The 57671-nt window shown below is 58.6% G+C and carries 52 protein-coding genes and 1 other RNA gene (2 of these 53 cut by a window edge); 12 read left to right on the forward strand and 41 right to left on the reverse strand.

Annotated elements, in window-relative coordinates:
• The 3 genes from ACFQZG_RS22430 to ACFQZG_RS22440 form a co-directional block, all read right to left on the reverse strand.
• On the reverse strand, positions 1-1324 hold the 5' portion of the coding sequence (locus tag ACFQZG_RS22430) for a CHASE2 domain-containing protein (protein WP_378156617.1). 503 nt of this gene lie to the left of the window's left edge; only the first 1324 of its 1827 coding nucleotides appear in the window; its start codon is at positions 1322-1324; its stop codon lies beyond the left edge, outside the window.
• 195 nt (positions 1325-1519) lie between these two features.
• Positions 1520-1756, reverse strand: coding sequence for a ferredoxin (locus ACFQZG_RS22435; protein ID WP_378156619.1), 237 nt, complete (start codon positions 1754-1756; stop codon positions 1520-1522).
• 123 nt (positions 1757-1879) lie between these two features.
• Positions 1880-3163, reverse strand: a complete 1284-nt coding sequence (locus tag ACFQZG_RS22440; protein WP_378156620.1) for a DNA polymerase IV — start codon at positions 3161-3163, stop codon at positions 1880-1882.
• Positions 3164-3320: 157 nt separating this feature from the next.
• Between ACFQZG_RS22440 and cimA the strand changes: the two genes are divergently transcribed.
• Entirely contained in the window at positions 3321-4934 is a 1614-nt protein-coding gene (gene cimA, locus ACFQZG_RS22445; protein ID WP_378156622.1) for a citramalate synthase, read from the forward strand.
• A gap of 95 nt (positions 4935-5029) precedes the next feature.
• On the opposite strand, the gene ACFQZG_RS22450 is transcribed toward cimA, so the two are convergent.
• Positions 5030-5587: a TlpA family protein disulfide reductase gene (locus ACFQZG_RS22450; RefSeq protein ID WP_378156624.1), complete on the reverse strand. Its 558-nt coding sequence runs from the start codon at positions 5585-5587 to the stop codon at positions 5030-5032.
• A 202-nt stretch (positions 5588-5789) separates the two neighbouring features.
• Between ACFQZG_RS22450 and ACFQZG_RS22455 the strand changes: the two genes are divergently transcribed.
• Positions 5790-7100, forward strand: a complete 1311-nt coding sequence (locus ACFQZG_RS22455; RefSeq protein WP_378156626.1) for an MFS transporter — start codon at positions 5790-5792, stop codon at positions 7098-7100.
• 80 nt (positions 7101-7180) lie between these two features.
• A complete protein-coding gene (locus tag ACFQZG_RS22460) occupies positions 7181-7612 on the forward strand; it encodes a M67 family metallopeptidase (protein ID WP_378156628.1) in 432 nt (143 codons plus the stop codon).
• 4 nt (positions 7613-7616) lie between these two features.
• Here ACFQZG_RS22460 and ACFQZG_RS22465 read toward each other — a convergent pair whose 3' ends face one another.
• Genes ACFQZG_RS22465 through ACFQZG_RS22475 form a run of 3 tightly spaced genes read right to left on the reverse strand, consistent with a single transcriptional unit; the run spans position 7617 to position 10863 of the window.
• Positions 7617-8363, reverse strand: a complete 747-nt coding sequence (locus ACFQZG_RS22465; protein ID WP_378156630.1) for an exonuclease domain-containing protein — start codon at positions 8361-8363, stop codon at positions 7617-7619.
• 5 nt (positions 8364-8368) lie between these two features.
• Positions 8369-9448, reverse strand: coding sequence for a DUF294 nucleotidyltransferase-like domain-containing protein (locus ACFQZG_RS22470; protein ID WP_378156632.1), 1080 nt, complete (start codon positions 9446-9448; stop codon positions 8369-8371).
• A gap of 50 nt (positions 9449-9498) precedes the next feature.
• A complete protein-coding gene (locus ACFQZG_RS22475) occupies positions 9499-10863 on the reverse strand; it encodes an ammonium transporter (RefSeq protein ID WP_378156634.1) in 1365 nt (454 codons plus the stop codon).
• A 403-nt stretch (positions 10864-11266) separates the two neighbouring features.
• Here ACFQZG_RS22475 and ACFQZG_RS22480 point away from each other — a divergent pair, with 403 nt between their 5' ends.
• The gene (locus ACFQZG_RS22480; RefSeq protein ID WP_378156635.1) at positions 11267-11722 is read left to right on the forward strand and encodes a MerR family transcriptional regulator; all 456 of its coding nucleotides are present in this window, start codon (positions 11267-11269) and stop codon (positions 11720-11722) included.
• 57 nt (positions 11723-11779) lie between these two features.
• On the forward strand, positions 11780-12460 hold the full coding sequence (locus tag ACFQZG_RS22485) for a zinc metallopeptidase (protein ID WP_378156637.1): 681 nt from the start codon (positions 11780-11782) through the stop codon (positions 12458-12460).
• A gap of 80 nt (positions 12461-12540) precedes the next feature.
• On the opposite strand, the gene gltC is transcribed toward ACFQZG_RS22485, so the two are convergent.
• Positions 12541-13443 carry a glutamate biosynthesis transcriptional regulator GltC gene (gene gltC / locus ACFQZG_RS22490; RefSeq protein ID WP_378156639.1) on the reverse strand — a complete coding sequence of 301 codons (903 nt, stop codon included), beginning with the start codon at positions 13441-13443 and terminating at the stop codon, positions 12541-12543.
• Between the two features lie 112 nt (positions 13444-13555).
• Here gltC and tpx point away from each other — a divergent pair, with 112 nt between their 5' ends.
• Positions 13556-14068, forward strand: a complete 513-nt coding sequence (gene tpx, locus ACFQZG_RS22495; RefSeq protein ID WP_378156641.1) for a thiol peroxidase — start codon at positions 13556-13558, stop codon at positions 14066-14068.
• Positions 14069-14140: 72 nt separating this feature from the next.
• On the opposite strand, the gene ACFQZG_RS22500 is transcribed toward tpx, so the two are convergent.
• The 4 genes from ACFQZG_RS22500 to cshA form a co-directional block, all read right to left on the reverse strand.
• Positions 14141-14527 carry a DUF1499 domain-containing protein gene (locus ACFQZG_RS22500; RefSeq protein WP_378156643.1) on the reverse strand — a complete coding sequence of 129 codons (387 nt, stop codon included), beginning with the start codon at positions 14525-14527 and terminating at the stop codon, positions 14141-14143.
• A gap of 79 nt (positions 14528-14606) precedes the next feature.
• Positions 14607-14789, reverse strand: a non-coding RNA gene (gene ssrS, locus ACFQZG_RS22505) — 6S RNA.
• 34 nt (positions 14790-14823) lie between these two features.
• Positions 14824-15594, reverse strand: a complete 771-nt coding sequence (locus ACFQZG_RS22510) for a YesL family protein (RefSeq protein WP_378156645.1) — start codon at positions 15592-15594, stop codon at positions 14824-14826.
• Positions 15595-15628: 34 nt separating this feature from the next.
• A complete protein-coding gene (gene cshA, locus ACFQZG_RS22515) occupies positions 15629-17251 on the reverse strand; it encodes a degradosome RNA helicase CshA (protein ID WP_378156647.1) in 1623 nt (540 codons plus the stop codon).
• Between the two features lie 188 nt (positions 17252-17439).
• On the opposite strand from cshA, the gene ACFQZG_RS22520 reads away from it, so the two are divergent.
• Positions 17440-18276: a YitT family protein gene (locus ACFQZG_RS22520; protein ID WP_378156649.1), complete on the forward strand. Its 837-nt coding sequence runs from the start codon at positions 17440-17442 to the stop codon at positions 18274-18276.
• A 114-nt stretch (positions 18277-18390) separates the two neighbouring features.
• On the forward strand, positions 18391-19614 hold the full coding sequence (locus ACFQZG_RS22525; protein WP_378156651.1) for a putative glycoside hydrolase: 1224 nt from the start codon (positions 18391-18393) through the stop codon (positions 19612-19614).
• Between the two features lie 226 nt (positions 19615-19840).
• On the opposite strand, the gene ACFQZG_RS22530 is transcribed toward ACFQZG_RS22525, so the two are convergent.
• The 11 genes from ACFQZG_RS22530 to ACFQZG_RS22580 all read right to left on the reverse strand — a co-directional run bounded on the left by ACFQZG_RS22530 (position 19841) and on the right by ACFQZG_RS22580 (position 31106).
• Positions 19841-20800 (reverse strand): ABC transporter permease, encoded by a 960-nt coding sequence (locus tag ACFQZG_RS22530; protein WP_378156652.1) that lies wholly within the window; start codon positions 20798-20800, stop codon positions 19841-19843.
• Entirely contained in the window at positions 20801-21877 is a 1077-nt protein-coding gene (locus tag ACFQZG_RS22535; protein WP_378156654.1) for an ABC transporter permease, read from the reverse strand.
• Positions 21874-23412, reverse strand: coding sequence for an ABC transporter ATP-binding protein (locus ACFQZG_RS22540; protein WP_378156656.1), 1539 nt, complete (start codon positions 23410-23412; stop codon positions 21874-21876). Before ACFQZG_RS22540 ends, ACFQZG_RS22535 begins: the two co-directional genes overlap by 4 nt.
• Positions 23413-23434: 22 nt before the next feature.
• Positions 23435-24499: a BMP family lipoprotein gene (locus tag ACFQZG_RS22545; protein ID WP_378156658.1), complete on the reverse strand. Its 1065-nt coding sequence runs from the start codon at positions 24497-24499 to the stop codon at positions 23435-23437.
• A 77-nt stretch (positions 24500-24576) separates the two neighbouring features.
• Positions 24577-25377 carry a purine-nucleoside phosphorylase gene (locus tag ACFQZG_RS22550; protein WP_378156808.1) on the reverse strand — a complete coding sequence of 267 codons (801 nt, stop codon included), beginning with the start codon at positions 25375-25377 and terminating at the stop codon, positions 24577-24579.
• A gap of 80 nt (positions 25378-25457) precedes the next feature.
• Positions 25458-26759, reverse strand: a complete 1302-nt coding sequence (locus ACFQZG_RS22555) for a pyrimidine-nucleoside phosphorylase (RefSeq protein ID WP_378156660.1) — start codon at positions 26757-26759, stop codon at positions 25458-25460.
• Between the two features lie 18 nt (positions 26760-26777).
• Entirely contained in the window at positions 26778-27449 is a 672-nt protein-coding gene (gene deoC, locus ACFQZG_RS22560) for a deoxyribose-phosphate aldolase (RefSeq protein WP_378156662.1), read from the reverse strand.
• 17 nt (positions 27450-27466) lie between these two features.
• Positions 27467-28414, reverse strand: a complete 948-nt coding sequence (locus ACFQZG_RS22565; protein WP_378156664.1) for a DNA-binding transcriptional repressor DeoR — start codon at positions 28412-28414, stop codon at positions 27467-27469.
• A gap of 223 nt (positions 28415-28637) precedes the next feature.
• The gene (pfkA, locus tag ACFQZG_RS22570; RefSeq protein WP_378156665.1) at positions 28638-29606 is read right to left on the reverse strand and encodes a 6-phosphofructokinase; all 969 of its coding nucleotides are present in this window, start codon (positions 29604-29606) and stop codon (positions 28638-28640) included.
• Positions 29607-29654: 48 nt separating this feature from the next.
• Positions 29655-30734 carry a tetraprenyl-beta-curcumene synthase family protein gene (locus tag ACFQZG_RS22575; RefSeq protein ID WP_378156667.1) on the reverse strand — a complete coding sequence of 360 codons (1080 nt, stop codon included), beginning with the start codon at positions 30732-30734 and terminating at the stop codon, positions 29655-29657.
• A gap of 27 nt (positions 30735-30761) precedes the next feature.
• Positions 30762-31106, reverse strand: a complete 345-nt coding sequence (locus ACFQZG_RS22580; RefSeq protein ID WP_378156669.1) for a hypothetical protein — start codon at positions 31104-31106, stop codon at positions 30762-30764.
• A gap of 181 nt (positions 31107-31287) precedes the next feature.
• Between ACFQZG_RS22580 and ACFQZG_RS22585 the strand changes: the two genes are divergently transcribed.
• Together ACFQZG_RS22585 and ACFQZG_RS22590 are read left to right on the forward strand one after the other, a co-directional pair.
• Positions 31288-32592, forward strand: coding sequence for a multi antimicrobial extrusion protein MatE (locus ACFQZG_RS22585; RefSeq protein WP_378156671.1), 1305 nt, complete (start codon positions 31288-31290; stop codon positions 32590-32592).
• Between the two features lie 34 nt (positions 32593-32626).
• Positions 32627-33793 (forward strand): MFS transporter, encoded by a 1167-nt coding sequence (locus ACFQZG_RS22590; protein ID WP_378156673.1) that lies wholly within the window; start codon positions 32627-32629, stop codon positions 33791-33793.
• Positions 33794-34064: 271 nt separating this feature from the next.
• Here ACFQZG_RS22590 and ACFQZG_RS22595 read toward each other — a convergent pair whose 3' ends face one another.
• From ACFQZG_RS22595 to hisS, 8 genes are all read right to left on the reverse strand, one after another.
• Positions 34065-35402: a hemolysin family protein gene (locus tag ACFQZG_RS22595; RefSeq protein ID WP_378156675.1), complete on the reverse strand. Its 1338-nt coding sequence runs from the start codon at positions 35400-35402 to the stop codon at positions 34065-34067.
• 246 nt (positions 35403-35648) lie between these two features.
• The gene (locus ACFQZG_RS22600; RefSeq protein ID WP_378156677.1) at positions 35649-37202 is read right to left on the reverse strand and encodes a GGDEF domain-containing protein; all 1554 of its coding nucleotides are present in this window, start codon (positions 37200-37202) and stop codon (positions 35649-35651) included.
• 89 nt (positions 37203-37291) lie between these two features.
• Positions 37292-38602, reverse strand: coding sequence for a replication-associated recombination protein A (locus tag ACFQZG_RS22605; protein ID WP_378156679.1), 1311 nt, complete (start codon positions 38600-38602; stop codon positions 37292-37294).
• Between the two features lie 78 nt (positions 38603-38680).
• Positions 38681-39742, reverse strand: coding sequence for a CotH kinase family protein (locus ACFQZG_RS22610; RefSeq protein ID WP_378156681.1), 1062 nt, complete (start codon positions 39740-39742; stop codon positions 38681-38683).
• A gap of 163 nt (positions 39743-39905) precedes the next feature.
• Positions 39906-40151, reverse strand: coding sequence for a hypothetical protein (locus ACFQZG_RS22615; RefSeq protein ID WP_378156683.1), 246 nt, complete (start codon positions 40149-40151; stop codon positions 39906-39908).
• Positions 40152-40235: 84 nt separating this feature from the next.
• Positions 40236-40976: a tRNA threonylcarbamoyladenosine dehydratase gene (locus ACFQZG_RS22620; RefSeq protein ID WP_378156685.1), complete on the reverse strand. Its 741-nt coding sequence runs from the start codon at positions 40974-40976 to the stop codon at positions 40236-40238.
• 21 nt (positions 40977-40997) lie between these two features.
• A complete protein-coding gene (gene aspS / locus ACFQZG_RS22625) occupies positions 40998-42833 on the reverse strand; it encodes an aspartate--tRNA ligase (protein WP_378156687.1) in 1836 nt (611 codons plus the stop codon).
• Between the two features lie 3 nt (positions 42834-42836).
• Complete coding sequence (hisS, locus tag ACFQZG_RS22630) at positions 42837-44114, reverse strand: histidine--tRNA ligase (RefSeq protein ID WP_378156689.1); 1278 nt, start codon at positions 44112-44114, stop codon at positions 42837-42839.
• A 674-nt stretch (positions 44115-44788) separates the two neighbouring features.
• Here hisS and ACFQZG_RS22635 point away from each other — a divergent pair.
• On the forward strand, positions 44789-45082 hold the full coding sequence (locus tag ACFQZG_RS22635; protein WP_378156691.1) for an RNA polymerase alpha subunit C-terminal domain-containing protein: 294 nt from the start codon (positions 44789-44791) through the stop codon (positions 45080-45082).
• A gap of 254 nt (positions 45083-45336) precedes the next feature.
• Here ACFQZG_RS22635 and ACFQZG_RS22640 read toward each other — a convergent pair whose 3' ends face one another.
• The 9 genes from ACFQZG_RS22640 to ACFQZG_RS22680 all read right to left on the reverse strand — a co-directional run bounded on the left by ACFQZG_RS22640 (position 45337) and on the right by ACFQZG_RS22680 (position 55172).
• Complete coding sequence (locus ACFQZG_RS22640) at positions 45337-45519, reverse strand: hypothetical protein (RefSeq protein WP_378156692.1); 183 nt, start codon at positions 45517-45519, stop codon at positions 45337-45339.
• A gap of 62 nt (positions 45520-45581) precedes the next feature.
• The gene (dtd, locus tag ACFQZG_RS22645) at positions 45582-46025 is read right to left on the reverse strand and encodes a D-aminoacyl-tRNA deacylase (protein WP_378156694.1); all 444 of its coding nucleotides are present in this window, start codon (positions 46023-46025) and stop codon (positions 45582-45584) included.
• 32 nt (positions 46026-46057) lie between these two features.
• Positions 46058-48253 (reverse strand): RelA/SpoT family protein, encoded by a 2196-nt coding sequence (locus ACFQZG_RS22650; RefSeq protein ID WP_378156696.1) that lies wholly within the window; start codon positions 48251-48253, stop codon positions 46058-46060.
• A gap of 283 nt (positions 48254-48536) precedes the next feature.
• Positions 48537-49049: an adenine phosphoribosyltransferase gene (locus tag ACFQZG_RS22655; RefSeq protein ID WP_378156698.1), complete on the reverse strand. Its 513-nt coding sequence runs from the start codon at positions 49047-49049 to the stop codon at positions 48537-48539.
• A gap of 99 nt (positions 49050-49148) precedes the next feature.
• Positions 49149-51584, reverse strand: coding sequence for a single-stranded-DNA-specific exonuclease RecJ (gene recJ, locus ACFQZG_RS22660; RefSeq protein ID WP_378156700.1), 2436 nt, complete (start codon positions 51582-51584; stop codon positions 49149-49151).
• Between the two features lie 95 nt (positions 51585-51679).
• Positions 51680-52621, reverse strand: coding sequence for a cation diffusion facilitator family transporter (locus tag ACFQZG_RS22665; protein WP_378156702.1), 942 nt, complete (start codon positions 52619-52621; stop codon positions 51680-51682).
• Positions 52622-52653: 32 nt separating this feature from the next.
• Positions 52654-53574 (reverse strand): protein translocase subunit SecF, encoded by a 921-nt coding sequence (secF, locus tag ACFQZG_RS22670; RefSeq protein ID WP_378156704.1) that lies wholly within the window; start codon positions 53572-53574, stop codon positions 52654-52656.
• Positions 53564-54838: a protein translocase subunit SecD gene (secD, locus tag ACFQZG_RS22675; RefSeq protein WP_378156706.1), complete on the reverse strand. Its 1275-nt coding sequence runs from the start codon at positions 54836-54838 to the stop codon at positions 53564-53566. Before secD ends, secF begins: the two co-directional genes overlap by 11 nt.
• A gap of 112 nt (positions 54839-54950) precedes the next feature.
• The gene (locus tag ACFQZG_RS22680) at positions 54951-55172 is read right to left on the reverse strand and encodes a post-transcriptional regulator (protein ID WP_378156810.1); all 222 of its coding nucleotides are present in this window, start codon (positions 55170-55172) and stop codon (positions 54951-54953) included.
• Between the two features lie 218 nt (positions 55173-55390).
• Here ACFQZG_RS22680 and spoVB point away from each other — a divergent pair, with 218 nt between their 5' ends.
• Positions 55391-56974: a stage V sporulation protein B gene (gene spoVB, locus ACFQZG_RS22685; RefSeq protein ID WP_378156812.1), complete on the forward strand. Its 1584-nt coding sequence runs from the start codon at positions 55391-55393 to the stop codon at positions 56972-56974.
• Positions 56975-56977: 3 nt separating this feature from the next.
• Here spoVB and ACFQZG_RS22690 read toward each other — a convergent pair whose 3' ends face one another.
• A protein-coding gene (locus ACFQZG_RS22690) for a DUF421 domain-containing protein (RefSeq protein WP_378156708.1) crosses the window boundary here: on the reverse strand, positions 56978-57671 show its 3' portion. 44 nt of this gene lie beyond the right edge of the window; the window shows 694 of its 738 coding nt (coding positions 45-738); its start codon lies beyond the right edge, outside the window — the gene reads right to left on this strand; the stop codon is at positions 56978-56980.

Below are 57671 nucleotides of genomic sequence, written 5' to 3' on the forward strand. Positions count from 1 at the left end.
TCTCGGACAGCGGCGTGAACCCGCGGATATCGAGGAACAGAATCGTAATGAGCTTCAAGTCTCCGCCGAGCTCGATATCGATATCCTTCTCGACGATCTGTTTCACGAGATCGGGCGAGATGTACCGGCCGAACTGGCGCGTAACGAAGCTCTTCTGCGCGCTGTCCAGGTAGGACTTCAGCGATACGTTCGCCAAGTAGGCGAGCACCATCGCCAGCAGCGCGTACACGACGTTCACGTGCAGCGTCGCCGAGTTGTAGATCGCATATTGTCCGTAGAGCACGCCTAACGCGACCACGACGAAGATCAAGAACGAGTAGACGTTCTTCAACTTCCAAGGAAGCCAGACGAATAGCGCGAACAACAGCAGCGCGAGCGCCAATTCCGCCCAGTTCGGGCTATAGGAAACGGACGTGCCTTCCAGTAGTTGGTTCGCGATGTTGGCATGGGCATAGACGAGCTTGAAGCCTTTCTCGATCGGCGTCACGCCGGTGTCCTGGCCGCCGTCGCTCGAGAGCCCGACCGCGGTGAAACCGATGAACACGACGGCGTCCTTGAACATATCCGGCGGTATCGCGCCCTCGAGCACGTCGATGAACGATACCGACATGAAGTCGTCCGTCACGAGCTGGTAATCGATCGTTATCGTGTTCTTCGCGACCGGTTCGGTCTTCTTCGGATCCGTCATGGCGTCGTACTTGCTCAGGTCCGCGCCGGTCATCTCTACGGCCTTGTACGCGAGCGAAGGAATGATCTCCCCGTCCGGCCCCTCCATCTTGAGCCACGTCTGGCGAATGACGCCGTCCGGGCTGCTGACCTTATTGATGTGCGCCAATTGCACCTGATCGGCGAAATCCGCGTAAGGCTTAAGCACCGAATAAGGCTTGATCAGCTCGTCACGCTTCGCGATCGATGTCCCGAACACGTCTCCGGTCATGTTGCCGACCACGGGAAGAATGACGTTCGGGTACGTCGCGAGCGCCTCGGTGAATGCCATATCGCTGTCCGGGTTATCGCTCGGCTCGCTGAAGATAATATCGAACGCGATCGCTTTCGGAATGTTGCCTTCCTGATTCATGTTGGCGAGGAGCTGCGCGTATACCGCCCTGTCCCACGGGAAACGGCCGAGCGCTTCGATCGACGGCTCGTCGATCGTGACGACGACGATGCGCGGATCCGGCGAATGGTCGGCCGCCTTGGACATGTTGAAGTCCGACAGCAAGTTGTCGATCTTCCATAACGCATGCGATTGATAGATGAAGAACACGGCCAGCAGCAACACCGCGTTCAATACGATGGCGATTCGTTTAATCTTTTCCTTCACAAGTAATCCCGCCCGCTCTATGAAAATCGTTCCATTATCCCTACTATTATATCGTAGGTCCTGCGCTTTTTGTTGGATTTTGTCCAAAAAATGACTATCGTGACGCCAGTCATGACCGGAACGACAAAGAAGCCCTTTTCTAGGGCTTAATGCCTAGAAAAGGGCTTCGTTCTATGCGAGGTCGGGTAACCTGTCTTACATGTTGAACGCGGAATCCGCTACCTTGATGGAATCCGTCGGACATCCGTCCGCTGCGTCCTGAAGATCGTCGTACAGGTTCTCCGGAATTTCCGTATTGCCGTGATTTCCATCGCCGGCATAGATCGTTTCGGCAAGTCCCTCGTCGTCGTAATCGTAAATGTCCGGTGCTGTGGCACCGCATGCTCCGCAGGCAATACAGGTGTCTTTATCTACATAGGTAAACTTGGCCATGGAATCTAACCTCCTAAATATCAATACGACTCTTACGATAAGTAGTCCATCTACTGTCAAATATAATACAAATCCAAGGCGAGATCAAACAATTTTACAGATGGATTCCATCGTAATCGGGTCTTAATAATCATTCTCATTATGAGAATGATTCTCACGAAGAAAATCCTTCTGAAGCGACGTCCCGCGGCGTTGTTTGTTGCGAATTAACGAGGACGGATCGTCTCCTAACATCCCCGCGGTAAGTACCGCGTCTTCGCCGTACTTGTTCCGAAGCTGATCCATGACCTCCGTCAGTTTATTCTGCTTCGGTTGCTTCTCGAAAGAGAACAGATCTAGCTGAACCGGCGTCTCCGTCTTCGGCGTTAAGGTCTGCAGCGTCACCCCGAGCAGCCTGACGGGATTGCCCGGCGACCAATGCGCGTCCATTAGCTTGCAAGCGAGCTGGTAGACGACTTGCGCGTCGTCCGTGGCGTCGGCGATCGTCATCGACCTCGTGATCGTGCGCATATCAGGGTCGCGTATCGTGATTTGCACCGCCCTGCACACCATTCCCTGATGGCGAAGCCTTCTCGTCGTCTGGTCGGCCAGGTTCAGCATGACCCGGAAGAACTGCTCCCGCTCCGTCAAGTTCTCGGGCAGCGTCGTCGTATGGCCGATCGACTTCGGCGCTTCGTGGAGCGGCTCGACCGGAGCGTCGTCCGACCCGTTCGCGGCCCTCTTCATCCACGCGCCGTAGACGCCGAAGCGCTCCTCCAGCATGCGTTCGTCGGCCGCGGCCAGCTGCCCGATCGTCCGAACGTTAAGCCTTGATAGTTTGTCCGCGGTTTTGGCTCCGATACCGTACAAGGTTTGACACGGCTTATCCCAGAGCAGCGTCGGCACGTCCCGCTTCCGCAAGACGGTAACGGCATCCGGCTTGCGCATGTCGGATGCCATCTTGGCGAGAAGCTTGTTCGGAGCGACCCCGATCGAGCAAGGTAAGCCTAACTCTTCCTTGACCCTGCGACGGATCGTCTCCGCGATCTCGATCGGCGTCCCGAATTGCGAGCTACCCGTAATATCGAGATAGCATTCGTCGATCGAGACCGGTTCGACCAGCGGCGTATAGTTGCCGGCGATACGCATGAAGCCTTTGCTGTACTTGCGGTACAGATCGAAATCGGGCGCGATCAAGATCAATTCCGGACAGAGGGCCAACGCCTGGCGGACGGTCATTCCGGTGCGAACGCCGGTCGAGCGCGCTTCATAGGAGCTCGTCACCAAGATTCCTTTGCGCAGCTCGACGCTGCCCGCGACCGCTGTCGGCTTGCCCCCGTAGCGCTCCGGTTCCTCGGCGGCGTGGACGGAGCAATAGAACGCGTTCATGTCGATATGAAGAATGATTCTGCGTTTCGCCTCGCTCACCCGCCATCGCCTCCCTTAGCCGCATTCTATTCTATTCGCATTATACAAATTAAGCGAATGCGGCCGCAATAATAGCCGAGCGCCCTCTACAATTGATGGCAAGCATGCTATAATAGTTTATCTTGTTTTTGATCAGAAGGAGGCTTTTCTTTCACGCATGTCAACACCCTTATGCATATTCGATACGACCCTGCGCGACGGCACGCAAGGGGAAGGCATTAGCCTGACTGCTGAAGACAAACTGAAGATCGCGCTCAAGCTCGACGCGTTGGGCGTCCACTATATCGAAGGCGGCAATCCGGGCAGCAACGGCAAGGACATCGAGTTCTTCAAGCGCGTCCGCGAGATGAACCTGCAAGCGAAGCTGACGGCGTTCGGCAGCACGCGGCGCAAGAACATCGCGTGCGAGCAGGACGTGAACCTGAAGCACTTGCTGGAATCCGGCGCGCAAGCGGCGACGCTCGTCGGCAAGTCGTGGGATTTCCACGTGCATACGGCGCTTCAGACGACGCTCGAAGAGAACCTGGCGATGATCTACGAATCGCTTGCGTTCGTCAAGCGGGGCGGCATGGAAGCGCTGTTCGACTCGGAGCACTTCTTCGACGGCTATAAGGCGAACCCGGAATACGCCCTCGCGGCGCTACGCAAGGCGAAGGAAGCCGGCGCGGCTTGGATCGTCCTGTGCGACACGAACGGCGGCACGCTGCCTAACGAGATCTCGGAGATCGTCTCTCGCGTCGTAGCCGCCATCGATGCGCCGATCGGCATCCATACGCACAACGATTGCGAGCTGGCGGTCGCCAACTCCTTGGCCGCCGTCTCGGCCGGCGCGCGCCAGATTCAAGGCACGATCAACGGCTACGGCGAACGTTGCGGCAATGCCAACCTTGTCTCGATCATTCCGACGCTGCAACTGAAGATGGGCTACTCCGTCGTGAGCGACGAGCAGTTGAAGACGCTGACGAGCGTCGCCCGCTATGTCGGCGAGATCGCCAACGTTCACGTGCCGGTTAACCAGCCTTACGTCGGCAACGCCGCGTTCGCGCACAAGGGCGGCATTCACGTGTCGGCGATCATGAAGGATTCGAAGACGTACGAGCATATTGCCCCCGACCTCGTCGGCAACAAACAGCGCGTGCTCGTCTCCGAGCTTGCCGGTCAGAGCAACATCTTGTCCAAGGCGCAAGAGATGGGCCTCGACATTCAGTCGGATGCGCTCAAGTCCAGAGCGGTCATCGACAGAATCAAGGAGCTCGAGCATCAAGGGTATCAATTCGAAGGAGCGGACGCCTCCCTCGAGCTGCTGCTTCGCGATGCCGCGGGCAACACGGCGCCGATGTTCACGATCGACTCGTTCAAGATCATCGTCGAGAAGTCGAACGGCTCGCTCAAGACCGAAGCGATCACGAAGCTGACGGTCGGAGAAGAACAAGTCTATACGGTCGCCGAAGGCAACGGCCCGGTCAACGCGCTGGATAACGCGCTTCGCAAGGCGCTCGTACAGTTCTACCCGGCCATTCGCGACGTGCACCTAACCGACTATAAGGTTCGCGTGCTGGACGAGAAGGACGCGACGGCCGCCAAAGTGCGGGTGCTGATCGAGTCGACCGACTTCAAGGATACGTGGAGCACCGTAGGCGTCTCCTCCAACGTCATCGAAGCCAGCTGGGAAGCGCTCGTAGACAGTATCCGTTACGCCCTGCTCGGCATGGTGAAGCACGGCCAGACGGCCGGTTCGAACTGGGAAGAGCTCGGCCTGATCAACCACTAACGGCATCGCATAAATAAGGCTGTGCCACATCATCGACGCTTACACGGTCGATGATGTGGCACAGCCTTTATTGTTATCATGCGACTCCTATACGCTTACGACTGAATCGCGTCTTGCAAGTAAATTTCCCATTGTTCCCTGTCGATTACCCCTTCGATTCGCTCCAGAATTACGCCGTCACGGTTCACGATGAAGCTCGTCGGATACGAGAACACTTTATACAATTCTCCGGCCACGTTATCCGCGTCGGTCAGTACCGGCATGCGGAAGTTCTGCTCCTTCACGAATACTTTCGCCTCGCGCAGCTTGTCGTACTTCGTGGCATTGACCGCGTACATTTCGACGTTGTCTTTATGCTTGTCATAGATATCGACGAGATCCGGCGCTTCCAGCTCGCACGGTCCGCACCATGCCGCCCAGAAGTTGATGATCAGCACTTTATCCCGCTTGCCGCCGGCTTCGTAGGATGCCGTTCCGTCCAGCGACGCAAGCTTGAACGAAGGCGCGACCGCGCCTTTCTTCGGCCCTTCCGGCAAGGCTCCGTCCACGTCCGCTACCGCGCCGTTCGTCGTTCCCTTCGCGCCTTTGTCGCCTTTATCGTTATTGGTCAATACGACGACGACGAGCGCAGCGATCACCAGCGCGATAATCACGATATTCCTCTTCATGTTCAACCCCGCTTTTCGGTCAACCTAAGTCGTATCTATTGTACCCCATTCTCAAGCGCAGTTCCAACGTTGTCACCGATCTGTAACGGCTCGCCGTCGCTACTCTCCAGCGCATAGGGGGTTCGGATCGCGGGAACATTACAGCTGTTCGGTACCCGAAATTGTCGCTAGGAGGAACGGATCGCGCATGGCGGCTACAAAATCCAGATCGAGACTTACGGTGACGTTCACGAGCGATATCGTCCCTTCCCACGAAGAAGCCGAGCGGACGAAGCCGTCCGGCCAAGGAAAGGCGGAAGGCGGACGCAAAGGCAAGGCATGGGAGTATATCGCGCTAGCCAGCGTCCCGCTCGTACTCGTGCTAGGCAATTCGATGCTCGTGCCGGTATTGCCGACCCTTCGCAGAGAACTGTCCATCTCGCAGTTCCAGAGCAGCCTGGTCATCAGCCTGTTCTCCATCTGCGCCGCGATCGTTATTCCGTTCGCCGGCTACTTGTCCGATCGGTTCAGCCGTAAGGCAGTCATTATCCCGTCGTTAATCCTGTACGGAGGCGCGGGCATACTGGCGGGCTTCGCCGCGGTATGGGATTCCTACGGCCTGCTGATCGGCGCCCGGGCGCTCCAAGGCATCGGCGCCGCGGGAACCGCCCCTATCGCGATGGCGCTCGTCGGCGACATGTATAAGGACGGTCAAGAAAGCCAGGCGCTCGGCTTGATCGAAGCTTCCAACGGCGCCGGCAAAGTCGTCAGTCCGATTCTGGGGGCATTGCTTGCGCTTATCGTGTGGTACGCCGCATTTTTCGCGTTTCCCGCTTTTTGCGCGCTGTCGCTCGTCGCCATTATTTTCCTCATTAAAGAACCGAAGCGCAAGCAAGAACCGAAGCCCATCCGTCAATATATCCGCTCGGTCCGCGGCATATTCAAGCAACACGGCAGATGGCTGATCTCGTCGTTCTTCAGCGGGGCGCTGGCGTTGTTCATTCTGTTCGGCGTGCTCTTCTTCCTGTCCGACATCTTGGAGAATAAGCCATACTCGATCGAAGGCGTCCGCAAAGGCTTCGTGCTCGCCATTCCGCTCTTCGGCATGGTGACGACCGCGTACGTGACCGGGACGGTCATCCGCAAGAACGGCGTGCTCATGCGATGGCTCATGAACATCGGTTTATGCCTCATGGTCGTCTCGCTCGCGCTCGCGATCTGGCTGAATCAGAACCTGTACGTGTTCATCGGCTTATTGACCGTCAGCAGCATCGGCACGGGGTTGCTCCTCCCTTGCTTGAATACGATGATTACCGGCGCCGTCGAGAAAGAAGAACGAGGCATGATCACGTCGCTCTACAGCAGTCTTCGCTTCTTCGGCGTCGCCGTCGGTCCGCCGCTGTTCGGCTGGATGATGAGCATCTCGCATCGCACCGTATTCATGACGGTATCCATCCTGTCGCTAATCGCGCTCGGGCTCGTCTTCTTCCTAGTGAAGCCGGGCAAGCAAGTACAATAACCCGTCGCCCCTCCGTTGCCATCCCCCCCGGGATGCCGCATACTAACCGTATGGATGGGATAAGGGGGGTTAAGCCGCGTATGTCGAATCCGGTTATCGCGAAGCTTACGATAGAAGTCGAGAATAGCATGATCGCCGCTTGCCGCGACCGGCTGCCTTTGGAGTGCTGCGGCGTCGTCTACGGTAGCTTGGAGGAGGAACATACGGTAGCGGTCGAAGGCTATTCGATCATTCGTAACGCAGCGGCTTCCCCCGAGAATCGATTCTCGTTCGACACTGAGGATTGGATCGCCGCTTGCTACGAAGCGCAAAAAAACCAACGACGGCTCGTTGGCGTATTTCATTCCCACCCGGTCGGCACCGGAGAGCCGAGCGCGTCCGACGCAAGGACGCTCATGCCCTGGGATTCGTATTGGATCGTCAGCTTCGCCGATGGTCAAGGAGCGATCTCGGCCTATCGGCACGACGCGCGCCACGGTTTCGTCTCCTTATCGGTGGAGCGCGTTACCTGATCGGTCAATGTCGGCTCATATAGGCATAAAGCTCGCCTAGATTCGTCACTTGCCGGTTCATGATATCTTTGAGAAATTTAAAATAGAGCTTAGCCGTCATCACCGAATCATGCAGCGCATGATGGCGCGTCGTCACTTCGACATCGTACCGTTCGAGCACGTCGTCCAGCCCGTAGTGAATCGCTTTGGGCTCCAGCCACTTGGCGATCATCATCGTATCGACGATGCGATGCGTCAGGTTGACTTTGGACGTTCGCCATAACGCGGAATTCAGAAATTGCTTGTCGTGCCCGCTGCCATGGCAGATGAGCACGCGCTTGCCGACGAAATCCATGAAATCGTGCAGGCTCTGCATCAAGTCCGGTGCTTTCTCGGCCATCTCATTCGTGATGCCAGTCAATTCCGTGATATGTTTAGGAATCTTCCGTTTCGGATTCACGAGCTGATAGAACGGCTCCGCGTCCTCGAAGTTGTCGCCTCTTATCAACACCCCGCCGATCGAGATGATCTCGTCCCCGTTGTACGGATTGAATCCGGTCGTCTCCAAGTCGAATACGACGGCTTCCATGTCCGAGAGCTGCATCTCCAGCGAGCTTTCCTTCCGTTGGTCGCGCGACATGGAGCGTATGAACGCCATCTGCTGCGCGTTGGACATGCCGAGCATGGAAGCGATCGCCGGCGTCAGCCCGCCCATTTTATACAAATTCCACATCCGCCCCATCGAGTTCGTGCTCTTCGGTGGCTCCTTCATCGCTTTCACCTCCCGCCGAAGCGGCCCTTCATTTCCCGTTCAACCTTTCGTTGATAATATTTGCCCGTCCTCAGCGCCTTCTTCAGCGGATCCACCAACTCTTTGGTAAGCTTATCCCTGGCGATCTTGCCCGTTCCGCTAAGATGCCCGTTCTCCATCGCGACGGAACCGAGCAGACGCAGTCTCAAGAAGAACGAGAACGCCTGCGAGGCGTCCTCCGCCTCCCCGATCGTCAAGATGCCGGCGTGCTGCAGTGCCGCGATTCTCCCGAGCGTGCTCGTCTCCCGAATGCCCGCGCGCAAGGCGAGCAACCGGAAGGCATTCACCATCGGAATATATGCGCCGTACTTAATATCCAAGCTTCCCGCGTCGTCCCCGTATCTCTCCCGCAGCAGTTGCCCGAATACCCCGAGCAGTACTTTGTGCCGCAGCGTGTTATGCAGCATCCGTTCCGCGATGATCGGATTCACGATCATATCGTTGAAGAACCGGTCCTTCACCGTCTTGGCGAGCGCGAGGTCCCCCGCGATCGGACGGCTGTCCGCCGCGATCAGCAAGTAACGGACGTTCTCCCAGCTCGGCTCGGTGAACCAACCGTCGATCTTCGCCTCCCATTCCCAGAGCGGCAAGCACCACTCTTCATTGGAAGAGATGACGTTGCCTTCGCACGGAGGATACCCGATGCCGACGAGATATCGAACGATGATGGCGGTTAACTCGTGAAAATAGATCTTCGCTTGCTTCGCCTGCTCTTCGTCTCCCGGATTCGCGTATACGAGTCCGCTGTCCTGGTCGCTATACATCGTCTGCTCCGAACGACCGCCGCTTCCGAACAACAAATACGCGTAAGGCACGGGAGGGGCGCCATGCCCCAACCGTGCCATCTCGATCTCCGCAAGCTGAATCGATCTTGCGATCAACGCGTCGTGCAGACGATTCAAGGCGTCTACTACCGCATGGACCGACGAAGAGGACACTTCCGCCGATAACCGGCTTTGTTCCGCATCCCGAACCCGTCTAAGCTGCTCCAGGTTATCGGCGACGGCGATTTCAAGCAACCGCTTCTCCCTATGGGGATTAGACATGTGGCTTATGCCCTCCTGTTAGGTCAGGTCGCCGGTATGTTACCGCAATATTAGACCGACGTGCCAGCTTTTTTCATTTGCTCCGGATAGCCGTAGTTGCCATGCTCGCTCAGGTCGAGACCGATGATCTCTTGCTCTTCCGTTACGCGGAAGCCGATCACTTGCTTCATGACCCACAACACGGCGAACGAAGCGACGAACGCGAACGCGCCGCATACGACGACGGACTCGAATTGAACCCACAATTGCTCCCAACCGCCGCCGTCGATGAGACCCGCTTTACCGACGCCGACTTGGCCGACCAATGCTTCCGTTGCGAAGATACCGTTCGCGAGCGTTCCCCATACGCCTGCCGCGCCGTGCACGGACAATGCGTAGATCGGATCGTCGACTTTGATTTTCTCGAAGAACTTGGCGCTGAAGAAGACGAGCACGCCTGCGATCAGGCCGATGACGACCGCTGCCCAAGGATCTACGTATGCGCAAGATGCCGTGATGGCAACGAGACCCGCGAGACCGCCGTTCAGCATCGTTGTGATGTCGGCTTTGCCGTTCACGAGCCAGGAGATCAGTAGCGCCGCAACCGCGCCGCCCGCAGCGCCGAGCTGCGTATTGAACGCTACGAAGCCGAAGAATCCGTCGCTGACCGCCAGCCAGCTACCTGCGTTGAAGCCGAACCAGCCTACCCACAGGAGCAATACGGCAAGCGCCGTGAACACTTGGTTGTGACCGAGAATTTCGTTAGCGGAGCCGTCTTTGTTGAACTTGCCGATCCGAGGCTTGAGCAAGATCGTCGCCGCGAACGCAGCCATGGCGCCCGTCAAGTGAACGACCGTCGAACCCGCGAAGTCTTGCGCGCCGTCTTCGGCGAGCCAACCGCCGCCCCAGATCCAGTGCGCGATGATCGGATAGATCAAGGCCGAGAAGATAACCGTGAAGATTAAGTAAGCAGAGAGCTTAGCGCGTTCCGCGAAGCCGCCCCATGCGATCGACAGCGATACCGCCACGAACGCCAATTGGAAGACGAAGAAGATGGAAGAAGGATAGTTGGCGTCGGCTTCTACCAGGAAGCTAGGTTCGTAGAAGAAGTTGCCGAGACCGATGAACTTATTAAGCGATTCGCTTGCGTCGCCGCCGAACGCGAATCCGTAACCTACTGCCCAGTATACCAGAGTACAAAGTCCTACGGTGAAGATCGTCTTGCCTGCAACGTGACCCGCGTTCTTCATGCGCGTGGAGCCTGCCTCGAGGAGGATGAATCCGCCTTGCATGAGGAGTACGAGAATGGCTGCGACGAGGATCCACAACGAGTTCAACCCTACGTCTACCGTTGCCGCGGTTGTTTCGTCCGCGAACGCGATGGTTGGAAACAGTACGAGAAGTGCACCTAATGCGATAAGACTCTTCTTGACCAAAATGACCACTCCCTACGTGTAATGTTTCATGACATTATAAGAAAGACTTAGTGTCATTATAGGTTGAACTTCACGATTTGACAATACGTTTTTCGTAAAAATATCCCTGAATACCACCAAAAATCTAACATTAACATTGTAAACGGCCGTTAATGTTAGGATTTAGACCACAAATACATGAAATTGCGTTTCATTTTTACCAAATATAGGGCGACAGACCTCCTCGGATTCGGGATCTTTGCCTGCACATATGTTACATGTGTTAGTTTATATGTCGTTGGGGTATAAAATGCCTAGTCTTCGCGCTCCGGACGCGTAAGCATGACGTTTGACTGTATGGTTGTCGGTTGAGTATGATATTAATAGGAAAGAAGCTGCATATCAGAGAGGAACGGTGAACGCCATGCGTCACGGATCGATGAATGCTCCGCGCCTGTACAAGATTGGCGAATTATCCGCCTTGTCCGGTATTAGCGCGAGAACGATCGATTATTACACGGGTCTCGGCCTGCTGGCGCCCGCGAAACGTTCGACCGGCAACTATCGCCTATACGACGATGAAACTTTGTCGCGCATACGCCGTATTGAACATTTGAAGGCGCAGAAGTTCACTTTGGAAGAGATCCGGGATCAATTCGCTTCGCTCGACCGGGTTACGCAAGACGAAGCGGTCACCCGCAAGCTGGCCGAACTTCAGAATCATCTCGCCCAGCTGGAACGGGAGGTCAAGGAGCTCGAGCCCGTGCTCGATCAACTGAAGCCGCAGCAAGCGAAACGGCTGTTCCGCGCGATTACTCCGCAAACCGCCGCTTGCGTCGAAGCGCTTCTTCTTCTTTTAGGGAAAAGTAACTTCATGTAAGGCGCCTATCCTAAGCAGCAGCGCTTAGCAACGAGAACGATGGAGGGATATACGGCTATGTTTTTTCACCCGATGGATTTTCTGATCATTATCGCATTCCTGCTGTCGCTATGGGCGCAATTCCGCGTCAAGGGAACGTTCAATAGCTGGGCCGAAGTTCCCTCGCGAAGCGGCCTGACCGGGTACGAAGCCGCTCGCCGCATGCTCGACCGCAACGGGTTGCACGACGTGCCGATCGAGCCGGTGCAAGGCCGCTTAACCGACCACTACGATCCGGTCCACCGCGTCGTACGGTTGTCCGAACCGGTCTACTACGAGAACTCCATCTCGGCGATCTCGGTCGCCTGCCACGAAGTCGGACATGCGATCCAGCACGCGCATAGCTACCCGATGCTCACGCTTCGTCACCGGATGTTCCCGGTCGTGAGGTTCGCGTCCGGCATCGCGCCGTTCCTGCTTATCGCGGGCTTCTTGTTCCACGCGATGAACCTCGTCGGCGTCGGCATCATCTTCTTCTCGGCGGCCGTCGCCTTCCAGCTGGTGACGTTGCCCGTCGAATTTAATGCCAGCTCCAGAGCCCGCGATATCATGATCTCGGAAGGGTTCATCGCCCAAGACGAGGAACGCGGCGTCGCCAAGGTGCTTAACGCGGCAGCGCTCACCTACGTTGCCGCGGCGCTCATCTCGCTGCTGGAGCTCATCAAGTACATTATGATCTTCAACAGCAACCGGGAATAATCGCGCAGGCAAGCAACAAGAAGGGGCAATCCCTCAGCCATCTACGGATGACTGAAGGGATTGCCCCTTCGGCTTATTCGTTATTTCGCGCGATATTGTTCTTTGAAGAAATTGATCAGGAACGTGTGGAACATCTGCACGACCAGCGGCATCTTCTCGCCGGACCTGCGAATGAGCGCGATCGACCGCGTTACCTGAGGCTCGCTGATCTTCACGACGGCCGGCATCATCGCGCTCGTCTTGTACATCGCGAGCTCCGGGAGCACGCTGACGCCCATCCCCGCCGCAACCAAGCCGCGGATCGTATCCGTCTCCTCGCCTTCGAAGGCGATCTTCGGCGTGAATCCGGCTTCCCTGCACGCATCCGTCACGATCGGCCGCAGGGAGTAACCGGGACTGAACAGAACGAAGTTATCGTCCTTCAGCTCGCTCAGCTGTATCGAATCCTCCATCGCGAGCCGATGATTCGCCGGCAAGATCGCGAACAGCTCCTCCGTCAGAATGATCTCGCCGGTCACTTGTTCGCTCTTATCCGGATAGGGAGAGATGAACGCGAGGTCTACCTCCGCCTCGGTGACGTCCCGAATGAGCGAGGGAAACATCCCTTGACGGAATTTGAACTTCACGTTCGGATGAAGCCGCCGGAACGCGGCGACGACTTGCGGCACGAGTTGGATGCCGAGACTATGCGGGAAGCCGAGCCGAATCTCGCCGACCTCCGGATCGAGAAATTCATGGATTTCCGTAACGGCGCGGTCCAAATCCGCGAGCACGCTCTCCGCCCTGCGCAGGAACAATTGGCCGACCGGGGTTAATTGCACGTTGCGCCCTCTCTGCATGAAGAGACGCACCCCGAGCTCCTCTTCCAGCCGATGAATCTGGCGACTGACGGCCGATTGGGCCACGTGCAGCTCTTCCGCCGCCTTCGTTACGTGCTGCATGCGCGCGACTTGTACGAAATATTGCAGTTGCCTAAGCTCCATGAATGACGCGACCCCCTGCGTTCCGATGGCGAATTCCAATGATTGGACAACGGTATTCGTTAACGATTATAATGATTACGGCAAGCCTTATCAATGAAGGAGGAACAATTTCATGTCCCAAGAACGCTCCGCCACGCTTAAAGGCAATCCGATCACGCTCGTTGGCCCGACGCTCGCCCCAGGCAACTCGGCTCCTGACTTCACCTTGAACAAGAACCTGCTCGAGACCGCTTCCCTGAAGGATTTCGCGGGCAAAGTCAAGCTGATCAGCGTCGTCCCTTCGATCGACACCGGCGTATGCGATGCGCAAACCCGCCGTTTCAACGAAGAAGCTTCGAAGCTCGGCGATAACGTCGTCGTCATTACCGTCAGCGCCGACCTTCCGTTCGCGCAAGCCCGCTGGTGCGGCGCGGCCGGCGTAGATCGCGTCGTCCTGCTGTCCGACTACAAGGACAACGGCTTCGGCAAGTCCTACGGCGTCTTCATCAAGGAACTGCACCTGGACATGAGAGCGATCTTCGTCGTAGACGGCAATGATCAAATCACTTATGTCGAAGTACTCGGCGAAATGACCGAACATCCGAACTACGATGCGGCTGTCGCTGCCGTTAAGGCGCTTCTCTAAGCTACATCGGCTCGGCTATATACAACAAAAGCGAGGGACGGCCTAGCGCCTTCCTCGCTTTTTTACTATTCATCATGAGGTTTTGTAAGATGCAAGCTTGCGGTCGAGCACGCTGTAAATCTCTTGGATGATACGATAATTCGCGCCGAGATCGCCTAGCGATCCACGGGATGCGGAATAAATATCGACAGCCGTGTTGCCTGGGCTTGTACCGACGACTTGGATCGTGATGTCCATCGTCCGGCCGACCGAAGTCTTCTTCTCCATTACGATCTCGCCGACGTTCTGCACTTCGTGAAGTACTTTGTACCCCTTCATCTTCTTCAGAATCGAGGTCACTTCATCCCATGCGCGGTCCTTAGAAAGCCGATAGTAATGGGATTTGAGCTTCGGGTCTTTCGCACGATCGCTCGTATGTTCGTGGCTTCGGATTAATCCGATCAGCACTCGCTTCAGCAAAGCTCTCTCTCCCTCCGGGTGCCATTGGCGCTACCATCTATCTTACCACGCCTGACCCGGCGATTAAAGAGCAAGGATAGAAAAACCCGCCTATGCCGTCCGGCGTGCATGTTTCTGAACCTGCTTAGCAGGTGGGTGCCCGCATCGCGTGTTTTTGACTACCCGTTTCGGGGGCGTGTCAGCCGCAGCGAAATCTAGAGCTCCCAAGGAAACAAACATTGGTTCAAAACATATAGCACCGTAACGCACATGGCAGGAATAGCTCCATTATAGATCAGGCGATGACGTAAGTAAACTTACGCCTTCTTGCCTTCTTCTTCCTCGGCCTTCTCGGCTTCCTTCGCCTCGAGCGCGTCCTTCAGCGTCATCATCTTCTGCATGACGAGATTGAAGTTGTAGAACGTGTAAACCGCGATAACGCTTCCGAAAAAGAACGGAATGAGGAACGTAAATTGAAAGCTAATGTACAGTACCGCAGCGGTACCCATCGCCATAATGACCGAGCGGATCGGACGGCCGATCGTAAGGATCAGCGCGTTCTTGATGAGCTGCAGCGATTTCATATGGAAATGCGACAGCAGGGAGAAGAAATGAAGCAGAGAGATCGTAAGCAAGCACATGAGCGCGATGAACAAGTAAGCCACGATCTGGAATCCGTCGATCTGGTTCAAGTAGACGCGGAAATCGATGATCATGATCGCGAAGAGCAACGCGTAGAAAATACCGCCGAGCATCGCTTGCACGTAGTTCTGCTTATAGTTCCGGAAGAACGTCTTCAGCAGAGGAACGTCCGTATCGCCTAACACCCATTTCCGGGCGACCGAGAACAAAGCCGAGGTCGCCGGAAACAGAGTGAAGGGAGCTAACACCGCAAGCACGATTACGCTCGTTTGAAACGAATTGATTAACGCGTCGTCCGTCTCGGCAAGCTGGAGGCTCTGGAAGCCCACCAGCGCGAAATACCAGAACGGCAGAGCGGTAAGCAACCATAGTACGTTCGTGACCGATAGCCGCATGATCCATTCGGAAATCCGATAAAATCCGCCCATCATGCCCCGCATCTCCATGGGTGTTTCCTCCCTGATGACAATCGTCGAGTTCTTAGATGTTTACGAAATCCTCGCTGTGCGATCTGCCGGATCTCGGCTCGTCGCGACGCTCGGTACGTCCGCCGCGGTAACCGCCGGAGCCGCCGGAACCGCTCGATCCGCCGCCGTTATAAGGCTTGCGTTGACCGCCGCCGTAACCGCTGCCCGGTCCGCGGGAATCGCCGCGACCTTGTCCTTGGCGCCAAGAGCCGCCCTGACCGCCGCTGCTGCCGCCGCGGTAGCCGCCGCCGCTCGATCCGCCGCGATAACCGCCGGAGCCGCTGCGACCGCCGTCGAACTTACGCTTCTTCGAACGGATCGGATCTTCCGGCGTCAACTCGACCGTTACGTCCTTCTTGTCGCCCGCGAGCAGCTTCATCGCGGCAGCCAACAATTGAACGGAATCGTATTGCTCGAGAAGCTGCATCGCGACCCACTTGAACGCGGACAAGTCTTCTTCTCCCGAGACCGTCTCGACAAGGCGCTCGGCCATGATCTTCTGCTTGCCTTCCATCGCTTCGGAGATCGTCGGCAAAGGCTTCTTCGCGATCTTGTGGCGCGTGATCTTCTCGATGAAGTGCAGGTGATCCGTCTCGCGAGGCGTGACGAACGACCAAGACGTGCCTTCCTTGCCCGCGCGGCCCGTACGGCCGATCCGGTGAACGTAGCTCTCCGGGTCTTGCGGAAGGTCGAAGTTAATGACGTGCGTTACGCCGGATACGTCGAGACCGCGCGCGGCCACGTCCGTCGCCACGAGCACGTCGATGCTGCCGTCGCGGAACTTGCGCATGACCGTATCCCGTTGGTTCTGGGACAAGTCGCCGTGCAAGCCGTCGCAAGCGTATCCGCGCTTCATGAGCGCTTCGGATAGCTCGGCTACGCGGCGCTTCGTGCGTCCGAAGATGATGGCGAGTTCAGGCGGTTCCATATCGAGCAAACGGCAAAGTCCGTCGAATTTCATCCGTTCCTGTACTTCGATGTAAAATTGCTGAATCAATGGCGCGCTGACTTGTTTCGGAATGACCGAAATGTGTTCAGGGTTGCGCAGGAACTGCTGCGCGAGCCGCTGAATGTTCGTCGGCATCGTCGCGGAGAACAACAACGTCTGGCGTTCTTCCGGTACGAGCTTCAGGATCGACTGGATGTCTTCCATGAAGCCCATGTCGAGCATTTCGTCCGCTTCGTCCAGCACGACCGTGCGCACGTCGTCCAAGCGAATCGTCTTCCGGTTGATATGGTCGAGCAAACGACCAGGGGTACCGATGATGATCTGCGGCTTCCGCTTCAAGGAGCGAATCTGACGCGAGATGTCTTGACCGCCATATATAGCCAAAGAACGAATTCCTTTGAATCGTCCAAGCTTCTCGATTTCCTCTGCGACCTGAATCGCCAATTCGCGCGTAGGCGCCATAATCAATGAGACGATGCGGTCTTCATTGACGGCAATGCGGCTGATAAGCGGAATTCCAAAAGCTGCGGTCTTGCCTGTACCTGTCTGAGCCTGACCAATCATATCCCTACCGGAAATCGCGACAGGAATGGCTTTCGCTTGAATCGGAGTCGCTTCCTCAAAACCCATCTCCGAGATGGCTTGAAGAACGTCCGGCTCCAACCCAAATTCTGCAAATGTACTCAAATTCTCAAACTCCTTCTGTATTGGGCCATTACGGCTTCCAAAAAAAATAATCAGTTCATTATAGCACATACCTGTTTGTAAACTCCAGTAGCAGGAAACGGGTACCATTTTCTCTCGCATGAACGTTCGGCGAAGGGGGAACCTAACCCCATACCCTTCCTTGCATGTTAGAGACAGGAGCGCTCATGATGAAAAGATTAGCCGCCGTCGGGCCCGTCGTATTGATGTTGCTAAGCGCCGCTGCGGTCGGCTGCGGCTTCAAATGGCTGCTCATTCCCGAGGAATTGCTGAGCAGCGGGGCGTCGGGCGTCGCCATGATCATCGGATACGTAAGCGGATGGAACATCGGCTGGCTCTATTTTGCCCTGAACGTTCCGATTTTGCTCTGGGGATATCGCGTGCTCGGCCGCCGCTTCGTCGTCCTGAGCATGATCGTCGTCGTCTCCACCTCGCTGTTCATGCAGATCATCCCGGAAATCGCGATCACGCACGGAGACCGGCTGCTCGGTTCCGTGTTCGGCGGCGTCCTCGTCGGCCTCGGCAGCGCCGTATCGCTCCGGTACGGCGGATCGTCCGGCGGGTTCGACATCGTCGCTTCCATCGTTTCCCGTTACCGCGACGTTCCGATCGGCTTGATCGTCATTCTGATGAACACGATCGTCGTCGCGGCGCTGGGCATTCTGATCGACGATTGGAATGCCGCCCTCTATTCTATGCTGTCGATCTACTTAACGGGAAGAGTCGTCGATATTGTTCATACCCCTCATCGTAAAATAACCGCCTTCATCGTCACGAAGAACTCCCAGCAGCTGGCGGACAGGCTGATGTCGATCCCCCGGGGCGTTACGATCTTGAAGACCAGGGGCGCGTACACGAGCGAAGAACGCGATATGCTCATGACCGTCGCTACCCGATACGAGCTCGCGGAGCTGCGCAAAATCATCATGGAAGTCGACAACCGCGCCTTCGTCAACATCGTCCAAACGATCGACGTCATCGGCGAATTCCGACGCCGGACGAACTAGGTCAAATAATCCGTCCGCGATCGCCAAAAACCTTCAAAATACTACAAAATACCTGTGTCTAGCCCCCATCAACTCGTTTATAATCTTCTTACAGAGCTTATGGGGAGAGATCATATGGATATTCTATTCGCGTTGTTCCTACTGCTTAACACGGCCTCGGGAAGCGGCCAGCACCAAGATCATTCGGCAATCTCCAAGCTATGGAACACGGTTAAGCTCACTCTCTCTCACGAAGCATTCGGAACGAAAGGAACGACCCCGACCAACGTGTCGGGTACCGCGCAAGACCCGAAGGCGCCTACGACGCCAGGCGACCCGCAATCGTCCGGTTCGTCCGATCCTCAGCCCGATGCGCCCGTCGTCAAGGGTATCTATGTTACCGCTTACAGCGCTGGCGGCGAACGAATGTCGAAGCTGCTGAAGCTGCTGGATACGACGGAACTGAACAGCATGGTCATCGACATCAAAGACGACGTCGGGTACATCACCTATAAGACCGATAACGAGACTTTGAAAGCCCAAGGCGATCCGAAGCCGTTCATTAAAGACATCGGCAAGCTCATGACGACGCTGAAGGAACACGAGATTTACCCGATCGCCCGCGTCGTCGTATTCAAGGACAGCATACTCGCCAAGAACCATCCCGAGTGGTCCTACGTACAGAAGGACGGCAAACTCTGGCAGAACGGGAACGGCGACAAGTTCGTCAATCCGTACGTCAAGGAAGTATGGGATTATAACGTCGAGATCGCGAAGGAAGCCGCCAAGCTCGGGTTCAAGGAAATCCAGTTCGACTACGTTAGGTTCCCCGAAGGCTTCGAGAAGAAAGCCGACGGACTCAAGTTCGCGAAGAACGAGAAGAGCCGCGTCGACATCGTGGCCGGATTCGTAGAGTACGCCAAGGAACAGCTCGAACCGCTGGGCGTAAGAGTATCGGTGGACATCTTCGGCTACGCGGCGTCCGTGCCGGCAGCCGAAGGCATCGGACAGGATTTCGTGAAGATCTCGAACGCCGTCGACGTCATCTCCCCGATGGTCTATCCGAGCCATTACAGCACGGGCTGGTTCAAGCAGAAGGATCCGGACAAGGCGCCGTACGAGACGATCAAGGGCGCGATGCTGGACACGCACAAGAAGCTCGATCCTCTCGGCGACTCGCAGCCGATCATTCGTCCTTGGATTCAAGACTTCACCGCCAAGTGGCTCGGCGCAGGCCATTACGCCAAGTACGGAGCAGCCGAAGTCGAAGCGCAGATCAAGGCGCTGCGCGACACCGGCGTCAACGAATTCCTCCTCTGGAACGCGGGCAACACGTATTCGACCGGCGTTAATTATTAAGCTTACTGCAATCATAACTTCCAGGCCGCCCGTTATGGGCGGCCTTATTTTGTGGCTTTTGTCTCTCATACACCGCTGCTCCAAGACGATTTAGCGCCATCTCATATCGTTAATGCGACATAACTCTGATCCAAGACGATTTAGCGCCATCTCATAACGCTAATGCAATATGCAAAAAAGGCTGCTGCCCGAATCGTCCGGGCAGCAGCCTATATTCCATGTATCGCTATCGCTTACCCGCGTAATACGGTTCTCCGAGCGCCCCGGGCGCCTTCGAGCGTCCGACCGCTCCGACGAGCACCAGAATGGTAAGCACGTACGGCAGCATGTAGATGAACTCTGACGGTATGTCCTTCGCGAAGTCGAACAGCTGCAGGATATTGTTAATCGACGTCGCGAAGCCGAAGAATACGGCCGCGCCTAGCGCGCCTAGCGGGTTCCACTTGCCGAAGATAACCGCCGCCAGCGCGATGAAGCCTTGTCCGGATATCGTGTTGTGCGAGAAGCTGCCCGTCGTCGTCATCGCGATCGTCGCTCCGCCGATGCCGGCCAGCAGGCCGCTCAGCAATACGGCGATATACCGCATGCGGAGCACCTTGATGCCGACCGTATCCGCCGCGCTAGGATGCTCTCCCACCGCGCGCAGACGCAGGCCGAACGGCGTCTTGAACAATACGTAATAGATAATCGCGACGAGGATGAACGCTAAGTACGTCGTCGGATAGGCATGGAACAAGCCTTCTCCTATGACCGGAATGTCGGACAGCAGCGGAATGCTGATCTTATGGAACGTCTCGTCGACGAGGCTCGTCTCCCCCGCCCCGTCGAACAATTGCTTGACCAAGTAGACGGTCGAGCCCGCCGCGATGAAGTTAATGACGATTCCGCTGACGACTTGGTCGGCCCGGAACGTAATCGTCGCCACCGCATGGATGAGCGCGTACAGCACTCCGAACAAGCCTCCCGCGATCAAGCCTATCCATGGCGTAGCCGCGCCGAATCCGGCCTCCTGAGCGTGGTAAGCGACGACCGCCGAAGCGAACGCGCCCGCCATCATCAAGCCTTCGAGCCCGATATTGACGACGCCCGAGCGTTCGGACAGAATGCCGCCCATCGCCGCCAGGATGAGCGCCGTCGAGAACACCAAGGCGACGTTCAGCATATTGCCGAGCGTAACGAGATCCATCTATGCCACCTCGCCTTTGTTCTTGCGTAATCTGAGCAGCTTCAGTACCCAACGGATGATGCCGGGAGCCGCCACGAAAAAGATGACCGAGCCGATGACGATCCGGATGATCTCCGGAGGTACGTCCGCGCCGAAGCTCATGCCGGCCGCGCCGTAAGACAGCGTGCCGAACAGAATCGCGCCGAACAGAACGCCAAGCGCCGTATTGCCGCCGAGCAGCGCGACCGCGATGCCGTCGAAGCCGTGCCCGGTCGGACTCGCGCTGATCGTCTGCGTCATGAAGACGCCGAGCACTTGGAACACGCCGCCTAGTCCGGCGAGCGCGCCGGAGATGAACATCGCCTTGACGACGCCGCGGTTCACGTTAATGCCCGCATACAACGCGGCGTCCGGATTGGAGCCGACGACGCGCAGCTCATAGCCTTGCTTCGTGCGCCACAGGAACGCATAGAAGAAGATGACCGCCAAGATCGCGAAGAACATTCCCCAATGCACGCGCGCGTTATCGAGCGCGTTGGACAGCCAGACGAACTTCACGCTGGCGGATTCGTTAATGAAGTACGAACGGCCCTTGCCCGGCTCCTGAAGGTGCGCTCTGACGATATAGTTCGCCAGATGCAGCGCGATCCAGTTCAGCATGATCGTCGTAATGACTTCGTTCACGCCGCGCGCCGCCTTCAGATACCCCGCGATCATGCCCCAGAAGCCGCCGAACAGCATGCCGACGATGATGGCGATCGGAGCGGTTATGTACCATGCCGCGTCCAGTTGCGTGCCGATGATCGTAGCGCCCGTCATGCCGACGATGTACTGGCCTTCCGCGCCGATGTTGAACAAGCCCGTGCGGAACGCGAAGGCGACCGCCAAGCCCGTGAAGACGAGCGGCGTTATCGCCGTCAAGGTCTCGCCTATGTCATAGGAATGGCCGAATACCTTCTTCAGCAACGAACCGTAGGCGAGTATCGGATCGTATCCGCCCAGCAACATGATGATGGCGCCGACGATCAGACCGAGCAGGATGGCGACCAGCGGAACGACCGCGGAATCCTTCGTAAAGAGCTTGATGAAGTTGTTCACGCCCCGGTGCCTCCTTGCGGATTCTTATAGTCCGTCATCATCATGCCGAGCTGCTCGTCCGTCGTCTCCGCGGGATCGACTTCCCCTACGATACGCCCTTCATAGATGACCGCGATGCGGTCGGACAGCTGCATGATCTCTTCGAGCTCGAACGAGACGAGCAGTACCGCCTTGCCCATGTTCCGTTGCTCGACGAGCCGCTTATGGATAAATTCGATAGCGCCGACGTCGAGTCCGCGCGTCGGTTGCGCGGCGATGAGCACATCGGGGTTCTTGTCCACTTCCCGCGCGATGATCGCCTTCTGCTGATTGCCTCCGGACAGCGCGCGCGCGGGCGTCTGAATGCTCGGCGTGCGCACGTCGAATTCGGCGATTAACCGCTTCGCATGCTCGTCGATCGCGTCGTAGTTCAGGAATCCGCCCTTGTTGAACGGCTCCTGGTAGTACGTCCCGAGCACCATATTCTCCCGCATCGGGAAGTCGAGCACGAGTCCGTGCTTGTGGCGATCTTCCGGAATAAGCGACAGCCCGGCTTCCGATATCGCGCGCGCCTTCGCGCCCGATAGCTCGACGCCGGCGACCTTGATGGAACCGCTGACGACCGGACGCAGTCCGGTAAGCGCTTCGATCAATTCGCTCTGACCGTTCCCTTCTACCCCCGCGATACCGAGAATTTCGCCGCGGCGCAGCACGAACGACGTCTCGTTCAGCGCCGGCAGCCCTTGACGTCCTTTGACGACGAGCTTATCGACCTCGAGTACGGGTTCGCCCTGCACGGCGGATTTTTTATTGAGCTTAAGCGATACTTCCCGGCCGACCATCTTCTCGGCCAGTTCGTTCGGATTCGTGCCGGACACCGGCAAGCTGTCGATCACTTTGCCGCGTCGTACGATCGTCACCCGATCGGCGATCGCCATGATTTCCTTAAGTTTGTGTGTGATCAGAATAATCGATTTGCCTAGTTCTACGAGCTTGCGCATGATGGCGAGCAGCTCTTCGATCTCTTGCGGGGTCAAGACGGCCGTCGGTTCATCCAGAATAAGGATGTCGGCTCCCCGGTACAACGTCTTCAAGATCTCGACCCGTTGTTGCATGCCTACGGAGATCTCCTCGATCTTCGCCGTCGGGTCTACGTTCAAGCCGTATTGCTTGGATATCTTCTCCACATTGTCGTTCGCTTGCTTGTAATTCACGCCCAAGCCTTTCGTCGGCTCGCTCCCCAGGATGATGTTCTCCGTTACGGTAAAAGGGTGCACCAGCTTGAAATGCTGATGCACCATCCCGATACCGAGCTTGATCGCCTTATTGGGGCCGTCGATGACGACCCCTTCGCCGTTAACGAAGATTTCCCCTTCATCAGGCTGATACAGTCCGAACAAAATGTTCATCAACGTCGACTTGCCCGCGCCGTTCTCGCCGAGCAGGGCATGGATCTCGCCCTGCTTCAGCTCGAAGTCGACACGGTCGTTGGCGACGATGCCGGGGAAACGCTTCGTTATGTTCCGCATTTCAACGACTGTATTCGCCTTGTTCATAGTAGCACCCTTTTATTAATAATTAATAAGCTGTCGGTACCTTGATCTCGCCGCTGATGATCTTCGCTTTGTACTCGTCGACCTTCGCGAGGATGTCGGCCGGAACGTTCTTCGTGGACGTCTCCGGCAAGCCGACGCCGTTGTCCTTCAGGCCGAGCATCGTCTGGCCGCCTTTGAAGCTCCCGTCGATCATGTCCTTCGTAATGCGGTATACCGCTTCGTCTACGCGCTTGAGCATGGAGGTCAGCGTTACGTCGTCGCCGAATTCAAGCGATTGGTCTTTGTCTACGCCGATAACCCATACGTCTTTGCCGGATTTTTTGCGTTCTTTCGCTTCGTTGAAGACGCCGTTGCCCGTACCGCCGGCAGCGTGGAAGATGATGTCCGCGCCGTCGTTATAGATCGTTGCGGCCGCAGCCTTGCCGAGGTCCGGCTTGTCGAACGCGCCCGTGTAGTTCTTAATGATCTGGGCATCCGGGTTAACCGCTTTGACGCCCGCTTCGAAGCCGAGGTCGAAGTTTTTGATTACCGGAATGTCGATGCCGCCCACGAAGCCGATTTTGTTCGTCTTCGTCATGAGGCCCGCCACTACGCCGACCAAGTAAGAGCCTTCGTGCTCCGCGAACGTGATCGATTCGACGTTAGGCGCGTCCACGACGCTGTCGATGATCGCGAGCTTCGCGTCCGGGTTCTCCTTGGCGGCTTTACCGATGTCGTCTCCAAGCAGGAAGCCGATGCCCCACGTCAAGTCGTAGCCTTCGCGAATGAACTGGTTGATGTTCGTGAGATAGTTCGTCGCTTCCTTGGACTCGAGGTAATCCACTTCCGCGCCGGTGTCCTTGGACAGCTTCTGCAAGCCTTCCCATGCGCTCTGGTTGAACGACTTGTCGTTGACGCCGCCGACGTCGGTAACCATCGCGAACTTCTTGCCCGCTCCGCTCGTGTTCGCCGGGCTTGCCGCCTCGGTCGGGCTTGCCGACGGGCTTGCGCCTTGATTGTTGTTCTCGTTGTTCTTCGCTCCGCAAGCCGTCAAGGCGAGCGACGCGACCAGCATCAAGCCTGTTGCGATTTTCGCTGTCTTTTTCATTTCCATGACACTCCTTTGTCTAGTACATATATAATGTGTTGCGTGAAACCATCGTTAGATCGCGGACGACTCGCGCGTTACAGCTTCGCGACGACTTCCTTGACTAGGGTAATGAATCTCGGCTTCGTGCGGTTCGCCACTTCGATGACTTGCTCGTGGCTAAGCGGTTCGAGCTCTTCCCCGATCGCCATGTCGGTCACGCACGAGATGCCGATGACTTGCATCGCCATATGGCTCGCCACGATGACTTCCGGCACGGTGGACATGCCGACCGCGTCTCCGCCGAGACGGCGCAGCATGACGAGCTCCGCAGGCGGCAAGTAGTTCGGTCCCGATATGCCGGCGTAGACGCCCTGCTGGACTTCGATGCCGAGTGCTGCCGCCGTGTCCTTGACGAGCTTGAGCAATTCCGGCGTATAAGCGCGGCTCATATCCGGGAATCTCGGCCCGAGCGTAGGCTCGTTGGCTCCGATCAGCGGATTCGCGCCGGTCAAGTTCAAGTGGTCTTGGATGATCATCAAATCTCCGGGCTTGAACGCGGGGTTCATGCCGCCGCAGGCATTCGTCACGAACAGCTGCCGGACGCCGAGCGCCTTCATGACGCGCACCGGGAACGTCACCTCTTGCATCGTATAGCCCTCGTAATAGTGGAACCGTCCCTGCATCGCGACGACCGGCTTGCCTTGCAGCGTGCCGATGACCAGTTGCCCTGCATGACCCTCGACCGTCGATACGGGAAAATGCGGAATCGATTCGTACGGGATTCGCACGGCGTTCTCGATTTCGTTCGCCAGCTCGCCCAATCCCGAGCCTAGAATAAGCCCGATCTGCGGTTGGACGTTCGTCCGTGATCGAATGAACGCTTTCGCATCTTCCATCGTCTGAAGTAATTGGCCCATTCCATCACCTCCTTCCAAGTATGCCCCTCTGCGCGCCTTCATCCGCCGCTAGGCGGACGTTAGACGATTTCGCCGGATAATAGCGGTGGCGGCGTCACCGGTTCGTCGCTCAGAACGATCGAAGCGCGTATCTTGTCCATCGCGTCCGCAGCGTCCTCGCGATTCGAATGTATCGTGGCGATCGCCTCGCCGGCTGCGAAGTAATCGCCGACCTTCTTATGAAGCACGATGCCGACGGCCAGATCGATCGCGGACTCCTTCGTCGCGCGTCCGGCTCCGAGCATCATCGCCGCAAGCCCCATGCTCTCCGCCGCGATCGAAGCGACGTATCCGGAACGCTCCGCCGGCACTTCGATCCGATAAGCCGCGGTCGGCAAGCGGCTCGGGTCGTCTACGACCGAAGCGTCGCCTCCTTGCGAGGCCAAGAACGTCTTGAACTTCTCGATCGCCTTGCCGCTCGCGATCGCTTCCTTCAGCAGCTCGGCCGCTTCCGCTTGCGTCGCCGCGATTCCCGCCAGCACCGTCATATGGCTGCCTAACGTCAGGCACAGCTCCGTCAAGTCCTTCGGTCCGACTCCGCGCAGCGTGTCGATCGCTTCACGGACTTCCAGCGCGTTGCCGATCGCGTTGCCGAGCGGCTGGCTCATATCGGACAGCACGGCGATCGTGCGACGACCGACGCGGTTGCCGATATCGACCATGCAAGCGGCAAGCTCGCGCGCCTCGTCCATCTCCTTCATGAACGCGCCGTCGCCCGTCTTCACGTCGAGCACGATGGCATCGGCGCCCGAAGCGATCTTCTTGCTCATGATGGAGCTGGCGATCAGCGGAATCGAATTGACCGTTCCGGTTACGTCCCTTAGCCCGTAGAGCTTCTTGTCCGCCGGCGTAAGCTTGTCGCTCTGCCCGATGACCGCGAGACCGTTGCGGTTGACCAGCTCGATGAATTCGTCGTTGCCGATCTCCACGTGGAAGCCCGGCACCGATTCGAGCTTGTCGATCGTGCCTCCCGTATGGCCCAGCCCTCTTCCGGACATCTTCGCGACCGGCACGCCGATACTCGCGACGAGCGGCGCGAGGACGAGCGTCGTCGTATCGCCGACGCCGCCGGTGCTATGCTTATCGACTTTGGTGCCCCCGATGCCGGACAGATCGATGACCTCTCCGGAGTGCACCATGGCCATCGTCAGGTTCGCCCTCTCGTCCGGCGTCATGCCCCGGAAGAAGATCGCCATCGCCATCGCCGACATTTGATAATCGGGAACCGAGCCATGCGTGTATCCTTGAACGAGGGCGTCGATTTCCGCTTTCGTCAGCTCTCCGCCGTCCCGCTTCTTCGTAATTAAATCGACCGTTCTCATGGGTGGCATCTCCCCGCCTTAATAACCTTGAGCCGTTCCGCCCGTCACGATCGCGATCGACGAACTTGCGCCCAGTCTGGTCGCTCCGGCTTGAATGAGCTTGTTCGCCACTTCAAGATTCTTTACCCCGCCGGACGCCTTGATGCCCATCTCCGGACCGACGACATGCCGGATGAGAGCGATGTCTTCGACCGTGGCTCCGCCCGTGCCGAAGCCGGTTGACGTCTTCACGAAGTCCGCTCCCGCGTTCTTGCACAGCAGAGCTGCTTGCCGCTTCTCTTCGTCCGTCAAGTAACACGTCTCGATGATGACCTTCACGGCGGCTTTGCCTTTGCATGCCCGAACGACCGCTTCGATATCTTTCGACACGGCTTCCGTCAAGCCGGACTTCAAAGCGCCAACGTTCAACACCATGTCGATTTCCGTCGCGCCGGCGGCGATCGCGTCGGCCGCTTCCGCCGCTTTGATCTCGGTACGGCTCGCGCCGAGCGGGAATCCGATTACCGTCGTCAGCCCGACGCCGCTGCCCGATAATGCCTTGGCGGCGACCGGTACCCAATAAGGATTGACGCATACGGTCGCGAAGCCGTATTGCTTCGCTTCCTCGCATACCCTTGCAATGTCTTGCTTCGTGCTGACGGCTCCTAACAACGTATGGTCGATCATTGCCGCGATTTGCTCCGCTTTCATCCGCACCTATCCCTCTTCTATCTCTTTGATTTGTCGAGCAACGCCTTGGCCGTGATCTGGTCGGTGACGAGCGTGTTGCCGTACCTTCCCTTCAGCGCGCCGTAGATCGCGTTCACCTTCGATGCCCCTCCGGCGACGAGAATCGCATGCTCTTTATGCCTTAGATCCGCCAATTCGATGCCGACCGTTCGCTCGTTCAAGCCCGGCAAGCAAATCTCCCCGTCTTGATCGTAATACCGGGAGCAGATGTCTCCGACGGCCCTTGTCATGATGACCTCGAGCTCGTCCGGCCGCAAGTAGTTCGAATTGATGAGCACCGAATCCGGGGTCGGGGCGCCGGCCGTGAATATCGCGATGTTCGCGTTCTTCCCCATATCCATTACCCGTCGAATGTGCCGGTCAGACATGATCGCTTGCTTCACGACCGTCTGATCCACGATCGCCGGCAAGTACATGAAGTACGGAACGACGCCGAACGCCTTGCCGAACAGGTGGACGATCTCCGAAGGCGAGATGAGAATGTCCGCGTCGCTCACGCCTCCGTTAAGCTGCACGACGAGCGAATTCTTGAGCGCCTTCGTCTGCAGATGAAGCGCGACCTGGTACATGGTCGAACCCCAGGAGGCGCCGATCGTGTCACCGTCCTTCGCCAGCGCGACGATATAGTCGGCGGCCGCTTGGCCGATGTACTTCTTGACGATGTCGTCGTCGTAAGTCGGCGTGAACGCGATAACGACCTGCTCGAGCTGGAACCGCTCGATCAGCTTCTTCCGCAACTGCTCGATATCCCTTGTCGGATCGTGTATTTCGATATGTACGATGCCTTCGGATTTCGCTTGCTGAAGCAAGCGGGATACGGTAGGCCTGGACACGCCGAGCGCGTCCGCGATTTCGCTTTGGCTGTAATCCAGCTGGTAATACAGCTTGGCGGCCTCGATTACTTTTTTGATTTTGTCGGATTCCAACAACTGTCACACGCTTTCATACGACAGATTTTTGAAATTATGTTCATCGTGAATGAAATTATGTTCTATTGCGCTTATTATAGCGGATTCGACACCTTTTAGCTAGGCATATTTACACAGAAAAGCTGACGCCCGCATCGGAGTGTCAGCTTTCCTCGCACGAATATAGCGCATTTACAATATGCCCCGGGCCGGGCCGTTCTATCCCGGAAATGCGACCGGGTTATTGAGCCAGACGCATCGCCAAGTTATACAGATCGATATTAAACGACTTCTTCGACGTGACGACCTTGTCGATCTCCGTCGCGACGAATTCGCCCTTGACGATGCCGATCGCCTTGCCGGAGTCTCCCTCTTGTAGCTTCTGCACCGCGAAATCCGCGAGCTGGCTGGCGAGAATGCGGTCGTTATGCGTCGGCGAACCGCCGCGCTGAATGTGACCGAGCACCGTCACGCGCGGCTCGATGCCGCTGTACTCCGTAATGCTGCGGGCGATGTCTTCCCCGGAGCCTACGCCTTCGGCGACGACGACGATGCCGTGGCGCTTGCCCTTCATGAAGTTATCCTTCATGCGGAGCGAAATCTCCTTCACGTCGAACGGCACTTCCGGTACGAGAATCGCTTCCGCGCCGCTCGCAAGGCCGGCGTACAGGGCGATGTCGCCGCAATGGCGGCCCATGACTTCGACGACGGAAGAACGCTCGTGGGACGTCATCGTGTCGCGAAGCTTATTGATCGCGTCGACGACGATGCTGACCGCCGTATCGAAGCCGATCGTGAAGTCGGTGAACGGGATGTCGTTATCGATCGTTCCCGGCAAGCCCATTGTCTTGATGCCAAGCTTGCTCAGCTTGTTCGCGCCTTGATATGAGCCGTCCCCGCCGATAACGACAAGGCCGTCGATTCCGTGCTTGCGCAGCACCTCGGCGCCGCGTTGTTGGCCTTCCGGCGTCATGAACTCCTTGCAGCGTGCCGTCTGCAGGATCGTGCCGCCGCGTTGGATGATGTCGCCTACGCTCCGCAAGTCCATCGGACGCAAATCTTCGTTCAGCAGCCCTTGATAGCCGCGCTGCACGCCGAACACTTCCAGTCCGCGATATAATCCACTGCGCACGACGGCGCGTACGGCCGCATTCATTCCCTGGGAATCTCCTCCGCTCGTCAGAACGGCAATTTTCTTCACTGCGCTCATATCCAATTCCTCCTACGTTAGTGTCCCGGCCCATGCAATCGTTCGCACTTACAGGGCCTTCCTTATCCAATGGCTGTTCAGCCAGAAAAACACGCGCGTCCAAGGGCTGCCCTTCATCAGGCGCCTGGCGGTTGCCTTGACGTTCCTCTGCCCCTTCACCTTAGGGTCCGAGAGGTAGAGGGCGACGAGCCCTTCCACGACCATCCGGTGAAACTTGCCGAAGGGCAGGCCGTCCGCCGAGCTTCTCGCCGCTTGAACCATATTCGCCATCCGGTCGTTCAGCATGCGCTGATCCTCGTAGTAGGCGCAGAAGTTCAAGTCGCCGCCGAGCTCGTCCTCCGCTTGGTCGATCAAGTAGTCAAGCAGAATATGTAAGCCGCATATCGACGGGAAGTACCCTTCCCGAATGCGCTGCGCTTCCCGCGCGTCGAACGATTCGTCGCTCGCGGCCAGGAACAGCATGAACATGCCGAGCGTCGATCCGGTCGCCGCCGCGAACTCGTTCCAGAGCAGCGCCGGGTATCGGGAAGCATGCAATTCCCACCACGCTTGAAGCGCCGGCTCGCGCTTCTCGCGGGCGATATGCTTGTATACCTGCAAGTCTCCGTACAGCCCGACCAACTCGCGCACGTGCTCTTGCGCGTACGCGTAACCCGGCAGCTTCGCGATCATCGCTTGGCACCGTTCGACGAGCGCGGGCAAATAGCCGCCGTCGTCCTGCTCCGCGCGAAGCGCGTAGTAGTTGCGCATCGGCGCGCCCGGCGTAACCGCATCGAGCATGCTCTGATGCAACAAGCGGAAATCTTCCGGGTCGAGCGACGTGCTGCGGTCGCACAGATTGTCCAGATAATCGCTGATCGTCTGCAAGGCGACGATCAGCGGGACGAGCACGTGCCGCTGCGCCAAGTTCGCGGCCGCGTAGATGCCTCCGCCCTCGCAATGGAATTGCTTGTGGGTGATGCTGTCGATCGCTTGCTTGCGAAGCTCCGGATCGGGAATCGACTCCGCGAATTCCCTCCAGCGCCCAAGCTCGCTTCGCACTTCAGGCAATACGTACTTATACACTCTCTTCATGAGCGAGAACGGTCCCTGAGGCGTTCGGCCCGTCAATAGCTCATTCCCGTTCATTCCGGTCGTTACCCTCCGCTCGGTCGATCAGCCATGCCGTTTGCCGCCGTGATCCAGCTCTTGCTGGGTGCGGAACCAAATATGCAAATCGTTGATCCGGCTCGCAAGTTCCGCGATATCGCTATTCAGGCGACACGACTCGGCAAAATCGTCTTCTTCGTACAATTTCGCCTGTCTGATCTTAATCTCTTCTTCGAAGCGTTTCACGCGATCGGGGATGTTGCCGCGAATGTGTTCCCATTGCGAGAGCAAGGCGATCTGCCTGCTTACGCAGATAGAATCCCAATCTTCCGTCAGCCGGGGCACTCTGATTCCCAACCGTTCGCTATAGGCGAATTGGCCGTCCAGCCAAGCCTTGTCGTCCGTTTGCATTCGCATCGTTCACCCGTTCGTAACCCGCCTGAAAATACATCATTCTTTAATTTATCATTTCGCAACCATGAAATCCAGCACAAACCTTCAGCTTTTCGCCCTCGGGGCGCGCGGAATCTGTTATAATACAAGCAATCTTGTCATCCTTGTCGCCATCATCATGTCCTTGGAGCGTGTCGTCATGAACCGAACGAACGAGCCCGTCTCGCTGAGGCGGCTTTTCCTTTTTTTCATTCCGATGGGCGTGTCGGTGCTGCTCATCAACTTGTCCCACGTCATCATTAACGGCACGTTGGCCCGATCCGATTCCGGCGCCCAGGAGATCATCATCGCGGGCTACGCGCTCGGAATGAGCCTGCTCGTCGTTACCGAACGTCCGGCCGTGCTCATGCGGCAGACTTGCTCCGCTCTCGTCAGGGACCGCGTATCGTTCCGCGCCGTCTCGCGCATCAGCGCGTACGTGTTCGGCGCCGGGCTGCTGTTCGGAGCGGCCGTCGCGTTCACGCCCGTCGGCCATTGGATATTCGGCGGCGCGTTCGGCGCCGACCCGGTCGTCGAACGGGAAGCGATCGATACCTACCATGCGTTAATGTTCCTGTCCGTCTTCTCCGGATTGCGGTGCCTGTATCAAGGCATCATTATCTATAAAATGCGCACGCGCTGGCTGACGATCGGCATGACCTTCCGGCTCGCCGGCATGTTCGCCCTCTCGCAGTACTTCCTGTTCGTCGGGGTGGACAGCGCGTTGCAAGGCGCGATCATCTTCTTGTTCGGCATGATCATCGAAGCGACGATCAGCGGAATCGAGGCCCATAAGCTGCTCAAGGAGATGCCGGAGAAGGAAGAAGGGTGCGAAGTCTCGACTCCGAAGGACGTGCTTCGGTTCTATAACCCGCTGCTGTATTCGTCCCTGATCGTCGTCTGGGTCAGCCCGATCATGAACGCGCTGCTCGGCACGACGGAAGAAAGCTCGCTGACGATCGCGTCGTTCGCCGTCGCGGGAAGCCTCATGAACTTAATGCTCGGCTTCTTCACGTACTTCCACCAGATCGCGCTGCTGTTCGTGAAGACTCATCCGCAGCTCGTCAAGCAATTCACGCTCATGCTCGGTTTCATTCCGACGGCGTCGATGCTCGTCATGTGCTTCACCCCGATCGGTTCCTGGATGTTCTCTCACGTGCTCGGCGTCAAGGACGACCTGCTGACCGCCTGTATTCACGCGCTGAGAGGCTTCCTCCCGCTCGTGCTCGTCTTCCCGTGGCTCGATACGCTCAACGGCATCGTCATGGCGAACGGGGAGACGAAGCTGATGTTCGGTTCGCAGATCGCGAACGCGATCATGACCGTCACGCTCATCGTCGTGCTGACGATCGCCTTGCCCGGCTGGAACGGGGTGCTCGGCTCGATCGCGCAGTCCGGCGGCGTAGCGGCCGAGTTGATTCTCCTCGCCTGGCTGTTCCGGCGCAATCATCGAACCGCCAAGTAAGCTTCAAGTTCATCGTATAGGAGTTAGGTAAGCCATGGATAAACCAGGTATTAACGACAGCGCGCAATTGCTCGTCCTTCGGGGCATGCAATTCCTGAATTATGCGTTCATGGTGCTGCTGATCGCGTACTTCCCGCTCTACTTCGAGAGCCTCGGATTCACCAAGTTCCAGATCGGCGCCGTCTATTCGATCGGACCGATGCTGTCGATCGCCTCCAACATTATCGTCGGCATCGTCAGCGACCGGTCTCAGAACTTGCGCAGAGTGCTCAGCATCCTGTTCGTCGGTCAAATTCTCGGTCTGGCTCTTCTGCTGCCGCAGAAAGAATTCGGGATCATGGCCGGCATCATGGCGTTCTTCTACCTCTGCCAGACGCCGATGAACGCGATGATGGACAGCATCACCTTGCTCGCGGCGCAGCAGATGAACCGCAGCTTCCCGTCCATCCGCATGTTCGGCTCGCTCGGTTACGCGGTGTGCGCCGTCCTGTTCGGCTACATTCTGAAGCATTACGGCTCGGACCAGACGCTCGTCATCGGCCTGGTCGTCGTCGCGTCGTCGCTCGTCCTGTCGCTGTTCTTAGGCAACTTCCAGGCTTCGCTTCGCAAGTTCGAATTCGGCGGCTTGCTCGGCATCTTCAAGGAACGGGAGACGATCGCGTTCTTCGTCATGATCATGCTCGTGTCGATCGCGCACCGCATTAACGAAGGCTTCCTCTCGCTCGCCATGCGGGAGCTGGGCGCCGACGACTCGGTCATCGGCCTCGCTTCCCTCGCTTCTTCGGTGAGCGAGATCCCGGTGTTCTTCCTGCTCGCGAAGTACGGCCACAAGTTCCGCGAGCTGCCGCTGCTCGCGATCGCGAGCGTCATGTACGTCGTCCGCCTGGGGTTGCTCAGCTTCGCGGACGAGCCGTGGATGATGGTCGCCTTGCAGACGATGCACAGCGTCACCTTCGGCATCTTCTACATTACGGCGTTGCGCTTTTTGCAGATCGTCATTCCCGACGAGTTCCGTTCGTCCGGCCAAGCGGTGTTCGCGGTCGTCTGGAGCGGTCTCGCCGGCGTCGCGGCTGGCACGCTGGGCGGCTGGTTGATCGATGCGATCGGGTTCGCGTCGGCGTTCCGGTTGGGCGCGGTTTTCGCTTTGCTGGGTGCGACGGGGTTCTTCTTCATGCATGTTCGGAAAAGAGCGGCGGAGTAGGACTCTCGATCGCTGTTGCGCCGAGGCCGGGCATGTATATCCTTTCGCTGCTGTTACGGTCCCGAATTCTGAATGGTAAACCCGTAGCAAGGTGAATTCGGTACCGTAAAGGCAGGCGCTTCGCTCTTCAGGACATACATGCCCTTTCTCTCTGTTATCGATCAAATCAATCAACGACATCCAACACTATTCCGAACATGCAAAAAGGTACGGCGCGAACATCGAACATCGCGCCGTACCTTTTTTATGAATATGAGGCCCTTCAATCCCTTCAGCCGGTTTCGGCTTGCAGTTCCCAAGCGGCTTCGTCGAGTCTCGTGACGGTAACGCGGGATATGCGCAGATGATCCGTCTCTTCGATCGTGAACCGGAGGCCTTCCTCCGACTCGACGTACTGGTTCTTCTTCGGCGGGCTCTCGATCTGGGAATAGATCCAGCCGCCGATCGTATCGTAATCGTCCGTCGGAAGGTCGAGACCGAAGAAGTTGTTCACTTCCTCGATCAGCATCATGCCGTTGATGGAGTACGTGCTGTCGTCTCTCTTCTCCAGGTCGGGACGCTCTTCGTCGAACTCGTCTTGAATTTCGCCTACGATCTCTTCCATGATGTCTTCCAGCGTCACCAAGCCGGCCGTGCCGCCATACTCGTCGATCAGAATCGCGATCTGAGACTTGCGCTTCTGCATGAGCTTCAGCAGCGCGCTAATCGGCATGCTCTCGGGAACGGTCGTCATCGGTCGCATAATGTCGCGGATGTCATGGACGGCGTTGTCGGACACTTTAAGAAGGTCCTTAATATGAACGAACCCGATGATGTTGTCCTTATCCTTGTCGCATACCGGATAACGCGTATGCATCTCGCGCAGCGCGATCTTGCGGTTCTCCTCGAAGGACAGATTGCCGTAGAGGCAGATCATCTCCATTCGGGGAATCATGATTTCGCGGGCATTCGTCTCCGCGAAGTCGAAGATGTTGTCCACAAGGGTAAGCTCTGTATTGTCGATCAACCCGCTCTTGTGGCTTTCCTTCACCAGAATGCGGATTTCTTCCTCCGTATGGGCGGAGTTGGACTCCTCGGCCATGTTAATGCCGAACGGGCGCAGCAGCAAGCCGGCGGTACCGTTGAGAAGCCAGATGAACGGACTCATGATGTTGCGGAAAAACTTTAAAGGAGCCGCTACCCACAGCGTGACCATCTCGGCTTTGCGAATGGCGACCGTCTTCGGCATCAATTCGCCAAGCACGATGTGCAGCACCGTAATGAACGAGAATCCGATTATGAACGCTAACGGGTGAACGAACTTCTCGCTGATGTTCATCGAAGCGAAAAGGGGTTCGAGCATTCTCGCAATGGCAGGCTCGCCGATCCAGCCGAGTCCAAGGGATGCTAGCGTGATCCCCAGCTGACACGCCGACAAATAGGCGTCCAGATGGTCCACGATATGCGACGCGAGCTTCGCGCGCGCATGTCCTTCCTGAACCAACGATTCGAGTCTCGTGCCGCGAACTTTCACTACCGCGAATTCGGCGGCCACGAAGAAGCCGTTCAAAAATACGAGAAAAGCGATCAAGACCAAGTCCACGCTTAGCGGAATGGGGTCACCGTCCAAATAATCCCTATCCCCGCTTACGAGAGAGGATAGGTACACCTCCTTTATTGTACATGAAGTATAAATAATAGCTTTCTTATTAGCTTAGACGGTTTGCGGCGGACCGTCAAACGCCGGATGCCACAGCATTTCGCCGTAGTACCCATCTCTATTCGCCCCTGCCTGCCTCCTATGCCGATTTTTCGGCTCTTAAGGCGGGAAATCCTCGATTCCAACGATTTTACCCGAATAACGCGCGTTCGAGAGTCAACTTGCAGATGCTTCGACGGTCGAATTGCGTCCGCGCCTCTTCGCCTGGTAGAGCGCTTGATCGGCCGCTTGAAGCCATCCGTGCATGGAGGCGTAGCCGTCCGTTCGCGACGTCGCCGTCGCGACGCCGACGCTGATCGTCACGGTCGCGCCGTTCCCGGCGCCTTCGTGAGGAATGCCTACGCCGGCTACCGCCTGGCGAATCAGGTCCGCCGCGGCTTTGCCCGATTCCCGATCGCACCCCGGGAGCAACACCGCGAACTCCTCGCCGCCGTAGCGGTAGGCGGTGCCGTCGGCTTTGCGCGCCTCGTCCTCCACGATGCCGGCTATCGTCTGCAGGCACGCGTCTCCCCGCTGATGGCCGTAATGATCGTTGTATTCCTTGAAACTATCGACGTCCAGCAAGATTAACGAAGCGTTCCCTCTCCGCTCGCGCGCTTCGCTCCAGCAATGCTGCAGCTGCTCGTCGAACGACCGCCTGTTCGGAATGCCCGTCAAGCCGTCGAGCTGGGACAGCCGTTGCAGCAAGGCGTTGGCCTCCGTCATCTTGCGCTCGGCTTCCTTGCGCGGCCCGATGTCCCGGCAGACGATCAAGACAGCCGGGCGCCCCATGTACGGGATGCCGATCGCCGTCACTTCGACGTCCACCACCGAACCGTCCGGCCTTACGAACTGTTCGTCCAGGGCGCCGACCTCGTTCTCCTTCATCGCGCTCTGCGCGCGGCGGGCTACGACTTCGGCGAGATGCGCGGGCACGAACCTCATGATCGATTGCCCGACGAGATCCGAGGTATGGGAGACTCCCATCAGGGTAAGGCACGCGGGATTCGCGAACGCGATGATGCCGCCTTGATGAACGGCGATCGCGTCGGGCGAACTGTCGATCAGGCGACGATAACGGCGTTCGCTCTCGATCGTCAGCCGCAACGCTTGCTTCGTCGTGCGGAACAGCAAGCCGTGCAGGCCGATCGCGAGCAACGCCACGACGACCGTAACGACGATCATCTCCTGCGACATCGACGCTCGTCTGCTCTGCGCTTCCCAAGTCGACTGCATCGACTCGGAGAGCGCGGCGTTCAACCGGTCCGTCGCCGTCCTGAATTGATCCAGCGTCGTCTTGCCGCCCACGAGCAGCGACTTCGCCTTCTCTTCGTCGCTCGATTCGAATAGCCCGACGACGTTGCGGAACAATTGCTGCACGTCGATCAAGCTCGTTAACGTCGCATCCGCGAGCGGACGAACGCTCGTATCGTTCGCCTGCTCCCGCAATTCCGCGGAGTAGCGCTCTACGTCGGCGCTGCCCGTCTCGTAATCGGATAAGTATGTACGATCGTCCGACAGCAGCAAGCCCCGAATGCCGGATTCCTGGTTAACGACGGCGAGCCGTAATTCCTTAGCCGTCCGGTCCATCGGGTACATCTCGTCAGCCAACCGGTCGGCGTTGCCGTTCATGTCGCGAACCGCGACGTAATTGAAGACGCAAATGACGACGATAAGCCCAATGGAGCATATATAGGTCAACTTCAGACGCCATTCGCTTCTTCGAAGCATATCCGTGCCTCCATCGTCAGGGCTTGTCGTATAGGTTCGACTACTGTCATTTTACACGACGATCGCGCGGTAACGCTAGGTTTTTCCGCTTATCTGGTCGTTCTTCGCTTCTGTTGGTTCAACCGGATTCGGTCCTCGGTGCCTTGCTCCGTCGCCTCGTAGAACGAGCGTCCTTGAAGCTTGTCCGGCAAGTAGTTCTGCGCGACGTAGTGGCCCGGATAATCGTGCGGATACAAGTAACCGACGTGACCCAGCTTCTTCGCCCCGCTGTAATGGCCGTCCCGAAGATGGAGGGGCACTTCGGCGTTCTTCGCTTCCTCGAGCGTCGACATGACGTTCCCGATCGCGACCGCGACCGCGTTCGACTTCGGGCTCTCCACGGCGAACAAGATCGCCTGCGAGACGATATATTTCGATTCCGGCCAGCCGATCTTATGATAGGCGTCCATCGCGCTGACCGCCTGCACCATCGCCTGCGGGTTCGCGAGACCGATGTCTTCGCTGCACGCCACCGTCAACCGGCGCAGGAACACCATCGGATCCATGCCGAGCTTCTCCACGGCGTAGAGGAACCAGAACAGCGCCGCGTCGCTCGAGCCTCTGACGCTCTTATGGAACGCGGACAGCACGTCGTACTGCGTGGACTCGTCCGCATGGATGCTCGGCTGGCGGATCGACTCCTCCGCGACGTCGAGCGTCACGCGGATCGTCCCGTCGAGCTGGGACGGCGTCGTGACGGCGGCCAGCTCGAGCGCCGTCAGCGCCCGGCGGATGTCGCCTCCCGCCATCGAGGCGATATGCTCGAGCGCCTCGTCGTCGACGGTCAGCTTCATGAAGCCGAGCCCTCTCTTCTCGTCCGCGAGCGCGCGGCGCATCGCCTCCATGGCGTGCGCCTTCGTGAGCGGCTCCAACCGGAACAGCGTCGAACGGGACAGCAAAGCTCCGTTCACCGAGTGGAACGGATTCTCCGTCGTCGCGCCGATGAAGATAATGATGCCGCGTTCGACCGCGGGTAACAACGCGTCTTGCCTGGCGCTGTTGAAGCGGTGTACCTCGTCGAGGAACAGAATCGTCTTGCGTCCGTACATGCTCTTATTCTGCTCCGCCTGCGCGATGACGTCGCGCACGTCCTTCACGGAAGCGTCGACGGCGTTCAACCGCACGAAGTCGCCCTGCGTCTGCTTCGAGATAATGTGAGCGAGCGTCGTCTTGCCGCATCCCGGAGGACCGAACAGCAGAATCGAAGAGACGACGTCCCCCTCGATCGCCCTGCGCAATAGCTTCCCCGGTCCGACCAAATGCTCTTGCCCGATATATTGTTCCAACGACTCCGGACGCATGCGGTCCGCGAGCAATCGCGCCCGCGGCTCCGCTTCCTCCCGGAAGCTGAATAGATCCATGTCATTCCCGCCTTTCTGCTGTCCCTATCATAGCAGATCGTCGCGCGGACAGGAAGACAAACGGGAACGGGCGTTCCCTCATAGTCTCTTGAGCTCGGCCGCCACCGCTTCCCGGCGCTCGCGGATATATTGGCGGATGCGTCCGGATTCTCCCGCGAAGTCCCGGTACGACCATCGCTGCGATCCGTCCTCCCGGACGTAAGGCGCAAGGCGCGCCAGCATTCCGTCGGCGACGGGCATGAGCGCTCGTTCGGTGAACGGTCCTTCGAGATGGCCGCGAAGCAGTCTTGCGTATCGGGCCCGGATCGTCCGGTCCGCGAGCAGCCTGCGCGTGAGGTGATTGTAGCCGGTCACGGAAACCATATTGCTGTCGACGGCGCGCCCATAGCAGTTGCGTCCCCACGTGCCCTCGTAGTCCCAGGGAATGATGCGGTATTTGCCCGTTCGACGGCTTCGGTAAATCGCGTAGTTCTGTTCGAAGCCGTCGTAGTTGCCGGTCAACACCGCGCCGGACAACCAACGCAAATAATTGTCTGCGTCTAGTCCGCCGATCGTCCGCGAGATCGACCCTGCCGTCTTCCCGGCGTGAATCGCGCGAATGAAAGCCGCCAGCCGCGCCTTCTCCGCCGCTCCGCCGAAACGGTGTTCGTAGCCCGACAGAATCGCGGTCTTGCGCGCTCCCGTTCCCGAAGCTTCCAGGCCGAAATCCGCGTCGTTGTTCACCGCGTAGAACAAGGCGGCGGCGCCGAGCCGCCGCTTGACGAAGAACGGCCGGCCGACCCCCTCGATGGCTAGATAGACGCCGAGCGGCTTGCCGTTCATAGACAGCCTCACGTGCTCCGTCTTAGGCGAAGGGACCCCGATCCGATTGAAGAACGCGAAGGACAGCGCGTTCCGTATCATCGACGGATCGTCGTACTCCGCGTTGTAATGCGTAACCTTGCCGCCCGTCTCGACTTCGAACGATCGCTTCGGATAGCCGCGGGTATGACCGCCGCGGTATCGAACCCGAGCCGTCGCGAACGGTTCGCCCGCGCGTATATGCCCGTCGACGTAGCGATTGCTCCACAGATTGCGTTCCAGCGCCGCGAGCGCTTGATCCCGCATCCGCAGCTCGATGACCGGCAACGGAACAGTCATGGCCGATTCCGCCTTTCCGCGATCGCCTCTACGGCCCGCCCCGATCAACGTATGTTCGCAAGGCGTTCGCGGAAACGGCGTTTAACCATTGAGGATGCGTCGTTCCGCCAAAAAATAGAAGCAAGCCCCACTGCGGGGGCTTGCTTCTATGCGCCTATGCGGTTCATAACCAACTGCCGGAGCCTCCGGAGCGTCCGCCCGGCGGACAATCGTCTCCCCACAGCGGTCCCCAGAATCCGACGGTTCCCGCCAAGTTCAAGTTGCCGGTGCGGTGAAGATGGTCCTCGTACTGCGTCTCTTCCGCCACGGCATTGCCGGCGCCGGTCGTCGGGCTCGTTCGTCCGCGCTTAGGGGCGCTACGCTTCTTCTGACAGGAGCATTGGCGATGCTTATGCCTGTACGTACCCACTGTGCAACAGCCTCCTCGTCGATGATGCTTCAGTCTATGAAGCGACCGTCGGGACCGATAGGGACATACGCACAGTTCATCTGGTTATTTATCCACGAGATCCTTGACGACGACGCTGACCATGATCAATCCGGCGACCGGCGGCACGAACGCGTTGCTGGACGGCGGCTGCTGCGCCTTGCGAATTTCCGGCGCGTTGTCCGGCACGATCCGCTGCGTTACGTCTTCGCGAGGCTTCATCGGAATCTCGGTCGAGAAAACGACTTTGACGCCCCGCTTAATGCCTTCCTGCCGCAGCTTCTTGCGAATGACCTTCGCGATCGGGTCCATCGACGTCTTGGAGATGTCCGCGACCTGGAACCTAGTCGGGTCCATCTTGTTCGCGGCGCCCATGCTCGAGATGATCGGAATGCCGCGCTCGAGGCATTGCTTGATCAGATGGATCTTGTACGAGATCGTATCGGACGCGTCGACGACGTAGTCGAGCGGATACTTGAACAGCTCCTCGTACGTCTCTTCCGTGTAGAACATCCGCAGCGCGATCGCGTCGCACTCCGGGTTGATCAGCTTGATCCGGTCTCTCATCAGATCGGCCTTCGGCTGGCCGACGGTCGTCGTCAGCGCGTGGATCTGCCGGTTGATGTTCGTAATGTCGACGACGTCCTTGTCGATCAGAATGATTCTGCCGACTCCGGAACGCGCGATCGCTTCCGCGGCGATGCCGCCGACGCCGCCGATGCCTAGCACGGCGACGGTGCTGCCCTTCAGCTTGGCAAGACCTTCAGGTCCGATCGCGAGCTCAGTCCGAGAAAATTGATGCAGCATCGGATTCGATCGCTCCTTCGCTTAGCCTTGGCTAGGCACGGCCGAAGCTTCCGCCTCGGCGGCGGGAGCCGCGGCTTTCGTCTGTGCCGCGATCGCCTTCGCGGACAAGCGGACGTGCAGATCGTCCAACTGGCGATCGGTTACCGCGGACGGAGCGTCGCACAGCAAGTCGGTCGCGCTCGCCGTCTTCGGGAACGCGATCGTCTCGCGCAAGTTCGTACGGCCGGCGAGCAGCATGACCAGACGATCGAGGCCGAACGCGATGCCGCCGTGCGGAGGCGTGCCGTAATCGAAGGCGTCGAGGAAGAAGCCGAACTTCTCCTTCGCTTCCTCCATCGAGAAGCCGAGCGCGGAGAACATCTTCTCCTGCACGTCGCGGCGATATATCCGCATCGAGCCGCCGCCGACTTCGTAGCCGTTCAGGACGATATCGTACGCTTGCGCGCGGATCGCTCCCGGATCGGTGTCGAACAACGCGAGATCTTCGTCGTGAGGGCGAGTGAACGGATGGTGCTCCGCGACCCAACGCTTGCCTTCCTCGTCCCAGCCGAGCAACGGGAAGTCGACGACCCACAGGAACTTGTAAGCCTTATTGTCGATCAAGCCGAGCTCGCGGCCGACCTTCTGGCGCAGGTTGCCCATGACGTCCGCGGCCGTCTTCAGCTTGTCGGCGGAGAACGTCAGCAAGTCGCCTTCCTCGACGTTCAGGCGCTCGGTCAGAGCGGCGATCTCTTCCGGCTTGAAGAACTTGACGATCGGACCGCGCCATTCGCCGTCCTTGACCGTGATCCAGGCGATGCCCTTGCCTCCGTAACGCGCCGCGAACGGCTGCAGGTCGTCGAGCTCCTTGCGGCTCCAGCTCGCGCAGCCTTTGGCGTTCAGCGCCTTGACGACGCCGCCGGAAGCGGCTACGGAAGCGAATACTTTCACTTCGCTGCCCTTCACGATGTCGGTGACGTCTTCGATCTCGAGGCCGAAGCGGAGATCCGGCTTGTCGGAGCCGTACTTATGAATCGCGTCATGATACGTCAGACGTTGGAACGGCGTAGGAATCTCGACGCCGACCGTCTCGCGGAACAGCTTGACCATGAGGCTCTCCATCATGCCGAGCAGTTGATCCTGCGACAGGAACGACGTCTCGATGTCCACCTGGGTGAACTCCGGTTGACGGTCCGCGCGAAGGTCTTCGTCGCGGAAGCAGCGGGCGACTTGATAGTAGCGCTCGATGCCGCCGACCATAAGCAACTGCTTGAAAATTTGCGGCGATTGCGGAAGCGCGAAAAACTCGCCCGGATGGACGCGGCTCGGCACCAGATAGTCGCGCGCGCCTTCCGGCGTGCTCTTCGTCAGAATCGGCGTCTCCACGTCGATGAAGCCGTTGTCGTCGAGGTAATCGCGGAACACCTTCGTCGATTTCGAACGGAGCAGCAGCGTCTTCTGCATTTCCGGACGACGAAGGTCGAGGTACCGGTATTTCAGGCGAAGCGATTCGTCCACTTCGACGCCGTCCTCGATCGGGAACGGAGGCGTCTTCGCCGCGTTGATGATCTCGACTTCGTGCACTTGCACTTCGATCTCGCCTGTCTCGAGGCTCGCGTTGAACGTCTCGGGATCGCGATCGACGACGACGCCTTTCACGGCGAGCACGTATTCGTTGCGCGCGCGGCTGCCGAGCTCGAGCGCTTGCCCCGAGAACGCCGGATTGAATACGACTTGCACGATGCCCGTGCGGTCGCGCAGGTCGATGAACAGAATGCCCCCGAAGTCGCGCCAGCCTTGCACCCACCCGTTCAATACGACGTTCTGGCCCACGTTGGCCTTCGTCAGTTTACCGCAATCGATATTTTTGAGCATCATCGGTTAGTTCGTCCCCTTTTCCTCTGCAGGAATGAATGTGTGTATCGCATCGGACAGCCCGCTCAGCGGTATCGCCCGTTGTTCTCCCGTTGCCATGTGCTTCAAGGCGATCTCGCCGCGATCCAGCTCGTCGTCGCCGAGAACGGCCGCGAACTTAGCCCCTTGGCGGTCCGCCGCCTTGAACTGGGCCTTCGTCTTGCGCCCCATGTAATCGCGCTCCGCGGCGATTCCCGCGCTGCGCAGACGGTGCAGAATGCCCGGCGTCGCTTGTTCGGCGCGTTCGCCGAGCGCGACGAGGTAGACTTCGATCTCGTCTCCGAAGTCCGGCTTCACGCCTTGGCTCTCTAGCAGCAGCACGGTACGCTCCAAGCCAAGGCCGAGGCCTACGCCCGGGCGGTCTTCCCCGCCGATCTGCTCCACGAGGCCGTTATAACGCCCGCCTCCGCCGATCGTATCGATCGCGCCGATGCCCTGTGCCTTGTACTCGAAGGCCGTGTGCGTGTAATAGTCGAGTCCGCGAACGAGGCGGGGATTGATGTTGTACGGAATCTCCATCTCGTCCAGAATCGACCGAACCCGCGCGAAGTGCGATTCGCATTCCTCGTCCAAGCTGTCCAGGATCGACGGCGCTCCTTCGAACTTCGCTTGATCGACTTTGCAGTCGAGCACGCGCAGCGGATTGCGCTCCATGCGCGATTGGCAATCCTTGCACAGGCTGTCCTTCAACGGAAGCAGGAACGCGAGCAGTTGCTCGCGGAACGCCGCGCGCACGGCCGGAGTGCCGACGGAGTTGAGATCGACCGTCACGCCCGTGAGGCCAAGCTCCGTATAGAAGGCGTAACCGAGCGCGATCACTTCCGCGTCGAGCGCCGGGTCCGTGGAACCGATCGCCTCGATGCCGAACTGGTGGAACTGGCGGTATCTGCCCGCCTGCGCGCGCTCGTAACGGAACATCGGTCCGATATAGTACAGCTTCGAGATGTCCGGCTCGCCGTACAGCTTGTTCTCCACGTAGGCGCGGACGGTGCCCGCCGTTCCTTCCGGACGCAGCGTCATGCTGCGCTGGCCTTTGTCCTCGAACGTGTACATTTCCTTCTCGACGATGTCCGTCGTCTCGCCGACGCCGCGGTGGAACAGCTCGGTCGACTCGAAGATCGGAGTGCGAATTTCGTTGTAGCGGTATCTCCGGCCGAGATCTCTCGCTTTATTCTCCACGTACTGCCACATGGCGGATTTGCCCGGCAATATATCCTGCGTGCCCGTCGGCTTCTGGTATCCCATGCCCCTCACTCCTTCTCTCTTGCGAACAATCAAAAAAGACCCCCGCCCCTCGACGATCCTCGGATCGTCGGGGACGAGAGCCGTAAATGCATGCTCCCGCGGTGCCACCCGCCATTCAAGCCGCGACGCCTCGTCCTTCATGCGGAACGAGCAATGTTCGGCTTGCGCTTCATCCGGTTAACGCCCGGTTACGCCATAACGCTACTAGGCCATTGTCGCTCGCGTAAGCGGGCAAGCCGTTCGCATCGGGTTCTCGAAGGTGTCTTTCGTCCGTTCATTGCCGGAAAGCTCGCAGCCAATCCGCGAAAGTTACGCGCGGAAAGTCTTTCCTCTCTGGGGACCTGGGTCCGGACTACTCTTCCCTGTCATCGAATTTGAGGCAGTTTCATAATTGAAACTAATTGTAGACGGTTGCGGGTTGCCTGTCAAGGCGACATCCGCCTCGGCCCCGCACAAAGAAAATAACCTGCCGAAACTCGACAGGTTCAAAATGAACTATATTGAAAAAAGGGGGTCGTCTATAGAGTAATCGATGAACTTTAAGCGCAGGTGAACAGAACATTACAGTTGTGTTACAAAAACGAACGATCGGCGCGTATTGACCCTATTCATCCGGTTTGAGAAAATGAATATACCCATAAAGAATCCAAGATCGGAAAGGACGTCGTCTACGCATGGCTACCACGGAGAAAGAGCTAAGAACGTGTCCCAATGGCCATCGCTACTACAAGAGCAGCGATTGCCCGACCTGCCCGGCGTGCGAGCAGGAACGGAAGCCCGATGAGGGATTTCTCGCGTTGCTCTCCGCGCCGGCCAGACGGGCGTTGGAGCATCACGGCATCGTGACGCTGCAGCAGCTGTCCGCTTATAGCGAGAAAGAAATCCTGAAGCTCCACGGTATGGGGCCGGGGTCGATGCCGAAGCTTCGCGCGTCGTTGCAGGAGGCTGGTTTGGCGTTCAAGAGCTAAGCGGCTCGGTGTCAACGAATTCGAAACTTCGGGTACATCTCCCTTAAATAGCCGGTTTAACGAACATATATTCGTTTTTTCGCATCTATTCCTTCGAATCACCAATCGTACTTCGAATAAACTCGATTTTTAGTCTATATATTCCGAATTGACCGGTTTCATGAAAAATATAGTTGATAAAGCGAATACATCGCCGAACTACGCCATAACAAAAAAAGCCTTCGCGGCACAATTGCCGCGAAGGCTTTCCCTTCTTACCCTCTTCCGCCCGGCGGATGCTTCCTGCCGTGCGCCGCCCCCGCGGGCGATCCGGACGAACCGAGCTCGCTGCCGAACTCCTCGTTCGCCGCCCCGAACGCCATCGCTTCCCTGCGTTCCGGCATCAAGCCTTCCCGCACGAACCATTCCAGCTTCGCTTCCTTGCGCGATTGCCGCATGCCCTCAGCTCCCGATAGAGATGTCGACATGTAGTATCGCCCGATCGCGAAGCTTTCAACCGTCAGTCCTTGCTATCGACGATGAGCGTCACCGGTCCGTCGTTCACGAGCGCGACGTCCATCATCGCGCCGAACTTGCCTGTCTCCACGACGAGCCCCTTCTCCCGAAGCCGCGCGTTGAACTGCTCGTAGAGCGCCTCCGCTTGCTCCGGCCGGGCGGCGGCCATGAAGTTCGGACGCTTGCCCTTCCGGCAATCGCCGTACAACGTGAACTGCGACACCGACAGGATCGATCCTCCGATATCCGCTACCGATAGATTCATTTTCCCGTCGTCGTCCTCGAAGATTCGCAGTCCCGTCAGCTTGTCCGCCATCCAGGCGACATCCTGCTCCCCGTCCTCGTGTCCGACGCCGACGAGCAGCAGGAGTCCCTTGCCGATCTTCCCTACGAGTTCTCCCGAGACCGTGACGCTGGCTTCGGATACCCGTTGCGCTACGACTTTCAATTGCCTGCCTCCATCCTGCTACCCCGTCGCTATTATTGCATCATCCGTTGCACCGAGAAAATATCTTTGACCCGCTTGATCTTCTCCACGACCGCGGCGAGGTGATCCTTGTTCCGGATGAGTATGGTCATATGCATGATCGCCATCTTGTTCTTGTCCGAACGTCCCGATACGGCGGCGATGTTCGTCTTGCTCTCCGACACCGCGAGCAGCACCTCGTTCAACAGGCCTCTGCGGTCATGGCCGAGAATCTCGATCTCGACGCTGTAGTTCGATTCGACCGCGTCCTCCCACTGCACTTCGATGACGCGAGCCGCCTCTTCGCCCTCTTCCGCCGCCTCGATATTCGGGCAGTCCGTCCGGTGGACGGACACGCCGCGGCCTCTCGTAATATAGCCGATAATATCATCGCCCGGCACCGGATTGCAGCAACGTGCGAAGCGGACGAGCAAGTTGTCGACGCCCTTCACGCTGACGCCGTTCGACGGACGGCGCCGCTCCGATTGCTGCGCGGCGGGAGCCTTCATCTCCTGTACTTCCGTCGTCAGCTGGATCTGCTTCGCTTCCTCGGCTTCCTTGCGCAGCTTCTCGGTCAGCTTCGTGCAGATTTGCGCCGCCGTAATGCCGCCGAAGCCGATCGCCGACATCATGTCCTCGACGTCGTTGAACGTGAACTTCTTCGCGGCCTCCTGCAGCTTCTCTTCCGTCAGCCACTCCGTCGGATCGAGTCCTTGCCGCTTCAGCTCGCGCTCGAGCGAATCCCGGCCCTTCTCGACGCTCTCCTCGCGCTTCTCCTTCTTGAACCATTGGCGGATCTTGCTCCGGGCATGGGAAGATTGCGCGATCTTGAGCCAATCCTGGCTCGGGCCGTAGGAATGCTTGGACGTGAGAATCTCGACGATATCGCCCGTCTTCAGCTTATGGTCGAGCGGCACGATTCTTCCGTTCACCTTCGCCCCGATCGTCCGGTTGCCGACTTCCGTATGGACGCGGAACGCGAAGTCGAGCGGCACGGAACCGGCCGGCAGCTCGAACACCTCGCCCTTCGGCGTGAAGACGAAGACGAGATCGGTGAAGAAGTCCATCTTGAGCGATTCCATGAATTCCGCCGCGTCCCGGGTTTCCTGCTGCAGCTCGATGATTTCGCGGAACCAGTTCATTTTCTCCCCGAAGCTGCCTTGAGCGACGCCGGCGCTATTGCCGTCCTTGTAAGCCCAGTGGGCCGCGATCCCGATCTCGCTCGTGCGGTGCATCTCCCACGTTCGGATCTGCACTTCGGTCGGCTCGCCCGTCGGTCCGACGATCGTCGTGTGGAGCGACTGGTACATGTTCGCCTTCGGCATGGCGATATAGTCCTTGAAGCGTCCCGGCATCGGCTTCCATAGCGTATGGATGATGCCGAGCGTCGCATAGCAATCCTTCACGTTATCGACGAGAATGCGAATGGCGAGCAGATCGTAAATCTCGTTGAACTGCTTGTTGCGGGTCGACATCTTGCGGAAAATGCTATAAATATGCTTCGGCCGTCCCGAGATGTCGCCTTGAATGCCCATCTCGTCCAGCTTCTCGCGAATGCGGTCGATCAATTCGGTAATGTATTGCTCCCGTTCGGTGCGCTTCTTCTTCATCAAGTGCGCGATCCGGTAATATTGCTGCGGGTTCAGGAACCGGAGCGCGATGTCTTCCATCTCCCACTTAATCGCGCTGATCCCGAGCCGGTGGGCGATCGGGCAATAGATTTCAAGCGTCTCGTGGGCGATGCGGCGCTGGCTCTCTTCCGATTGGAACTTGAGCGTGCGCATATTGTGCAGACGGTCCGCCAACTTGATCAGAATGACGCGAATGTCGTTGGCCATCGCCACGAACATCTTGCGGTAGTTCTCGTTCTGCTGTTCTTCCTTGGAACGGAACTGAATGCGCTCCAGCTTCGTCACGCCGTCGACGAGACCCGCGATCGCATCGCCGAACCGTTCCTTGATGTCGTCGACCGTCACGTTCGTATCCTCGACGACGTCGTGCAGCAGCGCCGCCATCACCGTAATGACGTCCATCTGCATGCCCATGCAGATTTCGGCGACGGCGACGGGGTGCAGAATATAGGGTTCGCCGGATTTGCGCATTTGGCCGCGGTGCGCTTCCTCCGCGTATTCATACGCGTCGCGCACGCCGAGCAAATCCTGCTCTTTCATATAAGTCGACGCTTTCTCGAGCAGTTGCTCCATGCCCATGCTTGGTTCCTTTCCGCCGGCGCCCGGCGCCGGAAGTGTCCCTGAAGTTATTCCTTCCATTATGCCTCTTATCGCCGGGACACGTCAACCACGCCCTCCGTCGAAAGTCTTGGATTTCGCCTTCGTTCGACAACGCCCTTCTCCGATTGCTCCGACTAAACTCGCGATGCAATACCTTATACAGCGCGCCCGCAAAACGTGCCGAGAACGATGCGAACAAGCCCGCCCCTGTGCCGATGGAACGGCATAGGGGCGGGCTTGTTCGACCGAGATTATGCGATTATTAATACGTAACGAGAGAGACGACTTCGATATCGCCGAGCTTGTCCCGCCCGTCCAGATAGCCAAGCTCGATCAGGAACGCCGCGCCGATGACTTCTCCGCCGAGCTGGTCGATCAAGTTGATCGTCGTCGCGATCGTGCCGCCGGTCGCGAGCAGGTCGTCGGCGATCAGCACCTTCTGTCCGGGCTGAATCGCGTCTCTATGGACGGCCAGGCGGTCTTTGCCGTATTCGAGATCGTAAGCGGCTTCCACCGTGTCGCCCGGCAGCTTGCCGCTCTTGCGGATCGGCACGAAGCCTACGCCGAGCGCGAGGGCGAGCGGCGCGCCGATGACGAAGCCGCGTGCTTCCGGACCTGCGATCAGGTCGATATCCAGATGCTTCACGAGCGCCTTCAGCTCGTCGATCGCCGCCTGGTAGGCGACCGGGTCTTTCAACAGCGTCGTAATATCTTTGAACCGGATGCCCGGCTGCGGGAAATCGGGGATGACCCGAATGTAATTTTTGAAGTCCAACGTCATAGCGCTCCTTTAATCGTGGTCGGCCCTCTTGTAGCCGTTCCTCTATCCGTTAAGCATTATACACTTTCGCGCGATCTTCTGGCTAGAGCCAGGCTATGCCAGATGCCAGCGGTGCATCCAGCTTCTCAGCTCGTCCGCGGACATGTGGCGCAGCCGTTGCGCTTCGGCCGCTTGCTTCGCCCGGGCATAACGCTCCGACTTATCCAATTCGTTGCGCGGAGGCGCGGCGACGACTTGCCGGGTGCTGCCCTGGGCTTGTATGAAGCCGAGCTCTGCGAATACGTCCTGCATCATTCGGACCGTCGCGAGCGGCCACCCCGTCTCCGTCGCCACCGTCTGAAGGAAGCCTTCCGGCGCGTCCAGCCATGAGCCTTGACGCTTGAACCGTCCGTATACTTCGCCGAATTGGGAGCGGTCCGGGAACGTTGCCGCAGGTCCGACATGAACGTCCTGCCTAGGGTCCGCGAGCGCGACGACGCACTCGACGCCTCGACCCGGAGACAGCCATGCAGACAACCGCTCGGCGTCCCGCTCGTTATCGGGCAATCCGAACAGAATCAATCTCTCCCATGCGTTGCCGTCGGCGCGGGCGCCTCCCCGCGGTTCGGAAGTCGCCGCGACTTGCCGCTCGATCGGTCGTTGCCCCGGACCCCCGTCCGCGTACGCGGACACGTGGATACCCGTATGCCCGATTCGATCGATCGCCTCTTGGACGTGTCTAGCAGACGCGCATAACACCGCCGTTCCGGCTGTTTCCTCGGCGGCCAGCGCCCCCAAGGCGCGCCAGGCGTCCTTGTCCTTGCGCTTGTCCACGAGCCTCAGCTCGTCGGTACGCCAGTCCTGGAAAACGAGCTGCACGCGGCGGCTGCCGTTCCACTCGTTCACCGAGAGCTCCCCGAGCAGATCGATTCGCATGCCCGGCGTTAACTTCTCCCGTTCCGCCCCGATGCCGAAGGCGATCGCCTCGAGCGAACGCCCGTCCTGCTCCACGGTCAGCTTCAGGTGATTGTTCTCCTTGCCTAACGTGCGAACGTCCCGGACGGTCAGGCCGTGCATCACGACGCGGGGCGTCGGATTGGCGTTTCCGAACGGCTCGAGTCGAGCCAGTTGCTCGACCGCCGCAAGCGTCGCATGGGCTAACGTACAGACGAGGTCCGCCCGCTTTTTCGGCTGCCAGTCTTCCTCCGTCAGCCATCGACCGGCGAGTTCATGCAGATGCTCCGACAACGGCGCGATGTTTTCCCGGGAAATCGTAAGTCCCGCCGCCGCCGTATGACCGCCGAAATGGTCCATCAGAGACGCGCATTCGGACAGCGCCTCGAACAAGTCGAATCCGTCGATCGACCGTGCCGAGCCCTTGCACTTGCCGGTGATCGGATCGACCGCCAAGACGATAGCCGGACGATAATATCGCTCCACCAGCTTCGAAGCGACGAGCCCGGCGATGCCCGGGTTCCAGCCTTCGCCGGCGAGTACGATCACGTTCCGGCCTTCGCCGCCGGCGACCATCGCCTTCCACATCCCGTCGGCTTCCGCCACGGTCGTCTCGACGAGCGCCTGCCGTTCCTTGTTCAGCTCGTCCAGCTCGGTCGCCAGCGCTTCGGCTTCCGCTTCTCCCGCCGCGACGAGCAACTGCAACGCTCCGCTCGCATGAGCGAGCCGGCCTCCCGCGTTCAGCCGCGGCGCGAGGCCGAATCCGATCTTCCCGCTCGTCAGCTCCTCCGGCTTCGCGCCGCTCACCTTCGCGAGCGCCCGAATGCCGGGAGCCGGGTCTCGGCGCAGCTGCGCGAGACCGAGACGCGCGATGACGCGGTTCTCTCCGACGAGCGGCATCAGATCGGCGATCGTGCCGATCGCCGCCAGGTCCGCGTACTCGAGCATCGGCCGCCCCGTCATCGCGTGGGCCAGCTTGAATACGACGCCGGCGCCGCACAGCCCCTTGAACGGATAATGGCAATCTTCCTGCTTCGGATTCACGAGCGCGTACGCCGCGGGAACGATGCCCGACGCCGGAGGTTCATGGTGGTCGGTCACGACGACCTCGATGCCCTTCTCCGCCGCGTACGCGATCTGATCGATCGCGCTAATGCCGTTGTCGACCGTCACGAGCAACGTTACGCCGGCTTCGGCCGCCTTGTCGATCGCCCCCAAGTTCAAGCCGTAGCCTTCGTTGCCGCGATGAGGAATATACGTGTCGAAGTTCGCTCCGAGCAGCGTCAACAATCGCGTCATGAGCGCCGTCGACGTCACGCCGTCCGCGTCGTAATCGCCGTATACGCGAATCCGTTCTCCGGACGCGATTGCCCGGGCAATACGGTCGGCCGCTTTTCTCATGTCCTTCATCGCGAACGGATCGTGCAGCTGCTCTTCTCCGGCGTTCAGGAACGCGGCCGTATCGTCTGCGGACGTCCACCCCCTGGCGACGAGCACGCCGGCGACGAGGCGGCTGACGCCGAGCTTCTCCGCCAGCTCCGCCTCGAGCCGATCGTCCGTCTCCGGCAAAGTCCATCTATACTTGGATAATTTCAACGGATAATGCCCCCATGACACGATAATATCGGATAAATAATAAAGCCGCCGAGAACGACCGGCGGCGAATGAATGGCGGTATTGCGAATGAACGATTATTGCAGGAACGTCGACATTTCCTCTTCCTGGTGATTCGACTTATAAGGATAACCCGGATCGTATGGCTGGATGTTAACGTTCGCATCGATGATATGCTGGAACCGCTTCGTAAGATGCCTTCTAACGCGATGGCCGATCTCTTGACCTTCGGCCACCGTTATTCTCGGATTGACGCGCACGGTCACTTCGAGCACGATGTAATGCCCTTGCTCGCGCGCCCTCAAATCCTCCACGGCGACGACGCCGTCCACGCGCTGTACCGCTTCTAGCAACGTCTGCGCGTCGATCTCGTCCATCGTGCTCGTCGAATTTTTGCGAAGAAGGTCGGCCGACATGCGGTAACCCATCCGAAGGACGAATACGGCGATGACGAGACCCGCCGCGGGATCCAGCACGTACAGGAACGGCATGTCGAGCATGCTGCCCGCCAGCGCGCCGGACGTTCCGACGAGCGCGGTCATCGAAGCGAAGATGTCGGAGCGATTGTCGCCCGTCCTGTCTTCCCGAATTCCGCATTCGCTGTCCCGCTTGCGCTTGTAGCGGACGATGCCTTCCCGAACGCCGATGCTCGCGGCGATGACGACGACGGCGCCCCAACCGGGCGCTTCGTCGACGCCTTCCGCTACCGCGCGCACGGACGAGATGCCGACTTCAAGGCCGGCGACGAGCAGCACCGCGGACAGGACGATCGTGATCGCCTGTCCCGGCTGCGCCTGGGAAGACGCTTGCCGCGCGGAAGAGAGCCTGCCTTTGCGAAGCCCCAAGTAGGACGTCGCCGAGCTCGCGCAATCCGCGGCGGATTGACAGGCGTCCGCGATCAGCGCCTTGCTGCCCGTCAGCCATCCCGCCGCGCCTTTCACGATGAACAAACCGAGCAGCCCCCACAGGGAAACCTTGGCTCCGCGCTCGCAAGCCGCGGAGCGTTGATCCGATCTCATCAGAGCCACCCCTTACCTATGCGATTCGCTTGTTACGGATTCGGTGCCGCTTTAACCGGCGCCGGCGTCTTCTTGATCGGCTGCTTCTTCTTGAAGTACAGCCATACTTGGCTGGCGATGAAGATCGAAGAGTACGCGCCGCTGGCAAGACCGACGATCATCGCCAAGGAGAACAGCTTGATCGATTCGCTGCCGAAGATGAACAAGCAGACGGCCGCGATCAAGACGGTAACGACCGTGTTGATCGAACGAGCCAACGTTTGCCAGATACTCTTGTTGACGAGATCGTCGAGATCCGCGGGCGTCTTCAGCTTCGCGAAGCGCAAGTTCTCGCGAATCCGGTCGAAGATAACGACGGTATCGTTGATCGCGTAACCGATGATCGTAAGAACGGCCAGAATGAACGGCAAGTTCACTTCGAGTTGCAATACCGAGAACACGGCAATAACGAAGAACGCGTTATAGATGAGCGAGATGATCGCCGCGATCGCGAATCGCCATTCGAAGCGTATGCTGACGTACAATACGATGCCGACGCACGCGATTGCCATGCCGATAAGCGCGCTCGTCTGCTGCTCTTGCGCGATCTCCGGATCGACGACGTTAACCTCGAACGAGGCGTCGGTATCGAATTGCGCGAAGTAGTCGGCCTTGAAGGTTTTCTCTTGCTCTTGGCTCAAGGCGTCCTTGAATCGAATGGATGCGCGGTTATCCGAGGTGGATACCGTCATGGAATGCTCGCCCAGATCGTGCTCGCCGATGAATGTCTCCAGCTTCGCTTCCTCGATCGGCTTCTTCCCGGAGATGTCCATCGAAGTGCCGGCGCTGAAGTCGATGCCGTAGTTCAAACCCGCGATGCTCACCGCGACGATGCCGAGCACGGTGACGATCAACGAGATCAGCATGAACGTCTTGGCGGTGCGTACGAAGTCGAACTTTCTGTTAGAGTGCATGGATCTCACTCTCCTTCACGCAGTAATAGCTCGGCTTGTTGAACTTGCCGCTCTTGACGAGAAGCCCCAGCAACAGCCTAGGCAGGAATACGTTCGTCACGATGTTGGCGATGATGCTCGCCATGAGGACGATCGCGAAGCTCTTGACGATGCCTTCGCCCATGAAGTAGAGGACGCCCGCGGCGATAATCGTCGTGATGTGCGCGTCGATGATCGTCCGGAAGCTGTTCTTCGCCCCCGCGCGGAGCGAGGACGCGATCGACTTGCCGCTGCGCAGCTCGTCCTTGATCCGTTCCGCCGTAATGATGTTCGAGTCGACCGCGATGCCGATGCCGAGTACGAACGCAGCGATGCCCGGAAGCGTCAGCGTCGCGTTCATCATCCAGAAGACGGCGAGCAACAACCACACGAACGTGATGAGACAGATGGCCGCGACGCCGCCCGGCACGCGATAGAACGCGACCATGAAGATCAAGATCAACACGGACGCGAGTACGCCCGCGAACAGCGTATCGTGCAGCGACTCTTTGCCGAGCGACGCGCCCACGCTTTGCGTGTATTTATCCGTCAGCTTAAGCGGCAATGCGCCCAAGTTGATAATGTCCGCCAAGTTTTGCGCCTCGGCGCGGGACTCTTGCCCCGTGATGACCGCGGTACCTTGCGTCAGCGCGCCTTGTACGACGGGCGCCGAGATCAGCTCGTCGTTCAGGAAGATCGCCAGTTCCTTGCCGATCAGACGCTCGGACACTTCGGTCAGCTTGTCCTTCTCTTTGACCTCGATGCGCACGACCGGCTGGTTCAGATCGCCCGGCTCGACTTGCGCGGCGCCGGATTTGAAGTCGCTTCCATAGAATTCTACTTTGCAATAGCTGCCGTCTGCGCAGTCCGAAGCGCTGCGGAACTGCAGTTCTGCAGGCTTCTGCATCAGATCGCGGATCGCGTTGATCGCTTCTTCGCGTTCCTTCTCCGTCTTGCCGGTATCGATCGCGATCTTGACCCGAATGCGATTGTTGCCTTCGGTCGTAATCTCCGGCTCGGCGACGCCGCTCCCGTTGGCGCGCTCCTCCAAGCTCTTGGCCGTCTGCACGAGCGATTCCTTCGTTACCTCTCCGCCTTCCGTAAGCGGAGACGCCTCGTACAGAATCTCGATGCCGCCTTTCAAGTCGAGACCGAGCTTCGTGTTGTTGAGCAGCCCCGGAGTCGTCGCTCCCATTACCGCGAAAGCTACCACAACAATAAGCGCGAATGTTACTAAACGGTTCATCTGTGCCTGCGGCCCCTTTCGATTCTCAATGTTCCTATTATACCTACGCCCCGGAAAGGAAGTCAAAAAGAAAGCCTTCCTCCGCGTTCGGAGAAAGGCCGTTATCGTCGAATTATCGGCCGCGGAGCTCGCCGCGGTACATATTAAGCGTAATGAAATTCATGAATTGCGTCACCTTAAGGGATAAAATGTCGTTCACGACCTGGTGGATGCTAGGCGTGCCCCGCTTGTGGTACTTGTCGCTTACGCATTCCCAGACGTCGGCGCCGGTCACTTGATCGTACCCGATCAAACGGAACTCGTCCGCCTTGCTTTCGCAAAGCCGCTCTATCATTTCGTTCAATTCGGCTTCCTGAAGCGGTTCCCCGGTCTCGCTGACCGGATGGTTAGAATCGGCGTCGTTCACCTCGTTAGCCCTCCTCGTCCAGTTGCTTCGCAGTTCCATCCCTATATAACATTCTCCGCTCGGCTCGATTTTCCTGCCTGCCGGCATGAAGAAGGACAACCTTCGCATACATATGAAGCAAGGACTTGACCCGGAATGAGGGATTGATGTTGTCTCTGCGCAAACAGACGTTCATCCAAGGCGCGATGATTCTGCTCGCCGCGGGCTTAGTGAACCGGTTGCTCGGGTTCGTGCCGCGCATCGTGTTCCCCCGCATGATCGGAGCGGAAGGCGTCGGCTTGATCCAGCTCGTCTATCCGTTCACGATCGTCCTGTTGACGCTTATCGCGGGAGGCATCCCGCTTGCCGTCGCCAAGCTGGTCGCGGAAGCGGAAGCCCGCGGCGACGAGACGGCGATCCGCCGCATCGTGCGCGTCGCCTTCTCTCTCGCGCTCACGCTCAGTTTGACCGCGGCTGCCGCCTGCCTCGGACTGGCCGAATGGATCGCCTCATCTATCATGACAGACGGCCGCGTCTATCACGCCTTCCTCGCAATGCTGCCGATATTGCCGCTCGTCGCCGTCTCGTCGGTGTGGCGCGGCTACTTCCAAGGCAAGATGAACATGATTCCGACGGCGATATCGCAAACGGCGGAGACGCTCGTCCGAATCGTGCTGTCGATTCTGATCGCCGGCATGCTGTTTCCGTACGGCTTGGAATGGGCGGCGGCCGGAGCCGTGCTCGGCATGGCCGCAGGCGAATTGGCGGGGCTACTCGTCCTCTGGTTCCAGTTGCTGCGCGAACGCAACCCGAAGTTGTCGACCAAGGACGTACCGGCTCCTCCGATCTCGCGCGACCAAGGAGGCTATATGCGCAAGCTGCTGGCAACGGCGGCCCCCGTCACCGGCAGCAAGCTCATCGGTTCTCTCTCCTACCTGCTCGAATCGATCCTGACCGCCCGAAGCCTCGCCATCGCCGGCGTCATTCCCGCGGTCGCGACCGCGCAATACGGCGCGCTTCAAGGCATGGTCATTCCGTTGCTCCTGTTGCCGGGCGCTCTCACGTATTCGCTGGCCGTCTCGCTCGTACCCGCCTTGTCCGAAGCCGCCTCCCGCGGGGACTGGGCGACGATCCACGTTCGGCTGCACCAATCGATGCGTCTCGCGGTCGTCACGGGGGCACCGTTCATCGTGCTGATGGGCTTGCTCGCGGAGCCGTTATGCCAGCTTCTCTACGGCAGCGGTTCGATGGCGGGCATGCTGCGCTGGATGGCTCCGATCGCCGTCTTCCTCTATATGCAGGCGCCGTTGCAGGCTGCGCTTCAAGCGCTCAATCGACCCGGAACCGCCTTATTCAACACGTTCGCGGGGGCGGCCGTCAAGCTGATCCTGATCGTGGAGCTCGCGACGCAGCCGAAGTTCGGCATCTACGGAGCCGTCATCGCGATCGCGGTCAATATGGCGCTCGTGACGCTGCTGCATTGGATCAGCGTCGCGAGGTTAACCGGATTCCGCATGCATCCGATCGATTTCCTGAAGGTAACCGTCGCGATGATCGTGACGAGCGCGGTCGCGCTATGGATCTGGAACCGGCATTGGGCGAATATCGACGCCGTCGATATGATCGCGGCGTCGATAGCCGCGGTCATCGTTTACTTGCTGCTGCTCGTCGCGCTTAAGTTGATCGACCGCCACGACGCCGCGCGCGTCCCGGTCATCGGCCGTCTGTTCCGCCCGATTCGTCCGAGCTAAGGGCTATAGTCTCGACTTCTTGTCCACGTACAGCTTGCCGCGATGGTCGATGCTGCAGAAGAACACGTCTTTGAAGCTGTCGATCCCGTAGCCATGCAGTTCTTTTTTGAGCCAGAACCTGGTTTTGCCCATGCCCTCCAACGTATCGTCTTGAACTTGTCCGTCCAAGATGAGCGCCAGCGGCAGCAGCTCGTAGCGGACTTTCGGGAACGAGGCGACGCTCGGGTCCGCTTCGATGCCCCCGCTTCTCGCGGTCGACTCCTTGGCTCCGGCTCCTCCGGCGGAACCGTCCCGATCCTTCGTGATCACGGACAGCTTGCCGGTCGATTCCAGCACCGCGAGCTCCACTTCGCCGACGTCGACCACGCCGTTCTCGCGAAGCTGAACCATGAGATCGTCCAGATTGTACCGCTGCTTGCGCATCTCCCTGCGGTTCAGCCGGCCGTGACGCACGATGACGCTCGGCTTGCCGTCCACCCATAGCCGGAGCCGATTGTTCTTAAGCGTGAGGTAAGCGATGCCGATCTGGATGAGCGATAAGAACAAGATCGGCGATATGGCGGTTAGAAGCGGCTTCTCCGTGGACTCGATGACGATGACCGCGATCTCCGCGATCATGATCGAGATGACGAGGTCGAATACGGACAGCTTACCGATCTCGCGCTTTCCCATCATTCTCATGATGACGAAGATGAAA

Source organism: Cohnella sp. GCM10027633, from assembly GCF_042675445.1.
GTDB lineage: Bacteria > Bacillota > Bacilli > Paenibacillales > Paenibacillaceae > Cohnella.

What these genes read in the sequence shown, in the direction of transcription:
- ACFQZG_RS22435 (WP_378156619.1), bottom strand. Translation starts at nt 1,756, where the DNA reads ATGGCCAAGTTTACCTATGTAGATAAAGACACCTGTATTGCCTGCGGA.
- cimA (WP_378156622.1), top strand. Translation starts at nt 3,321, where the DNA reads ATGTCAACACCCTTATGCATATTCGATACGACCCTGCGCGACGGCACG.
- ACFQZG_RS22455 (WP_378156626.1), top strand. Translation starts at nt 5,790, where the DNA reads ATGGCGGCTACAAAATCCAGATCGAGACTTACGGTGACGTTCACGAGC.
- ACFQZG_RS22460 (WP_378156628.1), top strand. Translation starts at nt 7,181, where the DNA reads ATGTCGAATCCGGTTATCGCGAAGCTTACGATAGAAGTCGAGAATAGC.
- ACFQZG_RS22465 (WP_378156630.1), bottom strand. Translation starts at nt 8,363, where the DNA reads ATGAAGGAGCCACCGAAGAGCACGAACTCGATGGGGCGGATGTGGAAT.
- ACFQZG_RS22470 (WP_378156632.1), bottom strand. Translation starts at nt 9,448, where the DNA reads ATGTCTAATCCCCATAGGGAGAAGCGGTTGCTTGAAATCGCCGTCGCC.
- ACFQZG_RS22480 (WP_378156635.1), top strand. Translation starts at nt 11,267, where the DNA reads ATGCGTCACGGATCGATGAATGCTCCGCGCCTGTACAAGATTGGCGAA.
- ACFQZG_RS22485 (WP_378156637.1), top strand. Translation starts at nt 11,780, where the DNA reads ATGTTTTTTCACCCGATGGATTTTCTGATCATTATCGCATTCCTGCTG.
- gltC (WP_378156639.1), bottom strand. Translation starts at nt 13,443, where the DNA reads ATGGAGCTTAGGCAACTGCAATATTTCGTACAAGTCGCGCGCATGCAG.
- tpx (WP_378156641.1), top strand. Translation starts at nt 13,556, where the DNA reads ATGTCCCAAGAACGCTCCGCCACGCTTAAAGGCAATCCGATCACGCTC.
- ACFQZG_RS22510 (WP_378156645.1), bottom strand. Translation starts at nt 15,594, where the DNA reads ATGGAGATGCGGGGCATGATGGGCGGATTTTATCGGATTTCCGAATGG.
- ACFQZG_RS22520 (WP_378156649.1), top strand. Translation starts at nt 17,440, where the DNA reads ATGAAAAGATTAGCCGCCGTCGGGCCCGTCGTATTGATGTTGCTAAGC.
- ACFQZG_RS22525 (WP_378156651.1), top strand. Translation starts at nt 18,391, where the DNA reads ATGGATATTCTATTCGCGTTGTTCCTACTGCTTAACACGGCCTCGGGA.
- ACFQZG_RS22530 (WP_378156652.1), bottom strand. Translation starts at nt 20,800, where the DNA reads ATGGATCTCGTTACGCTCGGCAATATGCTGAACGTCGCCTTGGTGTTC.
- ACFQZG_RS22540 (WP_378156656.1), bottom strand. Translation starts at nt 23,412, where the DNA reads ATGAACAAGGCGAATACAGTCGTTGAAATGCGGAACATAACGAAGCGT.
- ACFQZG_RS22545 (WP_378156658.1), bottom strand. Translation starts at nt 24,499, where the DNA reads ATGAAAAAGACAGCGAAAATCGCAACAGGCTTGATGCTGGTCGCGTCG.
- ACFQZG_RS22550 (WP_378156808.1), bottom strand. Translation starts at nt 25,377, where the DNA reads ATGGAAGATGCGAAAGCGTTCATTCGATCACGGACGAACGTCCAACCG.
- ACFQZG_RS22555 (WP_378156660.1), bottom strand. Translation starts at nt 26,759, where the DNA reads ATGAGAACGGTCGATTTAATTACGAAGAAGCGGGACGGCGGAGAGCTG.
- deoC (WP_378156662.1), bottom strand. Translation starts at nt 27,449, where the DNA reads ATGAAAGCGGAGCAAATCGCGGCAATGATCGACCATACGTTGTTAGGA.
- pfkA (WP_378156665.1), bottom strand. Translation starts at nt 29,606, where the DNA reads ATGAGCGCAGTGAAGAAAATTGCCGTTCTGACGAGCGGAGGAGATTCC.
- ACFQZG_RS22575 (WP_378156667.1), bottom strand. Translation starts at nt 30,734, where the DNA reads ATGAACGGGAATGAGCTATTGACGGGCCGAACGCCTCAGGGACCGTTC.
- ACFQZG_RS22580 (WP_378156669.1), bottom strand. Translation starts at nt 31,106, where the DNA reads ATGCAAACGGACGACAAGGCTTGGCTGGACGGCCAATTCGCCTATAGC.
- ACFQZG_RS22585 (WP_378156671.1), top strand. Translation starts at nt 31,288, where the DNA reads ATGAACCGAACGAACGAGCCCGTCTCGCTGAGGCGGCTTTTCCTTTTT.
- ACFQZG_RS22590 (WP_378156673.1), top strand. Translation starts at nt 32,627, where the DNA reads ATGGATAAACCAGGTATTAACGACAGCGCGCAATTGCTCGTCCTTCGG.
- ACFQZG_RS22600 (WP_378156677.1), bottom strand. Translation starts at nt 37,202, where the DNA reads ATGCTTCGAAGAAGCGAATGGCGTCTGAAGTTGACCTATATATGCTCC.
- ACFQZG_RS22605 (WP_378156679.1), bottom strand. Translation starts at nt 38,602, where the DNA reads ATGGATCTATTCAGCTTCCGGGAGGAAGCGGAGCCGCGGGCGCGATTG.
- ACFQZG_RS22610 (WP_378156681.1), bottom strand. Translation starts at nt 39,742, where the DNA reads ATGACTGTTCCGTTGCCGGTCATCGAGCTGCGGATGCGGGATCAAGCG.
- ACFQZG_RS22620 (WP_378156685.1), bottom strand. Translation starts at nt 40,976, where the DNA reads ATGCTGCATCAATTTTCTCGGACTGAGCTCGCGATCGGACCTGAAGGT.
- aspS (WP_378156687.1), bottom strand. Translation starts at nt 42,833, where the DNA reads ATGATGCTCAAAAATATCGATTGCGGTAAACTGACGAAGGCCAACGTG.
- hisS (WP_378156689.1), bottom strand. Translation starts at nt 44,114, where the DNA reads ATGGGATACCAGAAGCCGACGGGCACGCAGGATATATTGCCGGGCAAA.
- ACFQZG_RS22635 (WP_378156691.1), top strand. Translation starts at nt 44,789, where the DNA reads ATGGCTACCACGGAGAAAGAGCTAAGAACGTGTCCCAATGGCCATCGC.
- ACFQZG_RS22640 (WP_378156692.1), bottom strand. Translation starts at nt 45,519, where the DNA reads ATGCGGCAATCGCGCAAGGAAGCGAAGCTGGAATGGTTCGTGCGGGAA.
- ACFQZG_RS22650 (WP_378156696.1), bottom strand. Translation starts at nt 48,253, where the DNA reads ATGGGCATGGAGCAACTGCTCGAGAAAGCGTCGACTTATATGAAAGAG.
- ACFQZG_RS22665 (WP_378156702.1), bottom strand. Translation starts at nt 52,621, where the DNA reads ATGAGATCGGATCAACGCTCCGCGGCTTGCGAGCGCGGAGCCAAGGTT.
- secF (WP_378156704.1), bottom strand. Translation starts at nt 53,574, where the DNA reads ATGCACTCTAACAGAAAGTTCGACTTCGTACGCACCGCCAAGACGTTC.
- secD (WP_378156706.1), bottom strand. Translation starts at nt 54,838, where the DNA reads ATGAACCGTTTAGTAACATTCGCGCTTATTGTTGTGGTAGCTTTCGCG.
- ACFQZG_RS22680 (WP_378156810.1), bottom strand. Translation starts at nt 55,172, where the DNA reads ATGATAGAGCGGCTTTGCGAAAGCAAGGCGGACGAGTTCCGTTTGATC.
- spoVB (WP_378156812.1), top strand. Translation starts at nt 55,391, where the DNA reads ATGTTGTCTCTGCGCAAACAGACGTTCATCCAAGGCGCGATGATTCTG.